Genomic DNA, 48,922 nt, shown 5'->3' with positions numbered 1-48,922 from the left:
CAGATTTATTCGACTACATCGAACGGTTTCATAACCCACGAATGCGTCGTAGAGTCGCCCGGCAAGACCTGAAGTTTTCAGCCCTTTTCAAACCGTCCGTGGAAATGGGGTAGAACCCCGTTTGCGTTTCAGCCAGTGGCGGTTGGATGGCCTCAATGATGAGTACCGCTCAGGCCGGCCACGGCGCATAAGTGATCAACAGGTTCAGGATGTTGTGGATCGGGTCATCAAAAGTAAGCCCGAGGAAGCCAGTCACTGGAGTACGCGCAGTATGAGCCAAGCTGTCGGTATCTCGGCCGCCAGCGTGCAGCGTATCTGGCACGCCTTTGGCCTCAAGCCCCATTTGGTGAAGACCTTCAAGCTATCGACCGATTCGAATTTTGTGAACAAGGTTCATGATGTCGTTGGCCTTTACCTGAACCCACCAGATAAAGCGCTTGTACTGTGCGTGGACGAGAAGAGTCAGATCCAGGCACTCAACCGCCTGCAGCCGAGCTTGCCCTTGGGCCCGGGCCACCCAGCCACACGCACGCATGACTATAAGCGCCACGGCACGACCTCACTGTTCGCGGCGCTGGATGCGGCGACTGGAGAAGTTGTTGGGCGTTTGAAGCGGCGACACCGCAGCAGCGAGTTTCTTGCCTTCCTCAAGGAGGCCGATGCGGAAATTCCTGAAGGGCTCGATGTTCACCTGATCATGGATAACTACGCCACGCACAAAACGGATGCAGTGAAAGCTTGGTTGGCATCCAAGCCCCATTATCAGGTGCATTTCACACCGACATCGGCTTCATGGTTGAACTTGGTGGAACGCTTTTTCTCAACCCTGAGCGAGAAATGGATCAAGCGCCAAGCTCATACCAGTGTGAAAGATCTGGAAGCTTCCATTGAGCATTACCTGCAAATCTACAACCAAAACCCCAAACCCTTTCGCTGGCACAGAAAAGCAAATGACATCCTCGCCAGCGTGGGCAGGGCCGCTAAAGTATTATACCCATAGATATTCACTTAACTTATGATTCGCCACACTAGACGGCCCCACCCGAAGGGCCGGGCCCGTTTTTGCGCGATGCGGCGTTACTCGATGGCTCATTTGGCCTGCCAAACCTCGCATCTGTGTGCCCCACATGGATGTGGGAAATGCCGCAAGCCCGCCGGGAGCGGGCGCGGCCCTTGCCTCGCACAAAAACTGCTCCGGCGCGGCTGTGCGTGAAACGGGGACAGACCCTACGCGAGGCGTTTTGCGGCGTGTGGATCTGGGCGCAGGATAATCTCGACACCATCGAGCGCGCTCGCGACGCATTCGACCAGCGCAAGGCCAAGCGCTGAGGCGGCCGTCGCCCGTCAACCGGGAACGGCCGCCGGTCCTCAGCTCAGGCTTTCATCGATGACCAGCACCAGCTTGCCGTTCACCTGGTTGCCTTCCAGGGTCGCGTAAGCCTCATGGGCCTCGGCAATCGGAAAGGCGCGTGCCAGTTGCGGCTTGAGGCGCCCCTCGCTGAACAGCGGCCACACGTGCTGGCGCAGGTCGCGCAGCAGCTCGGTCTTGAACAGATCGTCGCGATTGCGCAGCGTCGAGCCGATCAGCTGGATGCGTTTGCCGAGCACCTGGGCCATGTCGATCTCGGCCTTGCGCCCGCCCATCAGGCCGATGTTCACCCAGCGGCCGTCGCGGGCCAGCAGCTTGAGATTCAACGCGGCATAACTGGCGCCAACCGGGTCGAGAATGACTTCGAACGGACCGAAATCATCCGCCACCTTGAGACCATCCTGGTCACGAATCGCCCCGCCACTGGCGCCCAGGCTTTCACAGTACGCCAGGCGATCCTGCGAGCCGACGGTCACCCAGCAGGTGCTGCCGAAGGCCTTGCACAGCTGGATGGCCGCCGAGCCGACGCCACTGGCGCCCGCGTGCAACAATACCTTCTCGCCGGGTTTCAGGGCGGCCAGCTGGAACAGGTTGAGCCAGGCCGTGGCGTACACCTCCGGCAGCGCCGCCGCCTCGTGTAGCGACAGGCCCTCTGGCACTGGCAACACATGGCGCGCATCGACCACCACCTCTTCGGCCACGCCGCCGCCAGCCAGCAATGCGCAAACGCGATCACCCACCTGCCAGTCATCGCACCCGGCGCCCACCTCACTGACGATGCCTGCACATTCCAGGCCCAGCGTATCGCTGGCACCAGGCGGCGGCGGGTAATTGCCGGCCCGCTGCAACAGGTCGGCGCGGTTCAGGCCCGCTGCCGCCACGCGAATGCGTACTTCCCCTACATCACAGCCAGGCGTGGGACGATCGACCCATTCCACCTGCCCTTCAACGCCTTGCAATGCTTTCACGGTGCCTCCATAGTGCATTTGAACCTGGCCTGCCGCTGAGCGACGGGCCTTTGCATTGCGCCGATGGAACCTGGCGCCCTCAAAGACGGCCTAATATGCGTTATCTACTGTCCCCACGTCGAATCAGCATGAAGCGATCCTTTATCAGCGCTACCCTGGCCCTCGTTCTCGGGCTGGGCGCTTTCCCCCTCGCCGCCAAGACCACCCAGGTCGACTCGTGGGAGTACCTGCAGCCCGATCGTGATCAGGTGATTGCCAGCCTCAACGTGGTCGAATTGCTGCAGCGCCATCACTACAGCAAGCCTCCGTTGGACGACGCCCGCTCGGAAAAGATCTATCAGGGTTACCTGAAAATGCTCGACCCGGCGCGCAGCTACTTCACCGCCGGCGACATCGCCGAATTCGACCGCTGGAAGGACAGGTTCGACGACTTCCTGAAAAAGGGTGATCTGGAACCCGGCTTCGCGATCTACAAGCGCCAGCTCGACCGTCAGCAGGACCGCCTGAACTACGTGCAGGGCCTGCTGGCCAAGGGCGTCGACAAGATCGATTTCACCGTTGACGAAAGCCTGCTGGTCGACCGCGAGAAAGCGCCGTGGGCCAAGGACGTCGCCGAACTCGACGACCTGTGGCGCAAGCGCCTGAAAGACGAAGTGCTGCGCCTGAAGCTCGCCGGCAAAGAACCCAAGGCGATTCAGGAACTGCTCAGCAAACGCTACAAGGCCCAGCGGGCGCGCCTGCAGCAGACCCGTAGCGAAGACGTGTTCCAAGCGTACATCAACGCCTTCGCCATGACCTACGATCCGCACACCAACTACCTGTCGCCGGACAACGCGGAAAACTTCGACATAAACATGAGCCTGTCCCTCGAGGGTATCGGTGCCGTGCTGCAGAGCGACAACGAGCACGTCAAGGTGGTGCGCCTGGTGCCGGCCGGTCCGGCCGAGAAGAGCAAGCAGATCTCGCCTGCCGACAAGATCGTCGGGGTTGGCCAGGGCGACGACGAAATCGTCGACGTGATCGGCTGGCGCCTCGATGAAGTGGTCAAGCTGATCCGCGGCCCGAAAGGCTCGCGCGTCCGCCTGGAAGTGATTCCGGCCAGCAATGCGCCGAACGACATGACCAGCCGGGTGGTGAGCATCACCCGTGAAGCGGTGAAACTCGAAGAGCAGGCCGCCAAGAAATCCGTGCTCAAGGTCGACCAGGACGGCCGTTCCTACAAGCTGGGGGTGATCGAAATCCCGGCCTTCTACCTGGATTTCAAGGCCTTCCGTGCGGGTGATCCGAACTACAAGAGCACCACACGCGACGTCAAGAAACTGATCACCGAACTGCAAGCCGAGAAGGTCGACGGTATCGTCATCGACCTGCGTAACAACGGCGGCGGCTCGCTGCAGGAAGCCACCGAACTGACCGGCCTGTTCATCGACAAAGGCCCCACCGTGCTGGTGCGCAACAGCGATGGCCGCGTGGACGTGCTGGCCGATGAGCAGGAGGGTGCCTTCTACAAAGGGCCAATGGCCGTGCTGGTCAATCGCCTGTCCGCCTCGGCTTCGGAGATCTTCGCCGGTGCCATGCAGGACTATCACCGCGCGCTGATCCTCGGTGGCCAGACCTTCGGCAAGGGCACCGTACAGACCATCCAGCCGCTCAACCACGGCGAGCTGAAGCTGACCCTGGCCAAGTTCTACCGCGTATCCGGGCAGAGCACCCAGCACCGCGGCGTGGTGCCGGATATCGCCTACCCCGACGTGATGGACAACAAGGAAATCGGCGAAAGCGCGTTGCCCGAGGCCATGCCGTGGGACAGCATCCGCCCGGCGATCAAGCCTGAGCTGGATCCGATCAAGCCGTTCCTCACCGAACTGAAGAACCGTTACGACAGCCGCACGGCCGATAACCCGGACTTCAACTTCGCGCGCGAGCGCCTGGCCTTGTCCCGCGAGCTGATGGCCGAAAAGACCGTCAGCCTCAACGAGGCCAAGCGCCGTGCCCAACAGGCCGACATCGAGAAACGCCAGTTGGCAATCGAGAATGCTCGTCGCGTTGCCAAGGGCGAGGAGCCGCTCAAGGAGCTGAAGAAGGAAGACGAAGACGACGTGCTGGCGCAGGCCGAGGAAGACAAGAAGACCAAGCCGGAAGACGACGCTTACCTGACGGAAACCGGCCACATCCTCATCGACTACCTGAAGCTCAACACCCGCCTGGCCAAGCAGTAATCGCTGGCCTGCTGTAAGCCAAAGGGCGTCTCCATGGAGACGCCCTTTTTTATCGGCGCAGCGCTGGCCGTGTCAGAAAACCACCTGTTATTTATTGACGCTTTGCCCGCTTCATCATTTGGTCATCATTCTGTAGTCGAATCATGCGCACCTAGCGGGATGCATCTATCATGGCTTATAGCCATCTCCCGCTTTCGATTTGCTTAGAGACTCGTCATGACCGTCACCGAACAGTTGAGCTCGCTGGGCCAGATTCTCGCCCACGGCGACTTGCATAGCCTGTTCCAGCCCATCGTGTCGGTGGCCGAGCGACGCATTATCGGCTACGAAGCACTGACCCGTGGCCCCTCCAACAGTCCGCTGCACTCGCCGCTGACCCTGTTCGCCGCAGCCCGCCAGACCGGCATGCTCAGCGAGTTGGAGCTGGCTTGCCGCAATAGCGCCTGCCGCCGGTTCAGCGAGCAGCAACTCGATGGCCTGCTGTTTCTCAACGTCTCTCCTGATTCGCTGCTCGACGCCAACCACCAGCCCGGCCGCACCCTGCAGTTGCTGCAGACCTACGGTATCGCCCCTAGCCGCGTAGTCATCGAGCTGACCGAGCAATCGCCCACCGACGATTTCTACCTGCTCGACACCGCCCTGCACCACTACCGCGACATGGGCTTCTCCATCGCCCTCGACGACCTGGGCGCCGGCTACTCCAGCCTGCGCCTGTGGTCAGAGTTGCGCCCGGATTACGTGAAGATCGACCGGCACTTCATCGACGGCATTCACCGCGATGCGGTCAAGCGCGAGTTCGTCGGCTCCATCCTGCAAATGGCCAAGGCCTCACGGGCCAAAGTGATCGCCGAAGGTATCGAACTGGAAGAAGAGCTCGCCGTGCTCTGCGAGATGGGCGTCGATCTGTTGCAGGGCTACCTGCTCTGCCGCCCCCAGGAAACGCCGCCCACCGACGCCCGCAAGATGCTACCCGCCTTGGGCCAGGCGCCGACGCCGCTGGGCGAGGAAGGCAGCGACCTCACCGCACTGCTCAGCGAGCAGCAGGCGGTGTCGATTTCCACGCCCACCGCCGAGGTGCTGGAGGCCTTTCGCGCCCAGGCCAATCTCAATTCCCTGGCGGTACTGGACGAAGCCCAGCGCCCGGTGGGCATCGTGCACCGTCATTCGTTGTCCGACGTATTGCTCAAGCCGTTCGCCACCGAACTGTATGCGCGCAAGCCGATCAGCCGTCTGATGAGCAACGACTTCCTCGCTGTGGAGATCAGCCAGTCGCTGCAGCAGGTCAGCCGCCTGCTGACCAGCCGCGCCCGCCAGCGCATGGAAGAAGACTTCGTGATCACCGTCGAGGGCTGCTACCAGGGCCTGGGGCGGGTAATCGACGTGCTCAAGCTGATCACCGAGCTGAAGATCCAGCAGGCCCGCTACGCCAACCCACTGACCCTGCTGCCGGGCAACGTGCCGATTCAGCAATGCCTGACGCGCCTGCTGCAGCAGAACCGCGAAGCGGCGATCTGCTACGTCGATATCGACAGTTTCAAGCCTTTCAACGATCTCTATGGCTACGCCAAGGGCGACGAGGTGCTGCTCTGCCTGGCGCACTGCCTGAACGAGCGCATCGACCCCAGCCGGGATTTCGTCGGCCACATCGGCGGCGACGATTTCCTGCTGGTGTTCGGCTCCAAGGACTGGCGCGCCCGCCTCAATCACCTGCTCGAAGATTTCCAGAGCCAGTGCCGGCGTTTCTACCTGGAAGAACACCTGGATGCCGGCTGCTTCGTCAGCCACAACCGCCAGGGCCAGCGCGAGGAGTTTCCCCTGCTGTCACTGTCGCTCGGCGTGGTGCACCTGCACCCGCAGCACTGCCCGTTGCTGGATGCCAGCGAACTGGCCGGGCTGGCTTCAGAAGCCAAACGCCAGGCCAAGGCGGTGCCCGGTTACAGCCTGCACGTGATCGACACCCATACGCTGCAGGAGCGGCCTGCTCAGGTCTCGGCGGGGTAATCGAACTCGAACACCCGGGCCACTTCCGAGGCATGCCAGGAAGCGGCCGCGACGCCGTCGGGGGCGCCGTCGAAACGGCCCAGGCGGCTGACGCACTCGAAGAACCCGGTGCGCGGCAGGCGGCTGGCGCCCTGGCTGATCACCAGAGCACTGCGCAGCGGGCGGTCGCCGCGCGCATCTAACGCCGCCAGGTGTTCCAGCGCGGCGGTAAGGGTCTGCATGGCGGGCGCCGGCAGGGACAGGCGCTCGATCAGTGCGCGATAAGTCAGCAGGTGGCGCTGCCTGCGGGCATCATCGAGGGCCGTCAGCAGCGCGTCCCAATGTACGCGGCTGATGCGCACGCTCATGCTTGCCAACCCGAGATACCCAGCACCCAGGCCAGCGCTCGCAAAATGGCCGCATCCGGCTGACGCTCGCCGCTTTCGATCATGCCCAGGTAATGAGGGCTGATGCCCACCGCCCGCGCCAGCTCGTCACGGCTCAGCCCCTTGGCTTCGCGCAACGCGCTCAGTTCGCTCAGCGCTTTCGGCGCATCGACATCCTGCTGGGTCGGCGCAGCCTCTGGACGCTGGCCAGCCGCCTGGAGCAGCGCCTGATAATCGACCCACGGCAACACCGCGTATTCCGGTTCGCCGTCACGCTCAATCACTTGTACGTTCATGCTTGGTTTCTCCGCGAGGCGCAGCTTCCTTCTGCATAATCCGACTCAGGGCCACAACATGAGGCGCATACTACCAACCCACCGGCCTGTCGCACTCACCAGACGTCACCTCGTGTGACGACTACCCTCAAGTCGCCGCCCCATGCATGAAGAATGTCTGCAGCGATGCTCCCATGCTGGCCCTTGCGACCCGGCCACGGCGCTCACCGTCGACCAGGCCGAACAGCAGCGAAGCGAACAGCTCGGTCAGCACCGGCGCACCGATGTCGATACGAAAGACTCCCTCTTGCTGACCACGCAAGAAGAACTGATCCAGTGCATTTGTGTACGGTAGCCAGCGCGCCTCCTTGCCACACTCGTGCAAGAAGTCCGGACGCCACTGGAACATCAGGAAAACCAGCAGATCACGGTGGACCAGATGCCCGTCCACCAGGCGTTGCAGGGCTTCGGGCAGAGGCGCCTGCTGCAGGTCGGCCTCGGCGATAACCTGATTCATGACCTCTGAGCCGTAGTCGAAAAGCATCTCGATCAGGTTGTCGCGGGTGCCGCAGTAGCGATTCAGGGTAGCCTTGCTCACACCTGCCGCCTGCGCGATATCCTTGAAGGTGCCACGCGGCTGCTCGACCATGGCCACAGCCAGGGCTTTGAGCAGTTTTTCTTCAGCGACAGGCCTTTGCATCAATTGCTTCTTCTCAAGGGGTAAGGTGCATCATTGTGCAGGAAAACCCCTAGTGCTTAAAGGACTGTCAATATTAGTCACAAAAAATTTAAATGAGACAATATTGACTCAAAAACCCCATTAAACGACCATTCTCGCCCTTCAAGGACTAACAGGATTGGGCATCGCCCCAGGTGAAGCATGAGCAGGATTCGTACACAATACGTCATATCGGCGATCACCCTTTCAATCATCGTCAGCTTGGCTGGCTGCGGCAATGGAGAACAAGCTGGGGGCGAAGCGTCGCCTCGCGAGGTGGATGTTCTCACCATCAAGACCGAACCCTTTACCGTGGTGGCCGAATTGCCGGGGCGCATCGAGCCGGTACGCGTTGCCGAGGTGCGTGCTCGGGTCGCTGGCATCGTGCTCAAGCGCACCTTCGAGGAGGGTGCCGACGTCAAGGCCGGCGACCTGCTGTTCCAGATCGACCCAGCCCCGTTCAAGGCCGCGCTGTCGCGCGCCGAAGGCGAATTGGCCCGCGCCGATGCCCAGCTGTTCCAGGCCCAGGCCACGGTCAAGCGCTATGAACCGCTGGTGAAGATCGACGCGGTCAGCCAGCAGGACTTCGACGTGGCCCGCGCCAACCTGCGCAGTGCTCAGGCCGACAAACGCTCAGCCCAGGCCAATGTGGAAACCGCCAAGCTGGATCTGGGTTACGCCCAGGTACGCGCGCCCATCGCCGGCCGCATCGGCCGCGCCCAGGTGACCGAAGGCGCGTTAGTCGGCCAGGGCGAGACCACCCTCCTCGCTCGTATCCAGCAGCTCGATCCAGTGTATGCCGACTTCAGCCAGCCGGCTGCCGACGCCCTGCGCCTGCGCGCGGCCATCGCCGACGGCAAGGTTTCCGGCGTCGGCGACAAGACCCTGTCGCTGCGCGTCGACGGTACCGATATTCAAAGCAAGGGCACCCTGTTGTTCACTGATATTTCGGTGGATCGCAGCACCGGGCAGATCGCCCTGCGCGGGCGCTTCGACAACCCGCAGGGCGTGTTGCTGCCTGGCATGTACGTGCGAGTCGGAACACCCCAGGGGCTCGACCAGGATGCCATCTTGGTACCGCAGCGCGCCGTGCAGCGCTCCGCCGACGGCAAGGCCAGCGTAATGCTGCTCGGCGCCGAGAACACGGTAGAAGCTCACCCGGTCACCACTGGCGCCATGCAAGGCGCGCGGTGGCAGATCACCGAAGGCCTGAAGGCCGGTGACGAGGTGATCACTAGTTCGCTGACCGCCATCCGCCCGGGCGCCAAGGTGGTTCCGCGCCAGCCCGGCGCCGAAGCCCAGAACGCCACCCCATCCCAGGCGCAATAAGCCGGAGCACCCGACATGTCATTGTTTTTTATCCGGCGCCCGAACTTCGCCTGGGTGGTAGCGCTATTCATCACCATGGGCGGCTTGCTGGCCATCCCGTTTCTGCCCGTAGCGCAGTACCCCAACGTGGCGCCGCCACAGATCACCATTACCGCAACCTACCCAGGCGCTTCGGCCCAAGTGCTGACCGACTCGGTCACCAGCGTGATCGAGGAAGAACTCAACGGCGCGCAGGGCCTGCTATACTTCGAGTCCACCAGCAACGCCAATGGTATCGCCGAGATCGACGTGACCTTCCAGCCGGGTACCGATCCGGAGCTGGCCCAGGTCGACGTGCAGAACCGCTTGAAACGCGCCGAGGCACGCATGCCTCAGGCCGTGCTGACCCTTGGCATCCAGACCGAGCAGGCCACCGCCGGCTTTCTGCTGATCTATGCGCTGAGCTACAAGGACGGCAGCGCCGATGCCGACACCACGGCTCTGGCCGACTACGCGGCGCGTAACATCAACAACGAAATCCGCCGGGTGCCGGGTGTAGGCAAGCTGCAGTTCTTCGCCGCCGAAGCGGCGATGCGCGTATGGATCGACCCGCAGAAATTGGTCGGTTACGGCCTGGCGATCGACAACGTCAACGACGCCATCCGCGCCCAGAACGTGCAGGTGCCAGCCGGTGCCTTCGGCAGCACGCCGGGCAGTGCCGAGCAGGAGTTGACCGCGACCCTAGCGGTCAAGGGCACCCTGGACAACCCCGAGGAATTCGCCGCCATTGTGCTGCGCGCCAACCAGGACGGCTCGCGCCTGACCCTGGGCGATGTCGCGCGTATCGAAGTCGGCAGCCAGGACTACAACTTCGGTGCTCGCGAGGATGGCAAACCGGCGATTGCTGCCGCCGTGCAGTTGGCCCCAGGCGCCAACGCCATCCAGACTGCCAAGGCGGTCAAGCAGCGCCTTACCGAACTCTCCGCCAACTTCCCGGAAAACGTGCAGGTTTCCATTCCCTACGACACCTCACTTTTTGTCGACGTGGCCATCGACAAGGTCATCATGACCCTGATCGAAGCGATGGTGCTGGTGTTCCTGGTGATTTTCCTGTTCCTGCAGAATGTGCGCTACACCCTGATCCCGTCGCTCGTGGTCCCGGTATGCCTGCTCGGTACATTGACCTTCATGTACCTGCTCGGCTTCTCGGTGAACATGATGACCATGTTCGGCATGGTGCTGGCCATCGGTATCCTGGTCGACGATGCCATTGTGGTGGTCGAGAACGTTGAACGGATCATGGCTGAAGAAGGCCTGAAACCGGTGCCGGCGACCATCAAAGCAATGGGCCAGGTGTCCGGGGCGATCGTCGGCATCACCCTGGTGTTGTCGGCGGTATTCCTGCCACTGGCATTCATGGCCGGCTCGGTAGGGGTGATCTACCAGCAGTTCTCCCTGTCGTTGGCGGTGTCGATCCTGTTCTCGGGCTTCCTGGCCCTGACCTTCACCCCGGCACTATGTGCCACCCTGCTCAAGCCGATCCCCCAAGGGCATCACGAGAAAACCGGTTTCTTCGGTTGGTTCAACCGTAAATTCGACGGGCTGACCAGGCGCTACAGCAAACTCAACGGCAAACTGGTACCGCGTGCCGGACGCTTCATGTTCATCTATCTGGGCATCGTGGTGCTGATGGGCTTCTTCTACCTGCGCCTGCCGGAATCCTTCGTGCCGGTCGAAGATCAGGGCTACATGATCGTCGACATCCAGCTACCGCCGGGCGCCACCCGCGAGCGTACGTCAGCGACCGCCAAGGAACTGGAAGAATTCCTCGCCTCCCGCGAGGCCGTGGCCTCCTCCTTCGTGGTACTGGGCTTCAGCTTCTCGGGTATGGGCGAGAACGCGGCCATCGGCTTCCCGCTGCTCAGGGACTGGTCCGAGCGCGACTCGGAGCAATCGGTCGAGGCCGAGACGGCCGCGGTCAACGGCCGCTTCGCCAACCTCGACGACGGCACGATGATGGCCGTGCCACCACCACCGATCGACGGCCTGGGTAACTCCGGCGGCTTCTCCTTGCGCCTGCAGGATCGCGGCGGCCTCGGCCGCGAAGCACTACTGGCAGCCCGTGACGAAGTGCTCGGCAAAGTCAACGGCAACCCACTGTTCCTCTACGGCATGATGGAAGGCCTGGCCGAAGCGCCGCAGCTGCGCCTGGTCATCGATCGCGAGCAGGCGCGCGCCCAGGGCGTCAGCTTCGAGTCGATAAGCAGTGCGCTATCCACCGCGTTCGGCTCCTCGGTAATCAACGACTTCGCCAACGCCGGGCGCCAGCAGCGCGTGGTGGTGCAGGCCGAACAAGGCACACGGATGACGCCGGACAGCGTGCTCAGGCTGCAAGTGCCCAACGACAGCGGCAGCCTGGTGCCACTGAGCGCCTTCGTGACCACCCAGTGGCAAGAAGGCCCGGTGCAGGTCGTCCGCTACAACGGTTATCCATCGATCCGTATTTCCGGCGACGCCGCGCCGGGGGTCAGCACCGGCCAGGCCATGGCCGAGCTGGAGCGCATCGCTGCCGAACTGCCGGAGGGCATCGGCTACGAGTGGACGGGCCTTTCTTACCAGGAGAAGGTCGCCAGTGGTCAGGCGGTGATGCTCTTTGCTTTGGCCATCGTGGTGGTGTTCCTGCTCCTGGTGGCCCTCTACGAAAGCTGGGCGATTCCCCTAGCGGTGATGCTCATCGTGCCGGTTGGCGCTCTCGGCGCGGTACTTGCGGTGACGGCAATCGGCCTGCCTAACGACGTTTACTTCAAGGTCGGCCTGATCACTGTGATCGGCCTGGCGGCGAAGAACGCCATCCTCATCATCGAGTTCGCCAAGGATCTGTGGGAAGACGGTTATTCACTGCGCGATGCCGCCATCGAAGCCGCCCGTCTGCGCTTTCGGCCGATCATCATGACCTCCATGGCCTTCATGCTCGGCGTGGTGCCGCTGGTGATCGCCACCGGTGCCGGCGCGGCCAGCCAACGCGCCATCGGTACCGGGGTACTTGGCGGCATGTTCAGCGCCACCCTGCTGGGGGTGATCTTCATACCGATCTTCTTTGTCTGGGTGCTGTCGCTGCTGCGCACCAAACCCAAGCAGATTGACCACCACCCCTTGCATAAAGCGGAGTAATGCCATGACCTCCCAAATCATGCTGCGCCCCGCCCTGCTGGCCCTGGCTGTCGCCCTCGCCGGCTGTTCCCTGGCGCCCAGCTACGAACGCCCCGAGGCGCCGGTGGCAGCCCAATGGAATGCCCCCCAGTCGACCGGTACCAGCGCGCAAGCGCTGGACTGGCAGACCTTCATCGTCGACGCCGACCTGCGCAACGCCGTGCAAACCGCGCTCGGCAACAACCGCAGCCTGCGCCAGGCGCTACTGGATATCGAAGCGGCCCGTGCCCAATACCGTATCCAGCGCGCCGATCGCCTGCCGTCGGTCAACGCCAATGCCAGCGGCAACCGCCAACGCCTGCCCGCCGACCAGTCACAGACCGGCCGCTCGGAAGTGACCAGCGTCTACCAGGTTGGCCTTGGCCTGGCCGAGTACGAGGTCGACCTGTTCGGCCGCGTACGCAACCTCTCCGAGTCGGCGCTGGAAAGCTACCTGGCCACCGAGCAGGCGACCCGCGCCACGCAGATCAGCCTGATCGCCGAAGTGATCCAGGCCTACCTGACCCGCGACGGCGCACTGCGTCGCATCACGCTGGTCGAGCAGACCCTGGACAGCCGCCTGGCCTCCCTGGATCTGGTCAGCAGACGTCGCGAGGCGGGCACCGCCACCGCGTTGGACTATCAGGAAGCGGTTGGCCTGGCCGAACAGGCCAAGGCCGAGCGGGAAAGTACCGAACGGCAATTGCGTCAGGCGGACAATGCCCTGGTGCTGCTGCTCGGCACGCCGGACGTGCAGCGCCTGCTGCCCGCAAAGCCGCGCGACAATCTGATGGTGCTGCAGGACATCACCCCAGGTACCACCTCGGCGCTGATCGAACGGCGCCCGGACATTCTGGCCAGCGAACACCGCCTCAAGGCACGTAACGCCGATATCGGTGCCGCCCGCGCAGCGTTCTTCCCGCGTATCACCCTGACCGGCTCGGTTGGCAGTTCCAGCACCGAGCTGTCCGGGCTGTTCGAGGGCGGCTCGCGGGCCTGGAGTTTCGCACCGACGCTGTCGCTGCCGATCTTCGCGGGCGGGCGCAACCGCGCCAATCTGAACCTGGCCGAAGTGCGCCAGGATGCAGCGGTGGCCGACTATGAAGGAACCATCCAGACCGCCTTCAAGGAAGTCGCCGATGCCCTGGCCGCCACCGACACGCTGCGCCGCGAGGAAGCCGCACGACGCGCCCTGGCCGATTCCAGCCGAGCCGCGGAAACCCTGGCGGAAGCACGCTACCGCGGCGGTGTGGACGACCACCTGCGCTACCTCGATGCGCAGCGCAGCAGCTTCAACGACCAGACTGGCCTGATCCAGGTCAGCACCGATCGTCAACTGGCCCTGGCCGATCTGTTCAGGGCCCTGGGCGGCGGCTGGCCGGACGCTGGCATGGCGCGGGCGGATGCCTCACCTGCGACGCAGCGCTGATGAACGGAGGCGTGCCGGCGAAAGCCGCACGCCTCTGCTCGTTCAGTTCAACAAGGCGATCAACGCCGGTACGCTGAGCACCGCCGTGTAGTAGCCCATGAACTGCACGCCGATATTGAAACCCAGAAAGCGCCCCAGAAAGCCGCCGAGCAAACCGATGGTGACTATCACCAGCAGCCCGAGCAGGCCACCCTCCCAGATACCGACCACCAGCACCAGGCCGATGAAGGTGGCGATCACCGCTTCGTGGCTGATCCTGCGCGACACGAAGGACGCCGCCTGGTGGGCGAAGTTCATGGTGAAGGGATAGGCGATCAGAATGGCCACCAGCACGGCCATCATGCCGTAACCAAAGAACTCCCAGTTGTTGAGCAGGTTATGCAGGTTATTGACCTCACCGGTGGCATTGTCGACGGTGAAGCGTGGCGGTGCATTGAACAGCGGCGCGGCCGGCCCCGCTGCCACCGGGCTGAGTGGCAGGCCGAAGGCGATCAGTGGGATCAGTGCCTCGGCGATATAGGTCGATTCGGTCACCCCGTTACGGGCGGTAATCACCGTGGTCAGCCGCTCGTAGGCCTGTTTGATGCGCGCACCGATCAGCTCGCCCATGATCACCGTCATGGCCACTGGGCTGAACACGAAGGTGGCACTGGTCACGCTGGCCGCCATGGCGGTCATTCGCGTCTGGCGCCTGTTGATCACCCGCAACGGATTGGGAAAGTAGCCGCGCCAGCCCTTCATGTCCGGCGCCAGGGAGAACACCCGATATTCATCGCGGCGCATGCGCTCACGCTCGGCGGGTGCCAGCATCGAGAACAGCGAGGTGATCAGCGGTGCCACGGCGATACCAAGGAAGTAGCTGACCGCCAACTTGACGCCGTACTGGGCCGTCAGCGTCTGCAGGGCGACGATCACCAGTACGAACGGCAGCAGCGCCAGCACCGAGGCCCAGCGCCCCGCCGAGAAGTAGGCGATGGTGAAGGCGGCGCAGAGGAACACCCAGGGGGCGAACTGCTTGATGACGTCGCCGAACGGCGCCAGCAATACGGCGAACAGCACCGCCAGCGGCACCGCGATGACGGCCGCCACGGCGCCGCCGGAAATCATCTTGCGCAGCGCCACGTGGGGCACGCCGAGGCGGCGCAGGTGGTTGGCGTCGCCGATCAGCGCGGTCGCCGAGGTATCACCGGGAATGCCCAGCAGGGCGGTGGGTACCGCATGGGTCATGTGCTTGGCCACCGCACCGGCGAGGAAGAAGGTGAGGATGCCGGCCGGCGGCGCGCCGAGCAGCACCACCAGCATGGTCAGCGGCGCCAGGGTGGTGGTCTCGTCGGTACCCGATACCAGGCCGATGGCGGAGAACAGCACGGCGCCGAACAGACCAAGCGCCAAGGCCATGAGTATTTCGTAGAGCAGGCCTTCCATCAGGAACGCCCTCCGCTCAGCACCAGGGATTCGCGCGTATTCATGTCAGCCTCGGCGCCTGGCTCGCGGGCCCGCTCTTCCCTGGCCTGGGCATCCCGGAACAGCTCGTAGAGGCCAAGCTCGTGGAGTTCGGCGACCACCTCGGGCGAGGTCTCCTCGAGACGGCCAAGGCTGCCGTACTCCTTGAGCAGGTCACCCACCACCTGCTCGCGAAAGGCCGGGTCCGCCACGTGCTCGACCACATCGCGCTTGGGCTTGAACAGCATGGCGCTGATCGCACCACCACCCAGGCAACCGAGAATGCCGAACAGCATGGCGTAGGCCTTGGCCATCTGCATCGACTCGACCAGGCCACCGAGTATCAACAGTGCCAGCCCATAGGCCCCCAGGCTGACGATGGCACTGACGACGATGGCCAGCACCAGATGCCGGGCATCGACGGTGTCGCCCCACACCTCGTAGAGGTTGTCGGTGTTGCGCGCCGCGTCCGCACTGGGCGGTGTCGCGGCCGGTCTGGCAAGCTCTTGGCTCATGGTGTCCCCCGCCCTTTCGGGCTCTTGTTGTTATTGAGGAAGCAGCTGGTTGGCGACCGCAAGGTCGTGTTCGTGTGCACTACCGGTGCCGATCATGGCGCCCGGCGTCTCTCCTGCTCATGCAGTCTCGGCAAGGCGTACGCTGGCGCCTCCCTGGGTGATCACCTGCCCCGCCTGGTTGGTCAGGCGCAGCGCCAGTGTCGCTCGCCCGTCCTCCACCGCGACGACCTCGCCAGCGGCGGTCAGCACATCGCCGAGATAACCGGCGCGCCGATTGCTGTACTGGAAGCTCAGCAGTTCATCGCCCTCTTCCATCCAGTCGTACACCAGCTGGGTCAGCCAATCGCCCTGCAACGGGCCGTCCACCAGTAGCGCCGGATGCCCCTCATGCTGCTGGGCATAGGGCAGGTCATAGTGGATACGGTGGGCATTCCAGATGGCCGCGTTGTACAGAAACAGCTGCACGGTGCCGGGCCGGTACGCGCGCTCGGGCAGCCGCTGGCCTGCTGTGATCATCTGTGTGGCCATGCTCACCTCGCGATCCGGGTCAGGCGCTCGGTCACCACCGGCTCGCCCACTTCGGTCTCAAAACGGTTCTCGAACACCAGAAAAATCAGCGGCCCTTCGGCGCCCTGTTTCTGGTAGATGTCCAACAGGGTCTGCCGGCACAGCAGCACGTCGCCGGCGAAGATCCTGCGGTACACCTGGTACTCGCTGCCGCCGGCCATGATGCGCTTGAGCGGCAACTCGGGAATCAGCGGATCGTCGGGCTTGTGTCCGTCTTCCAGCAGTTGCTCCAGCGGCAGCACCGGCATCATCGCGCTGAACAGAAACAACAGCGGCGCTTCGTCGCCGTCGAGATAGCGGCGCTGGCGCTGCCCGGTGGCCACTGCGTATTTTCTGATGTCGTTACGGTTCACTTCGAAGCGCGACGGCGGCAGCGAGGTGCCGATACTGCGACGCGCCTCATCGCTGATCAGATCCGCCATCAGATCACCCCCAGCCGAACCAGCTCGGCGTATTCGGCTTCATCCAGGCCCAGCCACTGGCGATAGATGGACGCGTTGTGCTGACCCACCGAGGGGGCGCTGGCGCCGCGCTCCAGGGTGCCACCGGAGAGTTTGATCGGGTTGCCGAACACCTCGAAGCGGGCACCCTGGCAATCGACGGGCACCACCATGTCACGCTCACGCAGATGGGGATCGGCCACCACTTCATCGATGCTCTTGATTGGCGACAGCGGGAAACGATCACCGGTCATGGCCTCCAGTTCGGCCTTGGTGTGGGCGCCGAGCCAGCGCTCCACGGCAGGCCTGACCTTGCGCAGGTAGACGTCGGCCTCGAAGCGCTTGGCCATGCTGTCGACCTCGGGGTCGCTGGCCATCGCCTCGTCACCGAAGGTCAGGCAGGCCTCACGCCAGAACTTGTCGGTGTAGGCACCAAAGAACACGTAGCCATCCTTGCAGGCGTAGCGCCCGTAGGGGCGCACGAACGGATGGCCATTGCCCTCGGGTACCGTGACCTTGCCGGTTTCGGTGTAGGTCACCAGCGCGTTCTCGGTGAGCGAGACGATCGAGTCCTGCTGCGATACGTCGACCAGCTGGCCAAGGCCGGTGCGCTCCGCCTCACGCAATGCGCCGAGGGTACCGATGGCGGCATACAGCGCAGCGGATAGATCACCCAGCACCGTGCCCACGCGCATCGGCTCCTCCACCGTGCCATTCATGGACCACAGCCCGCCGCTGGCCTGGGCACTGCTGTCGAAGGCAGGCCGCAGCGAGTTCGGACCGTGCTGGCCGAAGCCACTGATGGCGGTGAACACGATGGCCGGGTTGACCTCCCTGAGCACCTCGTAGCCCAACCCCAGCTTGGCCATGGTGCCGGGCCGAAAGTTCTCGATGACGATATCGGCCTTGCGCACCATATCCAGAAAGGTGGCCTTGCCCTCGGCCTTCTTGAGGTCGAGCCCAACCGCCATCTTGTTGCGGTTGAACTGGGCGAAGAAGCCACTCACCGGTTCGGCACCGTCGCGGTTGAGCGGCGGAAATTCTCGGGTCAGGTCGGGGTCGGCGGGGTTCTCGATCTTGATCACCGTAGCGCCCATATCGGCCAGCAGCATCGCGCAGTATGGGCCGGCGACGACGCGGGTGAGATCGAGGATGGTCACGCCCTTCAGGGGCCCGGCCGTTCTGGCGAAGCTTGCCAATGCATCGGTCAGTGAATTCATCGGTTCTCCTGTGTCGGTATATCGCCGCCGGAGCGCGGGCGCGCCCCTGTAGAAAAGCAACGTACGTTCAGACAGTGAGTTGACGGAGTGATCCGGGCAGTAGACGCAATGCCTGTCGCCTGCCTGCCCGCACCCTTTCCGGGTTATTGTTGTCGTCCGTGCCAGCCCTGCAGCTAACGCACCCTGTTCCTCATGGCGGTGGCCACCCTCGAGGCTGAAGGCTTGCCCAGCGCCGCATCGATGAAAGCACCGGCCTCGAGCAGCGCCGGCAGATCCACGCCGGTCTCCAGCCCCTGGCCCTCGAACAGGTAAACCAGTTCCTCGGTCGCCACGTTACCGGTGGCACCGGGCGAATACGGGCAGCCACCGAGGCCGGAAACCGAACTGTCGAACACCCGCACCCCGGCCTCCAGAGCCGCCTGAACGTTGGCTACCGCCATGCCGTAAGTGGCGTGAAAATGCCCGGCCAGCGCCGTGACCGGCAGCTCGCTGGCGCAGGCGTCGATCAGTGCCCTGGCCCTGCGTGGCGTGCCCGTGCCGATGGTGTCACCCAGGCTGATCTCGTAGCAGCCCATGGCATGCAGTTCGCGGGCGACCCGCACCACATCCGCCACCGCCACCCCGCCGCTGAACGGGCAACCGAGCACGCAGGAGATATAGCCGCGTACTGCCACGCCCAGCTCCCGCGCCTTGCCCAGCACCGGCTGAAAACGTTCCAGGCTTTCAGCGATGGAGCAGTTGATGTTCTTCTGCGAGAACGCCTCGGAAGCCGCGGCGAATACCGCCACCTCCCGGCAACCCGCCTGCAGGGCCGCATCCAGCCCCTGAAGATTGGGCACCAGCGCCGTATAGGTCACCCCTGGGCGTTGCCCGAGGCGGCGCAACACCTGGTCGGAGTCGGCCATCTGCGGCACCCAGCGCGGCGATACGAACGCGCCGGCCTCGAGGGTTCGCAGCCCGGCCACGACCAGCCGTTCGATCAGCGCCACGCGCACCTCGACCGGCAGGGTCAGGGCTTCGTTCTGCAGGCCGTCGCGCGCGCCGACCTCCACCAGCCTTACCGCATCCACGCTCATTGCCCGCGCTTTTCGCGCAGCAACGTTTCGGCGCGGTCGGCACGCACGTCGCGGGTCTCGACCATGCGCTTGACCAACCAGTCCAGCTCATCGCCACGGGCACCGGCCGACAGCGCGATATTGCGTGCATGCAGGGCCATGTGGCCGCGCTGGATACCTTCGGTCGCCAAGGCACGCAAGGCGCCGAGGTTTTGCGCCAGGCCGACGGCGACGGCGATCTCGCCCAGCTCCTGAGCGCTTTTCACGCCCAGAATACGCAACGACAGTTGCGCCAGTGGATGGGTCTTGGTGGCGCCACCGACCAGGCCGAGCGGCATCGGCATCTCGATGGTGCCAACCAGATGACCGTCGCGATCCTTCTCCCAAGTGGTCAGGGAACCGTAATGGCCATGGCGGCAGGCGTAGGCATGGGCACCTGCCTCCACAGCCCGCCAGTCGTTGCCGGTGGCCACCACCAGCGGGTCGATGCCATTCATGATGCCCTTGTTGTGAGTCGCGGCGCGGTACGGATCGATGGCCGCGAAGGTATAGGCGTCGATCACCCCTTCGATGACCTCGCTGCCCTTGTACTCGGCGGTATCCAGATGCTCCGGGGCGATCCGCAACTGGGCACGCGCCAGGCGCAGATCGGCGAGGTTGGAGAGGATGCGCAGGCGCACCTTGCCGCCCGTGAGCTGTTCCATCAGTGGCGCCACGGCCTCGGCCATGGTGTTCACGGTGTTCGCGCCCATGGCGTCGCGCACGTCGACGATCAGGTGCGCGACCAGCATCGGCCCACGCGGGCTGTCGATGAAGGTATGCACCTCGATATCACGGCACCCGCCGCCCAGGCTGTTCAGCAACTGGTCCTTGCTGTTGGCCAGGGCGATGATCTCGTCCTTGTTGCGCAGCAGGCTGAGGCGCGCATTGTAAGGATCGCTGACACCGATGATCTGCACCTGGGCACGCATCAGCGGCGCACTGCTGGAAGTCTGGAAGCCACCTGCCGGGCGGGTCAGCTTGGCCATGAACGAGGCGGCGGCGACCACCGAAGGCTCTTCCACCACCAGCGGAATCAGCATTTCCCGGCCGTTGATGCGGAAGTTGCTGGCCAGGGCATAGGGCAGCTCGAACGTGCCGATCACGTTCTCGATCATGCCATCGGCGATCTCCAGTGGCAGCGCTCCTGCATCGCGCAACAGCGCGGTATCCTCGGCAGACAGGCCAAGCAGTTGCTGCACGTGCTCGAGGCGTTTTGCGGGGGACAGGTTACGGAAATCGGGCAGGCGGGAATCGATCGACATGGGCGCTCCTCGGGGAGTCGTTTGTTCTTGGTTGAAACGAACGTTAGCCGCACTGTATCCCTGAAAGAAGGTACAGTTTGCCCGGACACTTCATTCCTGTACCCAGGGACTTGCGCGATGCCGAGAGAAACCCTCGCCCAGAAAGTCGCCGCCGCCATCGCCATACAGATTGCCGATGGCGCACTGCAGGCGGGCAGCAAACTGCCCTCGCTGCGCGAGTACATGCGCCTGCACGGGCACTCCAAGAACACGGTGATCACCGCCTACGAACACCTGGCCTCCCAGGGCCTGATAGAGGCCCGCCACGGTAAGGGGTTCTTTGTCTGCAGCACCGTCAGAGCCAGTGTCGAGGATGACGACGCGCAGCCCTACACCCGCGCGCTGGACACCATCTGGATGATGCGCCAGCAGTTCGTCCGCGACCCCGGCCACTCGCACCTTGGCGAAGGTTTCCCGCCGGTTGAATGGCTGATGGACATGCGCCTGGACAAGTTCCACCGCCAGGTGGTGCGCGGTGGCGTGACCACGCTGTTCCGCTACGGCACGCGGCTGGGTAACCCAGGCCTGCGCCAGCGCCTGGCGCAGAAGCTGGCGGATTACCGCATCGCCGCCTCGCCCCGGCAACTGGTCACCACCCTGGGCGCCAACCACGGCATGGACTTGATCATCCGCCGCTATGTCGTCCCCGGCGATGCCGTGCTGGTCGAAGATCCCGGCTATTACCCGCTGTTCGGCAAACTGCAGCTGCAGGGCGCACGCATGCTCGGCGTGCCGCGGGAAGCCGATGGGCCGGACCTGGATGCCCTGGAGCGTGTGTTGAAAAAGGAACGGCCCAAGCTGTTCTTCCTTCAGTCGGTGGGCCACAACCCCACCGGCTCGGACATCTCCCCCGCCAAGGCTCACCGCCTGCTGCAGATTGCCGAAGCCCACGATCTGCTGCTGGTGGAAAACGACGCCATGGCTGACTTCAAACCCAGCTCGGCGACCAAACTCACGGCGCTGGATCAGTGCGAACGCACCCTGTACCTGGGCAGTTTCTCCAAATCGATTTCCGCCGCCCTGCGTGTCGGCTTCATCGCCGGCAGCAAACAGCGCATCGAGGAGTTGGCCGATCTGAAGATGCTGCTGCACAACAGCGGCGCCGAATACAGCGAGCGCACCATCGAAGTGATCCTTGGTGAAGGGCATTTCCTGCGGCACCTGTCACGCTTGCAGGATCGCCTGCATGCCGCCACGCAACGCGGCTTGGCGGTACTCGATGAATTGGGTGCCGAGGTATTCTGCCGGCCGGAACAAAGCCTCTACCTGTGGGCGCGCTTTCCCGGCATCGACGACGCCAACGCCCTGACCCGCCATTCCCTGACCCAGGGCGTGATGCTCGCCCCGGGGTCGATCTTCGCCGTCAATCGCCAGACCCCGGTGCCCTGGACGCGGCTCAACGTGGCGTACCTGGATGACCCGGCATTCCGCCGCAGCCTGATGCATCAAGTGCAACCGGTGACCGGCACCCGGTGATGTCGGTGAGCTGCCACGCAGGCGACGGTAACTGGAGCTGGTGGCCAACAGCATCTGGCTGATCAGTAGACACGCGACAAGGCAGCTTTGGCGACCCTGATGCCTTCACTGCGCTCCAGTTCGCCCTTGAGCGCCCCTTCGGCCCGCACGAAACGGAGATCGGTGATGCCCAGGAATTTGAAGAAGCCGCGCAGGTACGGCTCCTGAAAATCCATCGGCATCATCGAGCCGTGGGAGTAGAAGCCGCCACAGGCCGACACCACGATCACGCACTTGCCGCTCGCCAGGCCGACCGTACCGCGCTCGGTGTAATTGAACGTGAGGCCCTGCTGGGCGATACGATCGAGCCAGGCCTTGAGTTGGGTCGAGATGGAGAAGTTGTACATCGGTGCGCCGATCACCAGGATTGTGCTGGCCAGAAACTCGCTGACCAACTGCTCGGACAGCCGATGCTCCTGTTGCGTGGGGGCGTCGAATTCACCAGCCCAACGACCGTCGAAGCCCGCGAAGATCGGGCCGGTCATGTGCTTGATGGGGGGTCTACCAGATCCCGGTAGAGCACCTCGGCGTCCGGGTAAATGGCACGCAGATGGGTGACTGCGATGGCAGACAACTCCTTGCTCAACGAACGTTCGCCCGAGATGCTCGAGTCCACATGCAGGATTTTCATGCCTGGATCATTTCCATACTGAACCACTGTTTGGAACAGTGAATGAGCGGCCTCACTCGACTTTCAGCACGCAAGGCGCATCGAGGCCATCGATCAGCTTTTGCGCCCGGGCGAACAGGAAGCCCTGCACCCACTGGGCTTCACATTCACGGCTGGTCGCCAGGTCGTCGGCGGTCTCGATACCCTCGACCACCACATGCGGGGCCAGGGTCTTGCACAGCCCCACCAGGTGCCTGAGCGTCCTGGCATGTAGCGAGGAGCGCCGCGCGCGTTGCACGTAGCCCTGGTCGATCTTGATGATGTCGGGCTGGGCCTGTTGAATGAAAGCCAGGGTCCCGAAGCCCGATCCGAAGTCGTCGATGGCTACATGGCAGCCGGTGCTGCGCAGTTGGTGAACGAACTCGACGGCCTGATCGTGACTGATCGGCGCCGAGCTTTCGGTAATCTCGATCACCAGGCGCGAGGCGATCTCGCTGTCGGCCAGGCGCTGCAGCACCTGCTCCCAGTGATAGTCGAGCCTGGCGCTCTGGGCGGAAACGTTGCACCCCAGGGTCAGCATCGGGTGACGCAGCAGCAGATCGATGATGGCGTCGACGACGCAGCGGTCGAGTCGGCGCATCGACTGCTGGCGTTCCAGCACCGCGAATGGGTTGAAGCCCAGGGGCTCGCCGTCACTGCGTAACAGGCCTTCCTGATACAGCGTACGCTCGGTATCGGCCGCTGCCTTGACTGGCTGGAAGGCCAGATGAAAACGGCCACCGTGCAACTGCTCGTAGAAATGACGCAACCGTGCTTCATCGGATGACCCGGTGGCTTCGGAAATGGCGTCCAGGCTGATCGTTGGGCGCGCGGCAAACATGGAGGGCATTACAGGGTTTTCCATAACTGATCAGCATGACAGCCATTTCGCAAACGTTGCTTATGGCAGTTATTGGCCACTATTCGATAAGATCGCACCCTACACCGATATCCAGGCGCACGGCCGCCGCCCTGCCGCATGGACAGCTGTGCAACGATTCACGAGGCGACTATTGGTTTTGTGGTCCGGGAGAGGAGCGTGAGGGTGCTGAGCGGCCCTTCGCGGCCTGACCAGGCTGTGATGCACCATGGACAGGCCGCTAATGTTCCCAGCGCATAGGCACATCGACCAGTGTTCCCGAGCACCCGCCTGTTGTCCTCACATGCATTTCCTGCTCATCTCACCGCCAGTGGCGCTCCGGGACTCGCAATGTATACAGTGACAAGCAGTTGCTTCCAGGTGATGGCCAAGGCCTTTCTCGAACAAGGGGTAGATCCGAGGAAACTCGATCAGCGATCGCTGCTGGCCCTGGGCAGCGGCGCACCGATTACCCTGGCCCAGGTATACAGCCTGTTCAGCCAGGCCAGCGAGCAGACCGCCAATCCGGATATCGGCCTCGGCACCTATGGCCACGCTCACCCCAGTGCCCTGGGCGCTCAGTGCTACCCGATGATGTCCAGCCCGACCCTGGGCGCCGCGCTGAAGCTGATGGTCGATTACCACCCACTGGTCACCAACGGCTCGCACTACCTGCTCGAACAACGCCATGACACTCTGAAGCTGATCGGCCTGGAAGCCGCCACCTCCCCCGTAGCGGCACCGCGGGCGTTCATCGATGCCGGCGCCGCGCTGACGCTCGGCGTCGTCCACTGGCTGACGCCTCATCAACGCCCCAAGCCGCTGGGCGCCGAGTTCACCTATGCGCAACCCGTGGACACCAGTGGCCTGCGCCAGCTGTTCGGCGACAACCTGCGCTTTTCAGCGCCGCACAACAGCTTGATCTTCAGGGCCCGCGATGCCGCCATCGCTCTGCCGACGGCCGATACGGCGTTGCACGTCATGCATCAGGAGTACGTGCAATCGCGCCTCGACGATCTGGTCAACGGCTCGGTGGCCGCGCGAGTGGAACGCCTGCTTTCGAAACAGCTTACCTTGGGTATCAACCTGGACTTGAGCGAGGTCGCTGACAGCCTGCTACTCAGCAAGCGTGGCCTGCAAAAGGCCCTGGAGCGTGAGGCGGTCAGCTTCATCCAGCTGCAGGAAGAATCACGCCTGAAGCTGGCGCACAACCTGCTACGCAACTCCACCCGCAGCCTCAAGTACATCTCGGCCACTCTGGGCTTTCGCGACCCGAGCAGTTTTCACAAGGCGAGCATGCGCTGGTTCGGCATGCCGCCGAGCCAGTATCGCCATCATGAGAGTGTGTGCTGAGACTGCCCACGTACGCTTGGCGGGCAGTCGGTGAATGCGCGAGTCGGCTTCGAGAAAGGATGGCTGCCGGGTATTGCACCTCGACGTGGATCGCAAAACGAAGGTAACCGGAACGAGCCGAACGCGCGGCAGGTGCCACGCGCTCGGTCGTGCGATCAGGACGCGCGTTCTTCGCTCGGCGCCTTCTTGTGCCACAGGGTCGGGATCAGGAACACGATGGCCAACAGGCACGCGCCGATCAGCAGCACAAAACCGCCGTCCCAGCCGAAGTGGTCGACCGTGTAGCCCATTGCCGCACTCGCTGCGACCGAGCCGCCCAGGTAGCCAAACAGACCGGTAAAGCCGGCAGCCGTACCGGCCGCCTTCTTCGGCGCCAGCTCCAGCGCGTGCAGGCCGATCAACATCACCGGGCCATAGATCAGGAAGCCGATGGCGACCAGTGCAGCCATGTCCACGAATGGATTGCCCGGCGGGTTCAGCCAGTACACCACGGTGGCCACGGTCACCAGACCCATGAACACCACACCGGTCAGGCCGCGGTTGCCACGGAAGACCTTGTCCGACATCCAGCCGCACAGCAGTGTGCCGGGAATGCCTGCCCACTCATAGAAGAAGTAGGCCCAGGAAGTCTTGTCGACGGTGAAATGCTTGACCTCTTTCAGGTAGGTCGGCGCCCAGTCCAGCACGCCATAGCGCAGCAAGTAAACGAACACGTTGGCCAGGGCGATGAACCACAGCATCTTGTTGCGCAGCACGTACTTGACGAAGATTTCCTTGGTGCTGAATTCTTTCTCGTGGCTTTCGTCGTAGCCTTCCGGGTAGTCGTTCTTGTACTTCTCGATCGGCGGCAGGCCGACCGACTGCGGCGTATCGCGCATGGTCGCGAAGGCGAAGACGGCGACCAGCATCGCTACCGCAGCCGGTACGTAGAACGCGGCATGCCACTCATTGAACAAGCCCATGCCGAGCAGGAACAGTGGGCCGATCAGGCCACCGCCCACGTTGTGCGCGACGTTCCACACCGACACCACGCCGCCACGCTCCTTCTGCGACCACCAGTGCACCATGGTCCGACCGCTGGGCGGCCAGCCCATGCCCTGGGCCCAGCCGTTGATGAACAGCAGGATGAACATGATGGTCACGCTGGACGTCGCCCAGGGCGCGAAACCGAAAACGAACATCACCCCTGCCGACACCATCAGGCCGAACGGTAGGAAATAGCGCGGGTTGGAGCGGTCGGAGATCAGCCCCATAAGGAATTTCGACAAGCCATAGGAAATGGCGATCGCCGACATCGCCAGGCCAAGCTGGCCGCGGGTATAGCCCTCTTCCTCGATCAGGTAGGGCATGGCCAGCGAGAAGTTCTTGCGCAGCAGGTAGTAGCCGGCGTAGCCGATGAAGATACCGGCGAAGATCTGCCAGCGAAGGCGGCGGTAGGTACTGTCTATCTGGTCATCGGGCAATTGTTCCCGATGGGGGGCAGGACGGAAGAAGGCGAACATCCAAAGGCTCCAGTTATTGTTTTAGCTGCACAAGCGAATGTGACAATTATGTGACATTTTCATTTGCGAAAATAGCACTCGCTAGTGAAGCGGTAAAGCCAGCAACCTGTTGGAATTCGAACTAATGGGATGATTCTGACCGAAGGCTATCCAAGCCGACGACAATCAACACGAGAGAGCGGGCGTAGGCGCGCCATTGACGCTACAGCCTGACGCCGGCGTACTCATATGTCAGGCAACAAGGCGGGAAAACCGGGAGGCAGAAACAAGAAAAGCGGCCCAAGGGCCGCTTTTCAGGAAACCTGCTCGAGGCAGGCGGATATGGCGCAGCGGACGGGACTCGAACCCGCGACCCCCGGCGTGACAGGCCGGTATTCTAACCGACTGAACTACCGCTGCGTGTCGGTGGACTTGCGTCCATGGAACTCGTGCTTCGTCAGATGCGTAGGCTTGGCTTTCGCATCACATCTCAGACCTTGATCCGGGATGGAAAATATGGCGCAGCGGACGGGACTCGAACCCGCGACCCCCGGCGTGACAGGCCGGTATTCTAACCGACTGAACTACCGCTGCGCGTCGGTGGACTTGCGTCCGATTCTCTCAAGGCAAGTGGTGGGTGATGACGGGATCGAACCGCCGACCCTCTGCTTGTAAGGCAGATGCTCTCCCGGCTGAGCTAATCACCCTTGGCCTTGCGAGGACGCGAAATTTACGCGGGCACCCGACCTAAGTCAAGGCCGGCGTTGAATTTTTTTCGAAAAAGAGGCGATGCACCCGATCACGCCTCAGCGGTAGATCATCTTGCGCGTCATGCCGCCGTCGGTGACGAACTCCTGGCCCGTCACGAAGCCCGCTTCAGGCGACAACACCCAGGCCACCAGCGCTGCCACGTCCTCGACCTGCCCTACCCGTCCGACAGGATGCTGCGCGTGATCCTCTGCGCTCAGCGGCTCGCTGGCACGCTGCGCCGCATCGCGGGAATCGATCCAGCCCGGGCTCACCGCATTCACCCGGATGCTCGGGCCGAGGCTGACCGCCAAGGCGTGCGTGAGGGCCACCAGCCCACCCTTGCTCGCCGCATAGGCTTCGCTTTCGGGCTCGGACTGGCTGGCGCGGGTCGACGCCATATTGACGATGGCACCGTCCGTAGCACGCAGGTGCGCGGCGCAGTGTTTGGCCAACAGCATCGGCCCGCTGAGATTGATCGCCAATACCTGGTTCCACTGCTCCAGCGACAGCTCTTGCAGCGGTCCGTTATGGGGGCTGGCGACCCCGGCGTTGCACACCAGGGCATCCAGCCTGCCGAAGCGCTCGATGACCGCTGCCACGCCGTGGGCCACCTGACGCTCGTCCGCCACGTCCATGGCTACGAACATCGCGTTGCCGCCGAGGCCCGCAGCGAGCGCCGCGCCCCGACCGTCCGCCATATCGCAGAGCGCCACCCGCCAGCCATGCTCCAGCAGCCAGCGTGCGACACCTTCACCGATACCGCGCGCAGCACCGGTGACCAGCGCAACGCGGCCGTGGGCAACCTCGCTGACAGCACTCACAGCGCCTGCAAGCCTCGGCTCAGGTCGGCCTTGAGATCGACTATGTCTTCCAGGCCGACGGCCACCCGAATCAGGCTGTCGCGAATCCCGGCATTCTCGCGTTCCTGGGGCGACAGGCGCCCGTGGGAGGTGGTCGCCGGATGGGCGATGGTGGTCTTGGTATCGCCCAGGTTGGTGGTGATGGAAATCACCCGCGTGGCATCGATGAAGCGCCAGGCGCCCTCCTTGCCACCCTTGACCTCGAAGCTGACCACCGCACCAAAGGCGCTTTGCTGGCGCGCAGCCAGCTCGTGTTGCGGATGGCTGGTGAGCCCGGCGTAGTGCACCTTCTCGATACCTTGCTGCTGCTCCAGCCAGCGCGCCAGCTCCAGCGCCGTGCTGCAGTGCGCCTGCATGCGGATGCGCAGAGTCTCCAGGCCTTTGAGGAAAATCCAGGCGTTGAACGGGCTGAGGGTCGGCCCAGCGGTACGCAGGAAGCCCACTACTTCGGTCATCAGCTTGGCGCTGCCAGCGACCACGCCTCCCATCGCGCGGCCCTGGCCATCGATGTACTTGGTGGCCGAGTGCATGACGATGTCCGCGCCGAGCTTCAGCGGCTGCTGCAGCGCTGGCGTGCAGAAGCAGTTGTCCACTGCCAGCAGCGCGCCGCGCTCATGGGCGATGGCCGCCAGGGCAGCGATGTCGACCAGCTCGGCCAGCGGATTGGAGGGCGACTCGACGAACAGCAGCTTGGTGTTCGGCTTGAAGGCGGCGGCCCAGCCCTCGAGGTCGGCCAGCGGCACATAGTCGACCTGCACGCCAAAGCGCTTGAGGTATTTCTCGAACAGGCTGATGGTCGAGCCGAACACGCTGCGCGAGACCAGCACGTGATCGCCAGCGCTGCACAGGCTCATGACGATGGACAGGATCGCCGACATGCCCGACGCCGTAGCGACCGCCTGCTCGGCGCCCTCCATGGCCGCGATGCGCTCTTCGAAGGCGCGCACCGTCGGGTTGGTATAACGCGAGTAGACGTTACCCGGCACTTCGCCAGCGAAACGCGCCGCGGCATCGCCAGCGGTACGAAACACGTAGCTGGAGGTCGGAAACAGCGCTTCGCTATGCTCGCCTTCCGGCGTGCGGTGCTGGCCGGCACGGACCGCCAGGGTGTCGAAGCCTACGCCGTCGAGATCGCTGTCGAGCCGACCGGCTTGCCAATCCTGTGTCATATCCTTTTCCTCATCCAGAAAACAGGCCGGGCCCAAAGGGCCCGGTTGTTGCATCATTTAACATCGATCAGTTGTTGTACAGATCGATGATCTCGCTGACCGCTTGCGACTTGGCCTTGTTGCCATCGTTGCGCGCTAGGTCGATGCGATTCAGATAAGCCTCGTCGACATCGCCGGTGACGTACTCGCCGTCGAATACCGCGCTGTCGAACTGCTCGATCTTGATCTTGCCGCCACCGACCGCTTCCTTCAGGTCATCGAGATCCTGGTAGACCAGCCAGTCGGCGCCGATCAGCTCGGCCACCTGTTCGGTGGTGCGGCCATGGGCGATCAGCTCGTGCGGGCTCGGCATGTCGATGCCGTAGACGTTCGGGTAGCGGACGGCCGGTGCCGCGGAACAGAAATACACGTTCTTGGCGCCGGCTTCGCGGGCCATCTGGATAATCTGCTTGCAGGTAGTGCCGCGCACGATGGAATCGTCGACCAGCATCACGTTCTTGCCGCGGAATTCCAGCTCGATGGCGTTGAGCTTCTGGCGCACCGACTTCTTGCGCGCCGCCTGCCCCGGCATGATGAAGGTGCGGCCGATGTAGCGGTTCTTGACGAAACCCTCGCGGAACTTGACGCCCAGGTGGTTGGCCAGCTCCAGCGCGGAGGTGCGGCTGGTATCGGGAATCGGGATGACCACGTCGATATCGTGATCCGGGCGCTCGCGACGAATCTTGTCGGCGAGCTTCTCACCCATGCGCAGGCGCGCCTTGTAGACCGACACGCCGTCCATGATCGAGTCGGGGCGCGCCAGGTACACGTGCTCGAAGATGCACGGCTTGAGCTGCGGGTTCGGCGCGCACTGGCGGGTGAACATCTGGCCTTCTTCGGTGATGTACACCGCTTCGCCCGGCGCCAGGTCGCGGATCAGGGTGAAGCCGAGCACGTCCAGGGCGACGCTTTCGGAAGCGATCATATACTCGACGCCTTCGTCGGTATGGCGCTGGCCGAACACGATCGGACGGATGCCGTTCGGGTCGCGGAAGCCGACGATGCCGTAACCGGTGATCATCGCCACCACGGCGTAGCCGCCGCGGCAGCGCTTGTGCACGTCCTTCACCGCCGCGAACACGTCTTCTTCGCTGGGGTTGAGCTTGCCACGCACGGCCAGCTCATGGGCGAACACGTTGAGCAGCACTTCGGAGTCGGAGTTGGTGTTGACGTGGCGCAGATCCGATTCGTAGATCTCCTTGGCCAGCTGCTCGACGTTGGTCAGGTTGCCGTTGTGCGCCAGGGTGATGCCGTACGGCGAGTTGACGTAGAACGGCTGAGCCTCAGCCGAACTGGAGCTGCCGGCGGTCGGGTAGCGCACATGGCCGATGCCCATGTGGCCGACCAGGCGCTGCATGTGGCGCTGCTGGAACACATCGCGCACCAGGCCGTTGTCCTTGCGCAGGAACAGGCGCCCTTCATGGCTGGTGACGATACCGGCAGCATCCTGGCCGCGGTGCTGGAGGACGGTGAGGCCGTCATACAGCGCCTGATTGACGTTCGATTTACCGACGATACCGACAATGCCACACATGTGACGCAACCCCTACTCAGTGAAACGACTATTTACCGGTGCTGGCAGGAGAAGCCCCCTGCAGCACCTCTTTGAACGGCAGCTCGACCGGCTCGCGTATACCGCTGGCCAGCCACTCGCTGGACACACCCAATATGAGGTTCTTCGACCAGTCTGCAACCAGCAGAAAATGCGGTAGCAAGGCCGACTGCTGCCACCACGCATCCTGCTGCACCGGCCCCAGGCTGAGCAGCCCGACCGCTACCACGACCAGCAAGGCGCCGCGGGCGGCGCCGAATACCATGCCCAGGAAGCGATCGGTACCCGACAGGCCGGTGACCCGGATCAGTTCGCCGATCAGGTAGTTGATCAGCGCACCGACCAGCAGCGTCAATACGAACAGAATCACGCAGGCAGCGATGACACGGGCGGACGGGGCTTCGATGTAGGCCTCGAGATGCTGAGAGAGCGCGCCGCCGAACATCCAGGCGACCACGCCGGCAATGATCCAGGTGACGAGCGACAGGGCTTCCTTGACGAAACCTCTGCTCAGACTGATCAGACTCGAAACGGCGATGATGGCGATGATCGCCCAATCGACCCAGGTGAATGCCACGATGCAGGTTACCGATGGAAGAGGCGCTGCATTTTAGCAGAGCCCTGCCCATCGGTTAAGCGCGGATAACATGCGAAGCGTCAGTTGCTTTCCGGCTGGAAGCGCACCACGAAGCCATTGAGCTTGTGCTGGCGGTTGAGCTGGTCACGCAGGCGGTCGGCCTCGACTCGCTCCACCAACGGCCCGACAAATACCCGGTTCATGCCATCGGCGGTGCGGATATAGGCGTTGTAGCCCTGGGCGCGCAAGGTCTTCTGCAGCGTTTCGGCGCCCGGGCGGCTGGACAGGCTGGCCAGCTGCACCGACCAGCTGACCGGCAGGCTGTTGGCGTCCAGGCGCTCGGCCGGCGCCTTTTGTGGCGGCGGTGCCACTTCGGCGGGCTTGCTCGGGGTAGGCAGCGCTGCCGGAGGCGGCGTGGGCGCGGGCGGCTCGCTGGCCGGCAGCTCGACGATGGGCTGCTCGACCGGCGCCTGAGCCTGAGCCTGCGCCTGCTCGGCTGGCGCAGTATCACCTGGCACCGGCTCCTGAGGCAGTTCCTGGGGATCGGGCACGATCACCGGCTGCATTTCGATTTCAGGGGTTACCGGCTTGGCTGGAATGCTCGGCGCATCGACCACCACATGCCGCAATTCGTCGGGACGGGAAAGCAGCATCGGCAGGAAGATCACCGCCAGGGCGACCAGCACCAGCGCGCCGACGATACGTTGCTTGGTTCCACTATCCAGCATTGCCATCCTGCACATCCTCCTGGGCGTAGTGCTCCAGCCACATCAGGGCTTCGGCCACGCAGAAAAAAGACCCAAAGAGCAGAATTTCATCACCCGCCGCCGCACGCTCGCACTGCGCTTCGAGGGCGCTGGCGACATCGCCATGGGCCTCGACCCGAGCACCACAGGCTGCCAGGTGCGCATGCAGCTCGGCAGCAGGACGCGAGCGTTCACTGGTCAGAGTCGCCACCGCCCAATGGCCGATATCGGCCAGCAGCGGCGCGACCACACCAGGCAGCTCCTTGTCGGCCAGCAGGCCGAATACCGCCAGACGCTGACCGGCGAAGGCACGCGCCTGCAAGCGACCGGCGAGAAATTGCGCGGCATGGGGATTGTGCCCCACGTCGAGCAACAGAGTGAGGGACTTGCCGCGCCAGTTCAAGTGACGGCGATCCAGGCGACCGGTCAACCGCGTGGCCTGCAGGGCGTCGGCAATGCGCTCGGCGTCCCAGGGCAGATCCAGCAAGGCGTAGGCCTGCAACGCCAGTGCGGCGTTTTCCATGGGCAGGTCGAGCAGCGGCAGGTCCTCCAGGCGCAGCACCTCGCCAGCGGCCGTCAGCCCATACCAGCTCCAACCTGATTCGCTGACGCTCAGGTCGAAATCCCGGCAGCGCAAGAACAGCGGACAATCCAGTTCGCAGACCCGTTCGAGCAGCGGCAGAGGCGGATCGAAATCGCCACACAGCGCCGGTCTGCCGGCGCGCATGATGCCGGCTTTCTCGAAGGCTACCGACTCACGGGTATCACCCAGCCAGTCGGCATGATCGACGCCGATGCTGGTGATTAACGCAAGGTCCGCATCGACCAGATTCACCGCATCCAGACGCCCGCCCAGGCCGACTTCGAGCACGGCGACATCCAGCCCGGCACGCTCGAACAGCCAGAACGCCGCCAGCGTGCCCATCTCGAAATAGGTCAGCGTAGTTTCGCCGCGGGCCGCCTCGACGGCTGCGAAGGCCTCGCACAGGCCTGCATCGCTGACCTGCTGACCATCGACCTGCACCCGCTCGTTGTAACGCAGCAGGTGCGGCGAACTGTACACCCCGACCCTCAGGCCCTGGGCACGCAGCAAGGCGGCGAGAAAGGCGCAGGTCGAGCCTTTGCCATTGGTGCCGGTAACCGTGACGACACGCGGTGCCGGCCTGGAAAGGCCGAGGCGCGCCGCGACCTCCCGGGAGCGCTCCAGGCCCATGTCGATGGCGCTCGGATGCAGACGCTCCAGATACGCCAGCCACTCGGCCAGGGAGCGCTGGGTCATGCGGCGACCGGCACTGCAGCGGGGGACGGCTGGTGCGTGAACTGCGCCAGCAGACGGGCCAGACGCGGACGCAGCTCGGCACGGTGAATGATCATGTCGATGGCGCCATGCTCGATGAGGAACTCGCTGCGCTGGAAGCCTTCCGGCAGCTTCTCGCGAACGGTCTGCTCGATGACCCGCGGACCAGCGAAGCCGATCAGCGCCTTGGGCTCGGCGACGATCACGTCACCGAGCATTGCCAGGCTGGCAGAAACGCCGCCATATACCGGGTCGGTCAGCACCGATACGAAGGGGATACCCTCCTCACGCAGACGCGCCAGCACCGCCGAGGTCTTGGCCATCTGCATCAGCGAAATCAGTGCTTCCTGCATGCGCGCACCACCGGAGGCGGCGAAGCAGACGAACGGGCAACGCTTTTCCAGTGCCACATTGGCGGCCTGTACGAAACGCTCACCGACGATGGAGCCCATCGAGCCACCCATGAAGGCGAATTCGAACGCACAGGCCACCACCGGCATGCCTTCCAGACTGCCGCTCATGGAGATCAGCGCGTCCTTTTCACCGGTCTGCTTCTGGGCAGCGACGAGGCGATCCTTGTACTTCTTGCTGTCGCGGAATTTCAGGCGGTCGGACGGTTCCAGATCGGCACCGATCTCCTCACGGCCATCGGCATCCAGAAAGATGTTCAGGCGGGCGCGGGCATCGATGCGCATGTGGTGGTTGCACTTGGGGCAGACGTCCAGGGTCTTTTCCAGCTCCGGCTTGTACAGCACCGCTTCGCAGGAAGGACACTTGTGCCACAGGCCTTCGGGTACCGAACTCTTCTTGACCTCGGAACGCATGATCGAGGGGATCAGTTTGTCTACCAGCCAGTTGCTCATGCTCTCAATTCTCCAACGCTGTAGGCTTCAACATGCTTGCTGCACATGACAAGCGAATTCACAAAGCGGTCGCCGCTGGGGCTGGCCTGATACCCGCCACCTGCTTCGACCACGAAAAAGCGCGCACTGTTCGCGGCGATAGAAGTATGGACGGCTCGCTGAACGGCGCCGTCACATCGACTCTCCAACCGCGCGCACGGCACGCACGAAGTCTTTGACCTTGGTGGCATCCTTGATGCCCTTGCTGGCTTCCACGCCGCCACTGACATCCACGGCGTATGGGCGCACCTGAGCGATGGCCGACGCGACGTTGCCGGGCGTCAGACCACCGGCGAGAATCACCGGTTTGCTCAGGGTGGCAGGTACCAGCGCCCAGTCGAAGGCTTGCCCAGTGCCACCGGGAACACCGTCCACGAAGGTATCGAGCAGCACGGCGCGAGCACCTGGGTAGGCATCCACCTGCGCGGCGACGTCATCCTGCGCGCGCACGCGCAATGCCTTGATGTAAGGCCGTCCCAGCGCCTCGCACTCGGCCGCACTTTCGTCGCCGTGAAACTGCAGGAGATCCAGCGGTACGGCGGCCAGCACCACTTCGATGTCACGTTGCGGCGTGTCGACGAACAGCCCCACGGTGGTCACGAAAGGCGGCAAGCCGGCGACGATGGCCTGCGCCTGCTCGATCGACACTGCCCGCGGGCTGCGCGCGTAGAATACCAGCCCGATGGCATCGGCGCCTGCCGCCACGGCAGCGAGCCCATCCTCGAGGCGAGTAATCCCACAGATCTTGCTGCGAACGACTGACAAAAGACGAATACCTCCGCGAAAGGCCGGATGGTAACAAATGACCAGCCAGGGCGCGCCACTAATTGCTGCGCCCTGCCCCGCTCAGCGCGTTGCCACGTCTTCGAGGCCGGACAGGAAGTGCGGCCCCAGATAACGGGTCGGCAGGTCGAACTCTTCCGGGTAGTCCACCTGCACCAGATACAGGCCGAATGGGTGAGCGGTCACCCCGCCGGTGCGCCGCACGCCGGTGCGCAGCACCTCCCCCGCCCACTCCACGGGCCGCTCGCCAGCACCGATGGTCATCAGCACGCCGGCGATGTTACGCACCATGTGATGCAGAAAGGCGTTGGCGCGGATATCGAGCACGATGAAACGGCCATGCTGCAGCAACTCGAGATGATGGACCGTCTTGATCGGCGACTTGGCCTGGCACTGCCGGGCGCGAAAGGCGCTGAAATCATGGGTCCCGAGGAACACCTTGGCCGCTTCGCACATGCGCTCGACATCCAGCGGCCGATGATTCCAGGTCACCTCCTCGGCCATATGCGCCGGGCGGATCTGGTCGTTGTAGATCACGTAGCGGTAACGCCGCGCCATGGCGCAGAAGCGCGCATCGAAGTGGTTCGGCATCGCCTTGGCCCAGGTGATGCTGATATCGCCCGGTAGGTTCATGTTGGCGCCCATCACCCAGGCGTGCATGGAGCGCTCTACGTGGGTATCGAAATGCACCACCTGGCCGCTGGCATGCACCAGGGCATCGGTACGCCCGGCGCAGCTGAGCGTCACCGGAGCGCCACCGGCGACCTTGGACAAGGCCTTTTCGAGGGACGCCTGGATCGATGGGACACCGTCTCGCTGACGCTGAAAGCCGCGGTAGCGGGCGCCGCGGTACTCGACACCCAGGGCGATCTTGTAAATGCCGACGGCAGCCATCTCGGCTGCCGTCATTGGTTCGTTAATCAATTGGTCATGACCGGATCAAAGCTGCAATGCCGGCAATTATACCGTCACCCAAGGGGGCTGCCACGCCAACAGTCAATTTAGTTGCATGCCGCAGATGCAAAAACGGCAGCCCCTGGGCTGCCGTCAGTGCCAATCAACTGCGCGTCAAACCAGTTTGCCGATCAGCTCTCGTGCTTCCTGCTGCTGGCCATCGTTACCTTCGGCGATCACTTCATCGAGGATGTCACGGGCACCTTCGGTATCGCCCATATCGATGTAGGCCCGCGCCAGATCCAGCTTGGTGGCGGTTTCGTCGGTGCCGGAGAGGAAGTCGAAATCATCGTCTTCATCGAGTGGCACGTTGTCGGCCTGCACCTCCTGTGGTGCCTGGCCCTGCTGTTCAAGGCTCTCGGCCAGTTGATCGAGTTCGGCGGTCACGTCGTCGAGCTGGGCGGCAAAACTGGCGCCGCTGCTCGGCTGGGCCGGCTCGTCGTTGAGGGACAGGTCGAAGTCGACGGGCAGACCGAAATCGTCTTCCTTGTCGCTATCCAGAGCGGACGACAGACCCGCCACATCGGCAGCCGACTTGTCGGCGTCGTCGTCCAGGCTCAGCAGGAAGTCATCGTCCTGCGCGGAAGCTGGCGTGGCCGGGGTGTCGAGGTCCAGGTTGAAGTCTGCCAGCTCGCCGCCCGGCTCCTGGCGACCGGCAGGCTCGTCGCCCAGATCCAGGTCGAAATCCACGGAATCGTCGTGGCTCGTGACGGGTGGCTGCGTTGGCAAATCCAGGTCGGAATCCAGGCTCAGGGTATCGATTTCGTCGAAGCGAGCGGCATCATCCTGCGCCTTGGGCTGCTGCTCTGCAGCGAACTCGGCTTCGAGGGCGTCCAGATCCAGATCGAATGCATCGTCGGCGGCCGGCTGCAGCGGAGCCGACGGCTGCTCGGGCTCGTCCAGGGTCAGGTCGTCGAGGCTGAAGGCGTCCAGGTCGTCGGCAGCGGCAGTGCCGGCCAAGGCGGCGGTGCCACCGAGCACCACCATCGCCGGATAGCGGCTCTTCAACTGCTCGACCTGGGCGTTGGCACCACCGATCTCGCGCAGCTCGTTTTCCTGGCGGGCAAAGCCTTCGCGATCACCCAGCTCGGCATAGACCTCCATCAGTTTCAGGCGCAGGTCAGTGCGATGCGGCTCGTCGTTGATCGCGTTGTGCAGCAACTCGGCTGCCTGATTGAAACGGCCGTAGGCGATGTAGATGTCCGCTTCGCCCAGGGCGTCGCCAGTCTGCGCAGTCACGCGCTCTTCGCCAACCGGCTCGGACAGGGCCAGCTGATCGTCCGGTAGGTCGTTCAGGCTGTCGGCCGGCAGTTCCAGATCGCTGTCGAAGCGGTGCGTGTCCTCTTCGTAGGTGGCCAGGCTGGCCTCTTCTTCCTCGGCCTTGCGGGCATTGCGGCGCGACAGGATCAGCAGGACCAGGAGCAGTGCCAACAGCAGGCTGCCGCCGATCAGGCCAAGCATCATCGGGTTGGCCAGCAGGTTGTCGAGGGCGCTGTCTTCTTCGACCGGCTCGGGCGCTGCGACAACCGGTGCCTGGGCAGGCACTTCGGCAGCAGGCGCAGCCGGCTCGGCAGGTGCAGCGGGTGCAGCGGGTGCGACGGCCTCCGGAGTTGGCGCAGGCGTGCTTTCGGCAGCGGGGGCTTCGCCCGCCGACTCTCCAGCGGGCTGGGCAACCGATGGATCGACCGGCGCCGGCTCCGGCGCGGTTTCATCGACGGCGGGCGCCTCACCGGTCGGCGCGGCAGCTGGCGTTTCGGCAGGCGCAGTGACCGGCGCGGCCGGAGCGGAAGCAGCGCCCGCCCCCGTATCGGTGGCAGCATTGCCGGCAGCCTGACCAGCAGGCGCCGACACGTCGGCCTGCAGCTTGGCGAGTTGGTTGTCCTTGAGCTGAATCAGACGCTGAAGCTTGTCGAGCTGGCTCTGCAGGTCGCCCATGCGATCCTTCAGTTCATCGTTCTCACGGCGCGTCGAGTCCAGGCTTTCCTGAGTCACGGCGAGCTGATTGGCCAGTGCGGCGTTGTTGGCCGTGCCGCTCTCGCTGCCCGAGGTGGCCTTGCCGGCTTCGGCAGCGACCAGCTTGAGCTTGTCTTCGCGGGTCACTTCGGCCGGCGCTGGGCCGGCGGCGCTGCGGCGCGTGGCATCGATCTGCCGGGTACCGGCAGCGGCCGGCGCACTGCGGCCCTGGCGCCAGGAACCGTTCTGCTCGGCCACCTGGGCCAGCGCTTCGGACTGGCTGCGACGAGCGATCTGCTGGTCATCGGGCAAACGCAGCACCTGACCGCTCTTCATGCGGTTGATGTTGCCACCGATGAACGCATCCGGATTGAGATCCTGAATGGCGAGCATCTTCTGGTGCACGCTACCGCTGCCACCGGCCCGCTGGGCGACTTCCCACAGGGTATCGTTGGCGTTGGTGCGGTAATCGCCACCAGCGGTGCCGGCACGCGGTGCTGCCGGAGAGCTGGCGACGGGAGCGGTCGGGCGCGGCGCGGCAATCGGGGCCGGACGGGGTGCGGGCGCCGGCGCGGCGACCGGCAGCTGCGGGGCAGCAGCGGCTTGCGGGGAGTACAGCGGCGGATCGAGCAACAGGGTGTACTCGCGCAGCAGGCGGCCGTTGGGCCACAGCACCTCGACCAGGAAATTCAGGTAGGGCTCGCGAACCGGTTTGGTCGAGGTGACGCGAATCACGCTCTTGCCGTTGGGTTTGACGACGGGCGTGAACTTGAGGTCGGTCAGGAAATACTGGCGGTCGACGCCGGCCTTGTTGAACGCTTCGGGCGAGGCCAGCGACGGGCGCATTTCCGCGGCGGACAGGTCGCGAACGTCGAGCAGTTCGATTTCCGCCACCAGCGGCTGGTTCAGCGACGACTGCAGTGTCAGCTCACCGACACCCAGCGCATGCGCCATACCGGAAGACAGCGCCGTCGCCGCAGCGATAGCCAGCACCAGTTTACGAACCCGAACCATAGCCTTTTCCTTTGTGGTGACTGCTCTCGCATAACGAGAGGATAGATGATCGGTGGCTGCCCCTTTTGCAGGCCCCCCAGCCAACGATCAGCGCGCTCAGTATTTGCCAAGCTCGAATAGATATGCAGATTTCACGATAAGTATCTTTTACAGGTGGTGTTTTATCAATAACTCGCCCAGCTGTACGGCGTTCAAAGCGGCACCTTTTCGCACATTATCAGACGCAATCCACAAAGTGAGTGCGCAGGGGTCGTCGATGCCACGGCGCACGCGGCCCACGTACACTTCGTCCTGGCCGACCGCATCACCGATGACCGTCGGGTAGTCGCCCGCCTCGACCAGTTCGATACCTGGCGCCGCCTCCAGCGCGGCCATGACCTTGTCCAGCTCTACAGGTGTAGACGCCTGTGCGGTCAGGCTCAAACTGTCGCCGAAAAATACCGGCACCTGATGGCAATTGACGGTCACGCTCAGGTCGCTGCCGAGCAGTGCCTTGACGTCGGCATGAACGCGACGTTCGAGCTGCCCATGCCCTTCGGCATCGGGTTCATCCACCTGGGCGAGCACGTTGAACGCCATCTGCCGGTCGAACAGTCGCGGTTCGAGCGCCCGGCCATTGAGCAGCTCGGCCGTTTGCCGCGCCAGCTCGGCTACGCCTTCACGGCCACGACTGGAAACCGCCAGCCCCGCATCGATCACCACGCGCTGTACCTGCAGTTGATCGCGCAGGGCGCCGAGCACCAGGCCGACGGCCACGGCCACCGAGGCAGGGCTGGTGAGCGCGAACGGCGCCGGTCCGCTGATCGTCACGCCGTTCACCTCCGGCACCACCCGTGGCGCCACGTCGGCAGGCAGCGCACCGGAGACATCGATCAGCGAACAGCCGGCCTTGCGTACCGCCTCGGCATGGGCGTGGGTCACCGATGGGTCGGCGGCGAAGAACGCCAGTTGGACGGTGCGGAAATCGAAACCCTCCACGCTGCGCACGCGCAGGTTGCGCCCCTTGAACGCCAGGGTGCGCCCGGCCGACTCGGCACTGGCCAGCAGGTGCAGGTCGGAGATGGGAAAATCGCGTTCTTCGAGAAGTTGCAGCAGCGATTCGCCGACGCTGCCGGTGGCGCCGACAACGGCGATAGCAAAGGTAGAGGTCATGAAGGGAGCCTGACGCTGGGTAGCTGAAACAGACCCGGCACTCTACCGAAAAGCAGAGGGGCGGGCGACGGCAATCGCAAGCGATCACCCTCTACCCGCCCCTCTCCACTGGCTGCGCGCCGGTGGTGTATCAGCGCTCCAGCAGGATACGCAGCATGCGGCGCAGCGGCTCGGCGGCGCCCCACAGCAGTTGGTCGCCCACGGTGAAGGCGCCCAGATACTGCGAACCCATGTTGAGCTTGCGCAGGCGGCCGACCGGTACGCTCAGGGTACCGGTCACCGCCGTCGGGCCGAGCTCGCGGATGCTGGCTTCGCGGTGGTTCGGCACCAGCTTGACCCAGGGGTTGTGCTGGCTGATCAGGCCTTCGATGTCCGACAGCGGCACGTCCTTGTTGAGCTTGATGGTCAGCGCCTGGCTGTGGCAACGCATGGCGCCGACGCGCACGCAGATGCCATCCACCGGGATCGGGCTCTTGAAGCGACCGAGGATCTTGTTGGTCTCGGCCTGGGCCTTCCACTCTTCGCGGCTCTGCCCATTGGGCAGTTCCTTGTCGATGTAGGGGATCAGGCTGCCGGCCAGCGGCACGCCGAAGTTGTCGACCGGGAAGGCATCACCGCGCATGGCCTCGGCCACCTTGCGGTCGATGTCGAGGATGGCGCTGGCCGGGTCGGCCAGTTCATCGGCCACGGTGGCGTTGATGGTGCCCATCTGCTTGATCAGCTCGCGCATGTTCTGGGCGCCGGCGCCGGAGGCCGCCTGGTAGGTCATGGCACTCATCCACTCGACCAGGCCGGCTTCGTACAGGCCGCCGAGGGCCATCAGCATCAGGCTGACGGTGCAGTTGCCGCCGATGTAATTCTTGGTGCCGGCGTCCAGCGCGTGGTCGATGACCTTGCGGTTGACCGGGTCGAGCACGATCACCGCGTCGTCGGCCATGCGCAGCGAGGACGCCGCATCGATCCAGTAGCCCTTCCAGCCGGCTTCGCGCAGCTTGGGGAAGACTTCACTGGTGTAGTCGCCACCCTGGCAGGTGAGGATCACGTCCAGGCCTTTGAGCTCGTCGATGCTGTAGGCATCCTTGAGCGCTTCGGTTTCCTTGCCAATGGCCGGCCCCTGACCGCCCACATTGGAAGTGGTGAAGAATACCGGTTCGATCAGATCGAAATCCTGTTCTTCCAGCATGCGCTGCATGAGCACGGAACCAACCATGCCCCGCCAACCGATAAGACCTACACGTTTCATAACCACTACACCTATATGAACAGACCGCCGCCAATTCCCGGCGGCCTGGAAGATTACAGACTACGCAGCGCTTCGACTACCGCATCACCCATTGCCGCCGTGCCGACCTTGGTCGTACCCGCCGAGTGGATGTCGCCGGTACGCAGGCCCTGATCGAGCACGCGGCTGACCGCCAGCTCGATGGCGTCGGCCGCCTGGGTCTGGTTGAAGCTGTAACGCAGCATCATGGACACCGACAGGATGGTCGCCAGCGGGTTGGCAATGCCCTGCCCGGCGATATCCGGCGCCGAACCGTGGCACGGCTCGTACATGCCCTTGTTGTTGGCATCCAGCGACGCCGACGGCAACATGCCGATCGACCCGGTGAGCATCGAGGCTTCGTCGGAGAGGATGTCGCCGAACATGTTGTCGGTGACCATCACATCGAACTGCTTGGGCGCACGCACCAGTTGCATGGCGGCATTGTCGACGTACATGTGGCTCAGCTCGACGTCCGGGTAGTCCTTGGCGACTTCCTCGACCACCGCGCGCCATAGTTGGCTGGAAGCCAGCACGTTGGCCTTGTCCACCGAGCACAGCTTGTTGCCGCGCACGCGGGCCATGTCGAAGCCGACCTTGGCGATGCGACGGATCTCGCTCTCGCTGTAGGGCAGCGTGTCATAAGCCATGCGCTCGCCATTGTCGAGCACTTTGCTCTCGCGCGGCTGGCCGAAATAGATGCCGCCGGTCAGCTCACGGACGATGAGGATGTCCAGGCCCGCCACCACGTCCGGCTTCAGCGAGGACGCGTCGGCCAGTTGCAGGTAGAGAATGGCCGGACGCAGGTTGGCGAACAGGCCAAGCTGCGAGCGGATCTTCAGCAAGCCGCGCTCGGGGCGGATGGCCGGGTCTATCTTGTCCCACTTCGGGCCGCCCACGGCGCCGAGCAGCACGGCATCGGCCGCGCGGGCGCGCTCGAGGGTTTCGTCGGCCAGCGGTACACCGTACTTGTCCACGGCGGCGCCGCCCAGCTCGTCGAACGACAGCTCGACATCCAGGGCGAACTTGTCGTTGGCCAGGCGCAGCACCTTGACCGCTTCGGCCATGATTTCAGGGCCGATGCCGTCGCCGGGAAGAACCAGAATCTGCTTGCTCATACGTTTTCCTTCATTACGTTCGGATCGCCGGCCTTGCCGTGCGCGACCTGTGAAAACCCGAACAGGCCCGTGGCCATCACCCTGCTGCGAGGGGCGCCATGTTCGGCGTCCATCAGGGCGGGGTCAAGGCGCTACGGGCCCATTCGCTGATAACACGTAACCTTTTCTTTCCACGCCACCAGTTGGCGCGGCCGATTTACCTGACGACGCCAAACAACCAGGGCTGACGCTGCCGGTAGCCGGTTTCGAAGCTGTGAATCGCTTCGGCGTCCTGCAGGGTCAGGCCGATGTCGTCCAGGCCGTTGAGCAGGCAGTGCTTGCGGAAGGCGTCGATTTCGAAGCCGGACTGCACGCCATCGGGACGGGTTACGGTCTGCGCCTCGAGGTCGACGGTCAGCTGGTAACCCTCGGTGGCTTCGGCCTGCTCGAACAGCGCATCGACTTCTTCGGCCTTGAGAATGATCGGCAGCAGGCCGTTCTTGAAGCTGTTGTTGAAGAAGATATCGGCGAAGCTCGGCGCGATCACGGTGCGAAAACCGTACTCGTCCAGCGCCCAGGGCGCGTGCTCGCGGCTCGAGCCGCAACCGAAGTTCTCACGGGCCAGCAGCACGCTGGCGCCCTGATAGCGCGGGAAGTTGAGCACGAAATCCTTGTTGATCGGGCGGTTGGAGTTGTCCTGGTTCGGTTGACCGACATCCAGGTAACGCCACTCGTCGAACAGGTTGGGGCCGAAACCGGTGCGCTTGATCGACTTCAAGAACTGCTTGGGAATGATCTGGTCGGTGTCGACATTGGCGCGGTCGAGCGGGCAGACCAGGCCGGTATGTTGGGTAAAGGCTTTCATCATCTCTCTCCTCAGGCCTGGATCAATTCGCGCACGTCGATGAAACGGCCGGTCACCGCGGCAGCGGCGGCCATGGCCGGGCTCACCAGGTGGGTACGACCACCAGCGCCCTGACGGCCTTCGAAGTTGCGGTTGGAGGTCGAGGCGCAATGCTCGCCACTGCCCAGCTTGTCCGGGTTCATCGCCAGGCACATGGAGCAGCCCGGCTCACGCCATTCGAAACCGGCTTCGATGAAGATCTTGTCCAGCCCTTCGCTTTCCGCCTGAGCCTTGACCAGACCCGAGCCCGGCACCACCAGCGCCTGCTTGACGGTGGCGGCGACCTTGCGGCCCTTGGCCACTTCCGCGGCCGCACGCAGGTCTTCGATACGCGAGTTGGTGCACGAGCCGATGAACACGCGATCGAGCTGAATAGCGGTGATCGGCTGGTTGGCGGCCAGGCCCATGTATTTGAGGGCGCGGGTGATCGAATCCTTCTTCACCGGGTCGCTTTCGCGAGCCGGGTCCGGCACGTTCTGGTCGACGGCCAAGACCATCTCGGGCGAGGTACCCCAGCTGACCTGCGGCTTGATGTCTTCGGCACGCAGCTCGACCACGGTGTCGAAGTGCGCATCGGCGTCGGACATCAGGTCACGCCATACCGCCACGGCCTGCTCCCAATGCTCGTCCTTGGGGGCGAACGGGCGGTCCTTGACGTAGGCGATGGTTTTTTCGTCGACCGCCACCAGGCCGACGCGGGCACCGGCCTCGATGGACATGTTGCAGATGGTCATGCGCCCTTCCAGGGACAGGTCGCGGATCGCGCTGCCGGCGAATTCCAGGGCGTGGCCGTTGCCACCGGCAGTGCCGATCTTGCCGATCACCGCGAGCACGATGTCCTTGGCGGTCACGCCGAACGGCAATTTGCCTTCGACGCGCACCTGCATGTTCTTCATCTTCTTGGCGACCAGGCACTGGGTGGCGAGCACATGCTCGACTTCCGAGGTGCCGATGCCGTGGGCCAGCGCGCCGAAGGCGCCATGGGTGGAGGTATGCGAATCGCCGCAGACCACGGTCATGCCCGGCAGGGTGGCGCCCTGCTCCGGGCCGACCACGTGGACGATGCCCTGGCGCACGTCGTTCATCTTGAATTCGAGGATGCCGAAGTCGTCGCAGTTCTCGTCCAGGGTCTTGACCTGAATGCGCGAGACTTCATCGGCGATGGCGTCGAGGCCCCCGAGGCGCTCGGCGCGGGTGGTCGGTACGTTGTGGTCCGGCGTGGCGATGTTGGCATCGATGCGCCACGGCTTGCGGCTCGCCAGGCGCAGGCCCTCGAAGGCCTGGGGCGACGTCACTTCGTGAAGAATGTGGCGGTCGATGTAGATCAGCGAAGAACCGTCGTCGCGGCGCTTCACTTCATGCATGTCCCACAACTTGTCGTAGAGCGTTTTGCCAATCATCAGCCTGTACCTCACGGTTATTTCTATGCCTGGGCAATAGCCCCTTGGCTTATGGGGAGAATGCTATGCGCGGCTGGCGAATAACTCAAATTCATATTTTTCATCCAGAAGATTCCCAACCGGAATTGCTATAGCATCAACGTTTATCGCCCTGCACCGCTACCGGAAACGCCCATGGATCTCGCCACGCTCAACGCCTTCATCGCCATCGCCGAACTCGGCAGCTTCTCCGAAGCCGCCATACGCCTGCACTTGACCCAGCCGGCGGTTAGCAAACGTATCGCCAGCCTGGAGCAGCAACTGCGCGTGCGCCTGTTCGACCGGCTGGGCCGTGAGGTGAGCCTGACCGAAGCCGGCCGCGCCCTGCTGCCACGCGCCTATCAGATCCTCAACGTACTGGAGGACACCCGCCGGGCGCTGACCAACCTCAACGGCGAGATCACCGGGCGACTGACTCTCGCCACCAGTCACCACATCGGCCTGCACCGCCTGCCACCGCTGCTGCGCGCCTTTACCCGAGCCCACCCGCAGGTGGCGCTGGATATCCAGTTCCTCGACTCGGAAGTGGCCTACGACGAAGTGTTCCACGGTCGTGCCGAGCTGGCGGTGATCACCCTGGCCCCGGACACCCGCGACCCGGTGCGTGCCGTACCGGTGTGGAACGACCCGCTGGACTTCGTCACCGCCCCCGAGCATCCACTGGCTCAGGGCACGGGCGTGACCCTCGCCGACGTGGCCCTGCACCCCGCGGTATTTCCCGGCGGCAACACCTTCACCCACCACATCGTCCAGCGCCTGTTCGAAGCCGAGGACCTGACGCCCAACATCGCCATGAGCACCAACTACCTGGAGACCATCAAGATGATGGTTTCCATTGGTCTGGCCTGGAGCGTGCTGCCGCGCACCATGCTCGACGAACAGGTGGCGCGCCTGCCGCTGCCCGGCATCCAGCTGTCGCGTCAGCTCGGTTACATCGTGCACACCGAGCGCACCCTGTCGAACGCCGCCAGGGCCTTCATGCAACTGCTCGACAGTCATCGCGACAGTCTTGCTTTAGCGCCGGGGCAGCAGCTAACGTGACAGCCATGCCGGCCATCTGCCGGCATTCATGCTGTACATGCGCCAATAGCCCGGCTGTCCGCCTCGCCGGGCTTTTGTAGAGGAAGGGTCAATGGGCAACTCCAACGACAAACGCCCACCGTTGCCCCACGTGCCGGTACTCGACCCCGCCGAGTTCGAGAAGACCTGGCGCGACAGCCAGCATCTATTGGCCGCCCTCAATGGTGCCGGCCTTGGCGCCTGGTTCTGGAACGTCGACACCGGTGAGGTCAGTTGGTCGCGTGGCGCCCAGAAGGTATTCGGTCTGGACCCGACCCGCCCGCTCAGCGCCCCGGTCGACTATATCGGGCTGATTCCCGAGGAGGAGCGCGGCGAAGTGCTGCGCCTGTTCCAGGCGGTGATCGATGGCTCGCCCACGGCCGAGCCGATCCGCCACCGCATTCAATGGCCGGACGGCAGCCTGCGCTGGATCGAGATCACCGGCAGCCTGCAGGCTGGCGAAGGCGGCCAGAACCGGATGTTCGGCGTGGTGCGCGACATCAACCGCCAGCGCGTGCAGGAACAGGCCCTGGCCGATAGCCAGGAGCGCCTGCGCATGGCACTCGAATCGGCCGACCTGGGTACCTGGGACTGGCACATCCCCAGCGACACCCTGTATGCCTCGCCACGCGCTGCGGTGCTGCACGGGCTGGCGAACGAACCCTTCCAGGGCCGCTTCCCGGATTTCTTCGTCCATGTGCCCATGCCGGATCGCCAGGTCCTGCGCCAGGCCTATCGCGACCTGCTGCCCGATAACGGCCAGGACTCCCAGGTGACCTACCGTACGGTGCACGCCAACGGCCAGACCCATTACCTGGAAAGCACCGCCAAGCTGCACCGCGACGCCCAGGGCCAGCCCCTGCGCATGACCGGCATCATGATCGACACCAGCGAGCGCACCCTGCGCGAGCAGCGCCTGCAGGCCTCGGAGCGCAAGTTCGCCCTGGTCTTCCAGGCCAGCCCCGACCCGATCTGCGTGACCACCCTGCCGGAAGGCCGCATTCTGGAGGTCAATCCGGCGTTCACCCAGGCGTTCGGCTGGCGGCCGGCGGAAGTCACCGGGCGCAATATCTTCAAGCTCGCGCCCTGGCAGGCCCTGCCGGAGGACTCGCCACTGCGCCTGAAGATTCTCAGCGGCACCGACCTCACCGACGAACGCATCGACCTGACCGACCCACAGGGCCGGCTGATGAGCTGCATCGTGTCATGCCGTCGCCTGGAGCTGGCCGGCCAGCCCTGCGTGCTCAGCAAGTTTCGCGACATCACCGAGCAGCAGCGCGCCGAGTCGGCGCTCAAGGCCAGCCAGGAGAAGTTCTACAAGGCCTTTCACTCCAGCCCGGACGCCATCACCATCACCACCCGCGACACGGGCCGCTACATCGAGATCAATGACGGCTTCACGCGCCTGACAGGCTACAAAGCCGATGAAGTCATCGGTCGCACCTCCACCGAGGTTGGCATCTGGCCCGACGAGGAGCAGCGTCAGCGCCTGCTCAACACCCTGCGCGAGGAAGGCCACATTCAGCGCATCGAGATGAGCGGCCGCGACCGCTACGGCAAGCACCTGGAAGTGGAAATCTCCTTCGAGCCGATCGAGCTGGATAGCACCCAATGCCTGCTGGTCACCGCCCGCGACATCAGCGAACTCAAGGCAGCCCAGCAGCAGATCCAGCACCTGGCCTACCACGACCCACTGACCAGCCTGCCCAATCGCGCCCTGCTGATGGATCGCCTGACCCAGCAGATCGCCCTGCTGCAACGCCACGCGCTGCGTGGCGCCCTGTTGTTTCTCGACCTCGACCACTTCAAGCACATCAACGATTCGCTCGGCCACCCATTCGGCGATGCGGTGCTCAAGCTGATCACCGCCCGTCTGGAAGTCAGCGTGCGCGAGGAAGACACCGTGGCGCGCCTGGGCGGCGATGAATTCGTGGTGCTGCTGACCGGTATCGAGGGCACGTTCGAGGAAGTCATCTGCCAGGCCGGCCAGGCCGCCGAGAAACTGCGCACCCTGCTCAGCGAGCCCATGCTGCTCGAAGGCCATCGCCTGCAGGTCACCCCGAGCATCGGCATCGCGCTGATCCCCGACCACGGCCAGACGCCAGCCGACCTGCTCAAGCGCGCCGACATCGCCCTGTACCGCGCCAAGGATTCCGGCCGCAATGCCATTCAGCTGTTCCACGGCGCCATGCAGCACGCGGCCAGCGAACGCCTGCGCCTGGAAAACGAGCTGCGCACCGCCCTGAGCCGGGGTGAATTCGAACTGTATTTCCAGGCCCAGGTGGACGCCCGCAGCGACCAGATCATCGGTGCCGAAGCATTGCTGCGCTGGGCCCATCCGACGCTTGGCGAGCAGTCACCGGCACTGTTCATCCACGTGCTGGAGGAAAGCGGGCTGATTCTGGAAGTCGGCGCCTGGGTGATGGTCGAAGCCTGCCACGCCTGCGCGCAGCTGCTAGAAGACGGCCTCATCGACGAGCGCTTCAGCCTGTGCGTGAACATCAGCACCCGGCAGTTCCGCCAGGGCGACTTCGTCGAGCGGGTAGAGCATTGCCTGCGCCAGAACAAACTGCCCCAGGGCATGCTCAAGCTGGAGATCACCGAAGGCATCGTCATCGAGGACATTGACGACACCATCGCCAAGATGAACCGCCTGCGCAAGCTGGGCGTCAGCTTCGCCATGGACGACTTCGGCACCGGCTACTCGTCGCTCACCTACCTCAAGCGCCTGCCGGTGGACGTGCTGAAGATCGACCAATCGTTCGTGCGCGATGCCACCAGCAACCCGAGCGACGCGGAAATCATCCGCGCGGTGGTGGCCCTCGGCCTCAGCCTGGGCCTGGAGGTCATCGCCGAGGGCGTGGAACAGCAGAGCCAACTGGACTTCCTGCAAAGCCAGGGCTGCAACTGCTACCAGGGCTATCTGTTCAGCCGCCCGCAGCCGCTGACGGCCTTTCGTGCCCTGCTCAGCAACGGCGCGCAACGCCTGCCTCACTGAAACGGAAAAGGCGCCGCGACAGAGCGTGTGAAAACTCGCTGATGCAGGTAGTGATCCCATCAGACGCCCCGACATTGTTCGGGGCGTTTGCTTTTGTACGATTCGAAAGGTCGCGACCAACCTTTCAGGTGAGCA

General features: G+C 63.9%; 41 protein-coding genes, 3 tRNA genes and 1 pseudogene. 11 read left to right on the top strand and 34 right to left on the bottom strand.

Annotated elements, in window-relative coordinates; all coding sequences use genetic code 11:
• Positions 1–118: 118 nt before the first annotated feature.
• A pseudogene (locus BVH03_RS11265) lies at positions 119–1,000 on the top strand (IS630 family transposase); the annotation flags it as partial.
• Between the two features lie 140 nt (positions 1,001–1,140).
• A complete protein-coding gene (locus tag BVH03_RS26570) occupies positions 1,141–1,329 on the top strand; it encodes a hypothetical protein (protein WP_177344906.1) in 189 nt (62 codons plus the stop codon).
• Positions 1,330–1,368: 39 nt separating this feature from the next.
• On the opposite strand, the gene BVH03_RS11260 is transcribed toward BVH03_RS26570, so the two are convergent.
• Positions 1,369–2,337, bottom strand: a complete 969-nt coding sequence (locus tag BVH03_RS11260) for an NAD(P)H-quinone oxidoreductase (RefSeq protein WP_075961239.1) — start codon at positions 2,335–2,337, stop codon at positions 1,369–1,371.
• 128 nt (positions 2,338–2,465) lie between these two features.
• On the opposite strand from BVH03_RS11260, the gene BVH03_RS11255 reads away from it, so the two are divergent.
• Both BVH03_RS11255 and BVH03_RS11250 read left to right on the top strand, forming a co-directional pair.
• Positions 2,466–4,556, top strand: coding sequence for a carboxy terminal-processing peptidase (locus tag BVH03_RS11255; protein WP_177344905.1), 2,091 nt, complete (start codon positions 2,466–2,468; stop codon positions 4,554–4,556).
• Positions 4,557–4,772: 216 nt separating this feature from the next.
• Positions 4,773–6,557, top strand: a complete 1,785-nt coding sequence (locus BVH03_RS11250; protein WP_075961237.1) for a bifunctional diguanylate cyclase/phosphodiesterase — start codon at positions 4,773–4,775, stop codon at positions 6,555–6,557.
• On the opposite strand, the gene BVH03_RS11245 is transcribed toward BVH03_RS11250, so the two are convergent.
• From BVH03_RS11245 to BVH03_RS11235, 3 genes are all read right to left on the bottom strand, one after another.
• Positions 6,539–6,904 (bottom strand): hypothetical protein, encoded by a 366-nt coding sequence (locus tag BVH03_RS11245; protein ID WP_075961236.1) that lies wholly within the window; start codon positions 6,902–6,904, stop codon positions 6,539–6,541. The genes BVH03_RS11250 and BVH03_RS11245 overlap by 19 nt on opposite strands.
• Positions 6,901–7,218, bottom strand: a complete 318-nt coding sequence (locus BVH03_RS11240; protein ID WP_075961235.1) for a helix-turn-helix domain-containing protein — start codon at positions 7,216–7,218, stop codon at positions 6,901–6,903. The genes BVH03_RS11245 and BVH03_RS11240 overlap by 4 nt, the downstream gene beginning before the upstream one ends.
• A gap of 127 nt (positions 7,219–7,345) precedes the next feature.
• A complete protein-coding gene (locus BVH03_RS11235; protein ID WP_075961234.1) occupies positions 7,346–7,897 on the bottom strand; it encodes a TetR/AcrR family transcriptional regulator in 552 nt (183 codons plus the stop codon).
• 180 nt (positions 7,898–8,077) lie between these two features.
• Between BVH03_RS11235 and BVH03_RS11230 the strand changes: the two genes are divergently transcribed.
• From BVH03_RS11230 to BVH03_RS11220, 3 genes are read left to right on the top strand one after another with little or no spacing between them, the layout of a single operon-like run.
• Positions 8,078–9,244, top strand: coding sequence for a MexC family multidrug efflux RND transporter periplasmic adaptor subunit (locus tag BVH03_RS11230; RefSeq protein WP_075961233.1), 1,167 nt, complete (start codon positions 8,078–8,080; stop codon positions 9,242–9,244).
• A gap of 15 nt (positions 9,245–9,259) precedes the next feature.
• A complete protein-coding gene (locus BVH03_RS11225) occupies positions 9,260–12,394 on the top strand; it encodes an efflux RND transporter permease subunit (protein WP_075961232.1) in 3,135 nt (1,044 codons plus the stop codon).
• A gap of 4 nt (positions 12,395–12,398) precedes the next feature.
• On the top strand, positions 12,399–13,841 hold the full coding sequence (locus BVH03_RS11220) for an efflux transporter outer membrane subunit (RefSeq protein ID WP_075961231.1): 1,443 nt from the start codon (positions 12,399–12,401) through the stop codon (positions 13,839–13,841).
• Between the two features lie 42 nt (positions 13,842–13,883).
• On the opposite strand, the gene BVH03_RS11215 is transcribed toward BVH03_RS11220, so the two are convergent.
• The 7 genes from BVH03_RS11215 to BVH03_RS11185 form a co-directional block, all read right to left on the bottom strand.
• Entirely contained in the window at positions 13,884–15,266 is a 1,383-nt protein-coding gene (locus BVH03_RS11215; RefSeq protein WP_143485947.1) for a tripartite tricarboxylate transporter permease, read from the bottom strand.
• Positions 15,266–15,799: a hypothetical protein gene (locus BVH03_RS11210; RefSeq protein ID WP_143485946.1), complete on the bottom strand. Its 534-nt coding sequence runs from the start codon at positions 15,797–15,799 to the stop codon at positions 15,266–15,268. The genes BVH03_RS11215 and BVH03_RS11210 overlap by 1 nt, the downstream gene beginning before the upstream one ends.
• 117 nt (positions 15,800–15,916) lie before the next feature.
• Entirely contained in the window at positions 15,917–16,327 is a 411-nt protein-coding gene (locus BVH03_RS11205; RefSeq protein WP_075961229.1) for a hypothetical protein, read from the bottom strand.
• Positions 16,328–16,329: 2 nt separating this feature from the next.
• Positions 16,330–16,788: a MaoC family dehydratase N-terminal domain-containing protein gene (locus BVH03_RS11200; RefSeq protein ID WP_075961228.1), complete on the bottom strand. Its 459-nt coding sequence runs from the start codon at positions 16,786–16,788 to the stop codon at positions 16,330–16,332.
• Positions 16,788–18,026 carry a CaiB/BaiF CoA-transferase family protein gene (locus tag BVH03_RS11195; protein WP_075961227.1) on the bottom strand — a complete coding sequence of 413 codons (1,239 nt, stop codon included), beginning with the start codon at positions 18,024–18,026 and terminating at the stop codon, positions 16,788–16,790. Before BVH03_RS11195 ends, BVH03_RS11200 begins: the two co-directional genes overlap by 1 nt.
• A gap of 173 nt (positions 18,027–18,199) precedes the next feature.
• Positions 18,200–19,102, bottom strand: a complete 903-nt coding sequence (locus tag BVH03_RS11190; RefSeq protein ID WP_075961226.1) for a hydroxymethylglutaryl-CoA lyase — start codon at positions 19,100–19,102, stop codon at positions 18,200–18,202.
• On the bottom strand, positions 19,099–20,385 hold the full coding sequence (locus BVH03_RS11185; protein WP_075961225.1) for a hydroxymethylglutaryl-CoA reductase, degradative: 1,287 nt from the start codon (positions 20,383–20,385) through the stop codon (positions 19,099–19,101). Before BVH03_RS11185 ends, BVH03_RS11190 begins: the two co-directional genes overlap by 4 nt.
• 117 nt (positions 20,386–20,502) lie before the next feature.
• Here BVH03_RS11185 and BVH03_RS11180 point away from each other — a divergent pair, with 117 nt between their 5' ends.
• A complete protein-coding gene (locus BVH03_RS11180) occupies positions 20,503–21,900 on the top strand; it encodes a PLP-dependent aminotransferase family protein (protein WP_075961224.1) in 1,398 nt (465 codons plus the stop codon).
• 62 nt (positions 21,901–21,962) lie between these two features.
• On the opposite strand, the gene BVH03_RS11175 is transcribed toward BVH03_RS11180, so the two are convergent.
• The 4 genes from BVH03_RS11175 to BVH03_RS27215 all read right to left on the bottom strand — a co-directional run bounded on the left by BVH03_RS11175 (position 21,963) and on the right by BVH03_RS27215 (position 23,734).
• Entirely contained in the window at positions 21,963–22,424 is a 462-nt protein-coding gene (locus tag BVH03_RS11175; RefSeq protein ID WP_256574680.1) for an FMN-dependent NADH-azoreductase, read from the bottom strand.
• The gene (locus BVH03_RS26825) at positions 22,421–22,570 is read right to left on the bottom strand and encodes an NAD(P)H-dependent oxidoreductase (RefSeq protein WP_256574679.1); all 150 of its coding nucleotides are present in this window, start codon (positions 22,568–22,570) and stop codon (positions 22,421–22,423) included. The genes BVH03_RS11175 and BVH03_RS26825 overlap by 4 nt, the downstream gene beginning before the upstream one ends.
• 52 nt (positions 22,571–22,622) lie before the next feature.
• Positions 22,623–23,429 carry an EAL domain-containing protein gene (locus BVH03_RS11170; RefSeq protein ID WP_083640040.1) on the bottom strand — a complete coding sequence of 269 codons (807 nt, stop codon included), beginning with the start codon at positions 23,427–23,429 and terminating at the stop codon, positions 22,623–22,625.
• A 158-nt stretch (positions 23,430–23,587) separates the two neighbouring features.
• Positions 23,588–23,734, bottom strand: a complete 147-nt coding sequence (locus tag BVH03_RS27215; protein ID WP_143485945.1) for a hypothetical protein — start codon at positions 23,732–23,734, stop codon at positions 23,588–23,590.
• Positions 23,735–23,798: 64 nt separating this feature from the next.
• Here BVH03_RS27215 and BVH03_RS11165 point away from each other — a divergent pair, with 64 nt between their 5' ends.
• Positions 23,799–24,800, top strand: coding sequence for an AraC family transcriptional regulator (locus tag BVH03_RS11165; protein WP_075961223.1), 1,002 nt, complete (start codon positions 23,799–23,801; stop codon positions 24,798–24,800).
• A gap of 155 nt (positions 24,801–24,955) precedes the next feature.
• Here BVH03_RS11165 and glpT read toward each other — a convergent pair whose 3' ends face one another.
• The 19 genes from glpT to leuC form a co-directional block, all read right to left on the bottom strand.
• Complete coding sequence (glpT, locus tag BVH03_RS11160; RefSeq protein ID WP_075961222.1) at positions 24,956–26,302, bottom strand: glycerol-3-phosphate transporter; 1,347 nt, start codon at positions 26,300–26,302, stop codon at positions 24,956–24,958.
• Positions 26,303–26,624: 322 nt separating this feature from the next.
• Positions 26,625–26,701 (bottom strand) — tRNA-Asp (locus tag BVH03_RS11155).
• Between the two features lie 97 nt (positions 26,702–26,798).
• Positions 26,799–26,875, bottom strand: a tRNA-Asp gene (locus BVH03_RS11150).
• A 37-nt stretch (positions 26,876–26,912) separates the two neighbouring features.
• Positions 26,913–26,988: transfer RNA gene (locus BVH03_RS11145), tRNA-Val, on the bottom strand.
• 99 nt (positions 26,989–27,087) lie between these two features.
• Positions 27,088–27,852, bottom strand: coding sequence for an SDR family oxidoreductase (locus tag BVH03_RS11140; protein ID WP_075961221.1), 765 nt, complete (start codon positions 27,850–27,852; stop codon positions 27,088–27,090).
• Positions 27,849–29,060 (bottom strand): O-succinylhomoserine sulfhydrylase, encoded by a 1,212-nt coding sequence (locus BVH03_RS11135; RefSeq protein WP_075961220.1) that lies wholly within the window; start codon positions 29,058–29,060, stop codon positions 27,849–27,851. Before BVH03_RS11135 ends, BVH03_RS11140 begins: the two co-directional genes overlap by 4 nt.
• A 67-nt stretch (positions 29,061–29,127) precedes the next feature.
• Positions 29,128–30,633, bottom strand: coding sequence for an amidophosphoribosyltransferase (gene purF, locus BVH03_RS11130; protein ID WP_075929523.1), 1,506 nt, complete (start codon positions 30,631–30,633; stop codon positions 29,128–29,130).
• Between the two features lie 28 nt (positions 30,634–30,661).
• The gene (locus BVH03_RS11125) at positions 30,662–31,228 is read right to left on the bottom strand and encodes a CvpA family protein (protein ID WP_075961219.1); all 567 of its coding nucleotides are present in this window, start codon (positions 31,226–31,228) and stop codon (positions 30,662–30,664) included.
• 80 nt (positions 31,229–31,308) lie between these two features.
• On the bottom strand, positions 31,309–31,962 hold the full coding sequence (locus BVH03_RS11120; protein ID WP_075961218.1) for an SPOR domain-containing protein: 654 nt from the start codon (positions 31,960–31,962) through the stop codon (positions 31,309–31,311).
• The gene (gene folC / locus BVH03_RS11115) at positions 31,946–33,253 is read right to left on the bottom strand and encodes a bifunctional tetrahydrofolate synthase/dihydrofolate synthase (RefSeq protein WP_075961217.1); all 1,308 of its coding nucleotides are present in this window, start codon (positions 33,251–33,253) and stop codon (positions 31,946–31,948) included. The genes BVH03_RS11120 and folC overlap by 17 nt, the downstream gene beginning before the upstream one ends.
• Positions 33,250–34,134 carry an acetyl-CoA carboxylase, carboxyltransferase subunit beta gene (accD, locus tag BVH03_RS11110; RefSeq protein ID WP_075961216.1) on the bottom strand — a complete coding sequence of 295 codons (885 nt, stop codon included), beginning with the start codon at positions 34,132–34,134 and terminating at the stop codon, positions 33,250–33,252. The genes folC and accD overlap by 4 nt, the downstream gene beginning before the upstream one ends.
• Positions 34,135–34,305: 171 nt before the next feature.
• Entirely contained in the window at positions 34,306–34,938 is a 633-nt protein-coding gene (locus BVH03_RS11105) for a phosphoribosylanthranilate isomerase (RefSeq protein WP_075961215.1), read from the bottom strand.
• Positions 34,939–35,019: 81 nt separating this feature from the next.
• On the bottom strand, positions 35,020–35,850 hold the full coding sequence (truA, locus tag BVH03_RS11100) for a tRNA pseudouridine(38-40) synthase TruA (RefSeq protein WP_075961240.1): 831 nt from the start codon (positions 35,848–35,850) through the stop codon (positions 35,020–35,022).
• A gap of 174 nt (positions 35,851–36,024) precedes the next feature.
• Entirely contained in the window at positions 36,025–38,877 is a 2,853-nt protein-coding gene (locus BVH03_RS11095; RefSeq protein ID WP_075961214.1) for a FimV/HubP family polar landmark protein, read from the bottom strand.
• Between the two features lie 147 nt (positions 38,878–39,024).
• On the bottom strand, positions 39,025–40,029 hold the full coding sequence (locus BVH03_RS11090) for an aspartate-semialdehyde dehydrogenase (protein WP_075961213.1): 1,005 nt from the start codon (positions 40,027–40,029) through the stop codon (positions 39,025–39,027).
• 130 nt (positions 40,030–40,159) lie between these two features.
• Entirely contained in the window at positions 40,160–41,272 is a 1,113-nt protein-coding gene (gene asd / locus BVH03_RS11085) for an aspartate-semialdehyde dehydrogenase (protein WP_075961212.1), read from the bottom strand.
• Between the two features lie 53 nt (positions 41,273–41,325).
• On the bottom strand, positions 41,326–42,408 hold the full coding sequence (leuB, locus tag BVH03_RS11080) for a 3-isopropylmalate dehydrogenase (RefSeq protein WP_075961211.1): 1,083 nt from the start codon (positions 42,406–42,408) through the stop codon (positions 41,326–41,328).
• Between the two features lie 196 nt (positions 42,409–42,604).
• Positions 42,605–43,252: a 3-isopropylmalate dehydratase small subunit gene (gene leuD / locus BVH03_RS11075; RefSeq protein ID WP_075961210.1), complete on the bottom strand. Its 648-nt coding sequence runs from the start codon at positions 43,250–43,252 to the stop codon at positions 42,605–42,607.
• Between the two features lie 11 nt (positions 43,253–43,263).
• Positions 43,264–44,691, bottom strand: coding sequence for a 3-isopropylmalate dehydratase large subunit (leuC, locus tag BVH03_RS11070; RefSeq protein WP_075961209.1), 1,428 nt, complete (start codon positions 44,689–44,691; stop codon positions 43,264–43,266).
• Between the two features lie 174 nt (positions 44,692–44,865).
• Here leuC and BVH03_RS11065 point away from each other — a divergent pair, with 174 nt between their 5' ends.
• Together BVH03_RS11065 and BVH03_RS11060 are read left to right on the top strand one after the other, a co-directional pair.
• A complete protein-coding gene (locus tag BVH03_RS11065; RefSeq protein ID WP_075961208.1) occupies positions 44,866–45,771 on the top strand; it encodes a LysR family transcriptional regulator in 906 nt (301 codons plus the stop codon).
• 91 nt (positions 45,772–45,862) lie between these two features.
• Positions 45,863–48,787 carry a bifunctional diguanylate cyclase/phosphodiesterase gene (locus BVH03_RS11060; RefSeq protein WP_075961207.1) on the top strand — a complete coding sequence of 975 codons (2,925 nt, stop codon included), beginning with the start codon at positions 45,863–45,865 and terminating at the stop codon, positions 48,785–48,787.
• Positions 48,788–48,922: the final 135 nt, after the last annotated feature.

The sequence above is a fragment of the Pseudomonas sp. PA15(2017) genome (genome assembly GCF_001945395.1).
In the GTDB taxonomy this organism is placed as follows: Bacteria; Pseudomonadota; Gammaproteobacteria; order Pseudomonadales; family Pseudomonadaceae; genus Aquipseudomonas.
The sequence above is the reverse complement of the archived record's forward strand: the minus strand, read 5'-3'. Positions and strand labels throughout refer to the sequence as shown.

What these genes read in the sequence shown, in the direction of transcription:
- leuD (WP_075961210.1), bottom strand. Translation starts at nt 43,252, where the DNA reads ATGAAAGCCTTTACCCAACATACCGGCCTGGTCTGCCCGCTCGACCGC.
- BVH03_RS11185 (WP_075961225.1), bottom strand. Translation starts at nt 20,385, where the DNA reads ATGTCGATCGATTCCCGCCTGCCCGATTTCCGTAACCTGTCCCCCGCA.
- BVH03_RS11215 (WP_143485947.1), bottom strand. Translation starts at nt 15,266, where the DNA reads ATGGAAGGCCTGCTCTACGAAATACTCATGGCCTTGGCGCTTGGTCTG.
- folC (WP_075961217.1), bottom strand. Translation starts at nt 33,253, where the DNA reads ATGACCCAGCGCTCCCTGGCCGAGTGGCTGGCGTATCTGGAGCGTCTG.
- BVH03_RS11255 (WP_177344905.1), top strand. Translation starts at nt 2,466, where the DNA reads ATGAAGCGATCCTTTATCAGCGCTACCCTGGCCCTCGTTCTCGGGCTG.
- purF (WP_075929523.1), bottom strand. Translation starts at nt 30,633, where the DNA reads ATGTGTGGCATTGTCGGTATCGTCGGTAAATCGAACGTCAATCAGGCG.
- BVH03_RS11240 (WP_075961235.1), bottom strand. Translation starts at nt 7,218, where the DNA reads ATGAACGTACAAGTGATTGAGCGTGACGGCGAACCGGAATACGCGGTG.
- accD (WP_075961216.1), bottom strand. Translation starts at nt 34,134, where the DNA reads ATGAGCAACTGGCTGGTAGACAAACTGATCCCCTCGATCATGCGTTCC.
- leuB (WP_075961211.1), bottom strand. Translation starts at nt 42,408, where the DNA reads ATGAGCAAGCAGATTCTGGTTCTTCCCGGCGACGGCATCGGCCCTGAA.
- BVH03_RS11170 (WP_083640040.1), bottom strand. Translation starts at nt 23,429, where the DNA reads ATGTTTGCCGCGCGCCCAACGATCAGCCTGGACGCCATTTCCGAAGCC.
- BVH03_RS11230 (WP_075961233.1), top strand. Translation starts at nt 8,078, where the DNA reads ATGAGCAGGATTCGTACACAATACGTCATATCGGCGATCACCCTTTCA.
- leuC (WP_075961209.1), bottom strand. Translation starts at nt 44,691, where the DNA reads ATGATTGGCAAAACGCTCTACGACAAGTTGTGGGACATGCATGAAGTG.
- BVH03_RS11090 (WP_075961213.1), bottom strand. Translation starts at nt 40,029, where the DNA reads ATGACCTCTACCTTTGCTATCGCCGTTGTCGGCGCCACCGGCAGCGTC.
- BVH03_RS11250 (WP_075961237.1), top strand. Translation starts at nt 4,773, where the DNA reads ATGACCGTCACCGAACAGTTGAGCTCGCTGGGCCAGATTCTCGCCCAC.
- BVH03_RS11165 (WP_075961223.1), top strand. Translation starts at nt 23,799, where the DNA reads ATGTATACAGTGACAAGCAGTTGCTTCCAGGTGATGGCCAAGGCCTTT.
- BVH03_RS11190 (WP_075961226.1), bottom strand. Translation starts at nt 19,102, where the DNA reads ATGAGCGTGGATGCGGTAAGGCTGGTGGAGGTCGGCGCGCGCGACGGC.
- BVH03_RS11225 (WP_075961232.1), top strand. Translation starts at nt 9,260, where the DNA reads ATGTCATTGTTTTTTATCCGGCGCCCGAACTTCGCCTGGGTGGTAGCG.
- glpT (WP_075961222.1), bottom strand. Translation starts at nt 26,302, where the DNA reads ATGTTCGCCTTCTTCCGTCCTGCCCCCCATCGGGAACAATTGCCCGAT.
- BVH03_RS26570 (WP_177344906.1), top strand. Translation starts at nt 1,141, where the DNA reads ATGCCGCAAGCCCGCCGGGAGCGGGCGCGGCCCTTGCCTCGCACAAAA.
- BVH03_RS26825 (WP_256574679.1), bottom strand. Translation starts at nt 22,570, where the DNA reads ATGAAAATCCTGCATGTGGACTCGAGCATCTCGGGCGAACGTTCGTTG.
- BVH03_RS11210 (WP_143485946.1), bottom strand. Translation starts at nt 15,799, where the DNA reads ATGAGCCAAGAGCTTGCCAGACCGGCCGCGACACCGCCCAGTGCGGAC.
- BVH03_RS11235 (WP_075961234.1), bottom strand. Translation starts at nt 7,897, where the DNA reads ATGCAAAGGCCTGTCGCTGAAGAAAAACTGCTCAAAGCCCTGGCTGTG.
- BVH03_RS11195 (WP_075961227.1), bottom strand. Translation starts at nt 18,026, where the DNA reads ATGAATTCACTGACCGATGCATTGGCAAGCTTCGCCAGAACGGCCGGG.
- BVH03_RS11095 (WP_075961214.1), bottom strand. Translation starts at nt 38,877, where the DNA reads ATGGTTCGGGTTCGTAAACTGGTGCTGGCTATCGCTGCGGCGACGGCG.
- BVH03_RS11205 (WP_075961229.1), bottom strand. Translation starts at nt 16,327, where the DNA reads ATGGCCACACAGATGATCACAGCAGGCCAGCGGCTGCCCGAGCGCGCG.
- BVH03_RS11180 (WP_075961224.1), top strand. Translation starts at nt 20,503, where the DNA reads ATGCCGAGAGAAACCCTCGCCCAGAAAGTCGCCGCCGCCATCGCCATA.
- BVH03_RS11065 (WP_075961208.1), top strand. Translation starts at nt 44,866, where the DNA reads ATGGATCTCGCCACGCTCAACGCCTTCATCGCCATCGCCGAACTCGGC.
- BVH03_RS11060 (WP_075961207.1), top strand. Translation starts at nt 45,863, where the DNA reads ATGGGCAACTCCAACGACAAACGCCCACCGTTGCCCCACGTGCCGGTA.
- truA (WP_075961240.1), bottom strand. Translation starts at nt 35,850, where the DNA reads ATGGCTGCCGTCGGCATTTACAAGATCGCCCTGGGTGTCGAGTACCGC.
- BVH03_RS11245 (WP_075961236.1), bottom strand. Translation starts at nt 6,904, where the DNA reads ATGAGCGTGCGCATCAGCCGCGTACATTGGGACGCGCTGCTGACGGCC.
- BVH03_RS11220 (WP_075961231.1), top strand. Translation starts at nt 12,399, where the DNA reads ATGACCTCCCAAATCATGCTGCGCCCCGCCCTGCTGGCCCTGGCTGTC.
- BVH03_RS11120 (WP_075961218.1), bottom strand. Translation starts at nt 31,962, where the DNA reads ATGGCAATGCTGGATAGTGGAACCAAGCAACGTATCGTCGGCGCGCTG.
- BVH03_RS11200 (WP_075961228.1), bottom strand. Translation starts at nt 16,788, where the DNA reads ATGGCGGATCTGATCAGCGATGAGGCGCGTCGCAGTATCGGCACCTCG.
- asd (WP_075961212.1), bottom strand. Translation starts at nt 41,272, where the DNA reads ATGAAACGTGTAGGTCTTATCGGTTGGCGGGGCATGGTTGGTTCCGTG.
- BVH03_RS11135 (WP_075961220.1), bottom strand. Translation starts at nt 29,060, where the DNA reads ATGACACAGGATTGGCAAGCCGGTCGGCTCGACAGCGATCTCGACGGC.
- BVH03_RS11175 (WP_256574680.1), bottom strand. Translation starts at nt 22,424, where the DNA reads ATGACCGGCCCGATCTTCGCGGGCTTCGACGGTCGTTGGGCTGGTGAA.